This is a genomic window from Pseudomonas sp. TH21 (assembly GCF_016651025.1).
GTDB classification, from domain to species: domain Bacteria; phylum Pseudomonadota; class Gammaproteobacteria; order Pseudomonadales; family Pseudomonadaceae; genus Aquipseudomonas; species Aquipseudomonas aylmerensis.
Map to the genome: position 1 here is coordinate 1,092,991 of NZ_JAEKEQ010000001.1, position 57,671 is coordinate 1,150,661.

Annotated in this window: 48 protein-coding genes (2 of these 48 only partly in view); 33 read left to right on the forward strand and 15 right to left on the reverse strand. The window is 62.3% G+C overall.

Annotated features, from left to right (window positions below; translation table 11 throughout):
* The 3 genes from JFU04_RS04820 to JFU04_RS04830 all read left to right on the forward strand — a co-directional run.
* Positions 1-235 carry the 3' end of a CobW family GTP-binding protein gene (locus JFU04_RS04820; RefSeq protein WP_201143595.1) on the forward strand. The gene continues 740 nt to the left of window position 1, outside the view, so 235 of the gene's 975 nt are visible here — the last part of the coding sequence; its start codon lies beyond the left edge, outside the window; it ends in the stop codon at positions 233-235.
* Positions 232-1,404, forward strand: a complete 1,173-nt coding sequence (locus tag JFU04_RS04825; RefSeq protein ID WP_065906896.1) for an ABC transporter substrate-binding protein — start codon at positions 232-234, stop codon at positions 1,402-1,404. Before JFU04_RS04820 ends, JFU04_RS04825 begins: the two co-directional genes overlap by 4 nt.
* A gap of 208 nt (positions 1,405-1,612) precedes the next feature.
* A complete protein-coding gene (locus JFU04_RS04830) occupies positions 1,613-3,955 on the forward strand; it encodes a putative bifunctional diguanylate cyclase/phosphodiesterase (protein WP_201143596.1) in 2,343 nt (780 codons plus the stop codon).
* Here JFU04_RS04830 and JFU04_RS04835 read toward each other — a convergent pair.
* The 3 genes from JFU04_RS04835 to JFU04_RS04845 form a co-directional block, all read right to left on the reverse strand.
* Positions 3,952-4,596 carry a hypothetical protein gene (locus JFU04_RS04835; RefSeq protein WP_201143597.1) on the reverse strand — a complete coding sequence of 215 codons (645 nt, stop codon included), beginning with the start codon at positions 4,594-4,596 and terminating at the stop codon, positions 3,952-3,954. The two genes, JFU04_RS04830 and JFU04_RS04835, sit on opposite strands and share 4 nt — an antisense overlap.
* A gap of 166 nt (positions 4,597-4,762) precedes the next feature.
* Positions 4,763-7,180 (reverse strand): glucose/quinate/shikimate family membrane-bound PQQ-dependent dehydrogenase, encoded by a 2,418-nt coding sequence (locus tag JFU04_RS04840; protein ID WP_065906886.1) that lies wholly within the window; start codon positions 7,178-7,180, stop codon positions 4,763-4,765.
* Positions 7,181-7,580: 400 nt separating this feature from the next.
* Entirely contained in the window at positions 7,581-9,599 is a 2,019-nt protein-coding gene (locus JFU04_RS04845; RefSeq protein WP_201143598.1) for a TonB-dependent receptor, read from the reverse strand.
* Positions 9,600-9,811: 212 nt separating this feature from the next.
* Between JFU04_RS04845 and JFU04_RS04850 the strand changes: the two genes are divergently transcribed.
* From JFU04_RS04850 to JFU04_RS04900, 12 genes are all read left to right on the forward strand, one after another.
* Positions 9,812-10,045 (forward strand): VF530 family protein, encoded by a 234-nt coding sequence (locus JFU04_RS04850; protein ID WP_012722427.1) that lies wholly within the window; start codon positions 9,812-9,814, stop codon positions 10,043-10,045.
* Between the two features lie 4 nt (positions 10,046-10,049).
* Positions 10,050-10,673 carry a Pr6Pr family membrane protein gene (locus tag JFU04_RS04855; RefSeq protein WP_106805053.1) on the forward strand — a complete coding sequence of 208 codons (624 nt, stop codon included), beginning with the start codon at positions 10,050-10,052 and terminating at the stop codon, positions 10,671-10,673.
* Positions 10,674-11,099: 426 nt separating this feature from the next.
* The gene (locus tag JFU04_RS04860; protein ID WP_120447709.1) at positions 11,100-11,621 is read left to right on the forward strand and encodes a fimbrial protein; all 522 of its coding nucleotides are present in this window, start codon (positions 11,100-11,102) and stop codon (positions 11,619-11,621) included.
* Between the two features lie 50 nt (positions 11,622-11,671).
* The gene (locus tag JFU04_RS04865) at positions 11,672-12,232 is read left to right on the forward strand and encodes a fimbrial protein (protein ID WP_065906878.1); all 561 of its coding nucleotides are present in this window, start codon (positions 11,672-11,674) and stop codon (positions 12,230-12,232) included.
* Between the two features lie 19 nt (positions 12,233-12,251).
* Positions 12,252-13,928, forward strand: coding sequence for a fimbria/pilus outer membrane usher protein (locus JFU04_RS30450; protein WP_342389429.1), 1,677 nt, complete (start codon positions 12,252-12,254; stop codon positions 13,926-13,928).
* Positions 13,925-14,854 (forward strand): fimbria/pilus outer membrane usher protein, encoded by a 930-nt coding sequence (locus JFU04_RS30455; RefSeq protein ID WP_342389430.1) that lies wholly within the window; start codon positions 13,925-13,927, stop codon positions 14,852-14,854. Before JFU04_RS30450 ends, JFU04_RS30455 begins: the two co-directional genes overlap by 4 nt.
* Complete coding sequence (locus JFU04_RS04875) at positions 14,851-15,612, forward strand: fimbria/pilus periplasmic chaperone (protein ID WP_201143599.1); 762 nt, start codon at positions 14,851-14,853, stop codon at positions 15,610-15,612. Before JFU04_RS30455 ends, JFU04_RS04875 begins: the two co-directional genes overlap by 4 nt.
* A gap of 21 nt (positions 15,613-15,633) precedes the next feature.
* Positions 15,634-16,215, forward strand: a complete 582-nt coding sequence (locus JFU04_RS04880; protein WP_201143600.1) for a fimbrial protein — start codon at positions 15,634-15,636, stop codon at positions 16,213-16,215.
* A 10-nt stretch (positions 16,216-16,225) separates the two neighbouring features.
* Positions 16,226-16,720, forward strand: a complete 495-nt coding sequence (locus JFU04_RS04885) for a fimbrial protein (protein WP_201143601.1) — start codon at positions 16,226-16,228, stop codon at positions 16,718-16,720.
* 13 nt (positions 16,721-16,733) lie between these two features.
* The gene (locus JFU04_RS04890) at positions 16,734-17,213 is read left to right on the forward strand and encodes a fimbrial protein (RefSeq protein ID WP_201146305.1); all 480 of its coding nucleotides are present in this window, start codon (positions 16,734-16,736) and stop codon (positions 17,211-17,213) included.
* A gap of 11 nt (positions 17,214-17,224) precedes the next feature.
* Positions 17,225-17,773 (forward strand): fimbrial protein, encoded by a 549-nt coding sequence (locus JFU04_RS04895; protein WP_201143602.1) that lies wholly within the window; start codon positions 17,225-17,227, stop codon positions 17,771-17,773.
* 128 nt (positions 17,774-17,901) lie between these two features.
* A complete protein-coding gene (locus tag JFU04_RS04900; protein ID WP_120447713.1) occupies positions 17,902-18,858 on the forward strand; it encodes a fimbrial protein in 957 nt (318 codons plus the stop codon).
* A gap of 19 nt (positions 18,859-18,877) precedes the next feature.
* Here the strand turns inward: JFU04_RS04900 and JFU04_RS04905 are convergent, their stop codons facing one another.
* The gene (locus JFU04_RS04905) at positions 18,878-19,645 is read right to left on the reverse strand and encodes a siderophore-interacting protein (protein WP_106805047.1); all 768 of its coding nucleotides are present in this window, start codon (positions 19,643-19,645) and stop codon (positions 18,878-18,880) included.
* Positions 19,642-20,190 carry a PadR family transcriptional regulator gene (locus JFU04_RS04910; RefSeq protein WP_120447714.1) on the reverse strand — a complete coding sequence of 183 codons (549 nt, stop codon included), beginning with the start codon at positions 20,188-20,190 and terminating at the stop codon, positions 19,642-19,644. The genes JFU04_RS04905 and JFU04_RS04910 overlap by 4 nt, the downstream gene beginning before the upstream one ends.
* A gap of 521 nt (positions 20,191-20,711) precedes the next feature.
* Here JFU04_RS04910 and JFU04_RS04915 point away from each other — a divergent pair.
* The 6 genes from JFU04_RS04915 to JFU04_RS04940 all read left to right on the forward strand — a co-directional run bounded on the left by JFU04_RS04915 (position 20,712) and on the right by JFU04_RS04940 (position 27,133).
* Complete coding sequence (locus JFU04_RS04915) at positions 20,712-21,203, forward strand: CS1 type fimbrial major subunit (RefSeq protein ID WP_065906859.1); 492 nt, start codon at positions 20,712-20,714, stop codon at positions 21,201-21,203.
* 107 nt (positions 21,204-21,310) lie between these two features.
* Entirely contained in the window at positions 21,311-23,836 is a 2,526-nt protein-coding gene (locus JFU04_RS04920) for a CS1-pili formation C-terminal domain-containing protein (RefSeq protein ID WP_065906857.1), read from the forward strand.
* Between the two features lie 26 nt (positions 23,837-23,862).
* On the forward strand, positions 23,863-25,086 hold the full coding sequence (locus JFU04_RS04925) for a hypothetical protein (RefSeq protein WP_201143603.1): 1,224 nt from the start codon (positions 23,863-23,865) through the stop codon (positions 25,084-25,086).
* Positions 25,087-25,101: 15 nt separating this feature from the next.
* Entirely contained in the window at positions 25,102-25,842 is a 741-nt protein-coding gene (locus JFU04_RS04930; RefSeq protein ID WP_201146307.1) for a molecular chaperone, read from the forward strand.
* A 56-nt stretch (positions 25,843-25,898) separates the two neighbouring features.
* Positions 25,899-26,372 carry a CS1 type fimbrial major subunit gene (locus JFU04_RS04935; RefSeq protein ID WP_065906851.1) on the forward strand — a complete coding sequence of 158 codons (474 nt, stop codon included), beginning with the start codon at positions 25,899-25,901 and terminating at the stop codon, positions 26,370-26,372.
* A gap of 20 nt (positions 26,373-26,392) precedes the next feature.
* Positions 26,393-27,133 carry a molecular chaperone gene (locus JFU04_RS04940; RefSeq protein WP_120447719.1) on the forward strand — a complete coding sequence of 247 codons (741 nt, stop codon included), beginning with the start codon at positions 26,393-26,395 and terminating at the stop codon, positions 27,131-27,133.
* On the opposite strand, the gene JFU04_RS04945 is transcribed toward JFU04_RS04940, so the two are convergent.
* Both JFU04_RS04945 and JFU04_RS04950 read right to left on the reverse strand, forming a co-directional pair.
* Positions 27,123-32,147 (reverse strand): NEL-type E3 ubiquitin ligase domain-containing protein, encoded by a 5,025-nt coding sequence (locus JFU04_RS04945; RefSeq protein WP_201143604.1) that lies wholly within the window; start codon positions 32,145-32,147, stop codon positions 27,123-27,125. The two genes, JFU04_RS04940 and JFU04_RS04945, sit on opposite strands and share 11 nt — an antisense overlap.
* A 118-nt stretch (positions 32,148-32,265) precedes the next feature.
* On the reverse strand, positions 32,266-35,397 hold the full coding sequence (locus JFU04_RS04950) for a transglycosylase domain-containing protein (protein WP_201143605.1): 3,132 nt from the start codon (positions 35,395-35,397) through the stop codon (positions 32,266-32,268).
* A gap of 180 nt (positions 35,398-35,577) precedes the next feature.
* Between JFU04_RS04950 and JFU04_RS04955 the strand changes: the two genes are divergently transcribed.
* Together JFU04_RS04955 and JFU04_RS04960 are read left to right on the forward strand one after the other, a co-directional pair.
* The gene (locus JFU04_RS04955) at positions 35,578-40,158 is read left to right on the forward strand and encodes a hypothetical protein (RefSeq protein ID WP_201143606.1); all 4,581 of its coding nucleotides are present in this window, start codon (positions 35,578-35,580) and stop codon (positions 40,156-40,158) included.
* A 258-nt stretch (positions 40,159-40,416) separates the two neighbouring features.
* Complete coding sequence (locus JFU04_RS04960; RefSeq protein WP_201143607.1) at positions 40,417-41,835, forward strand: amino acid permease; 1,419 nt, start codon at positions 40,417-40,419, stop codon at positions 41,833-41,835.
* Between the two features lie 81 nt (positions 41,836-41,916).
* Here JFU04_RS04960 and JFU04_RS04965 read toward each other — a convergent pair whose 3' ends face one another.
* From JFU04_RS04965 to JFU04_RS04975, 3 genes are all read right to left on the reverse strand, one after another.
* Positions 41,917-43,056: an OpgC family protein gene (locus JFU04_RS04965; protein ID WP_120447723.1), complete on the reverse strand. Its 1,140-nt coding sequence runs from the start codon at positions 43,054-43,056 to the stop codon at positions 41,917-41,919.
* Between the two features lie 132 nt (positions 43,057-43,188).
* On the reverse strand, positions 43,189-43,485 hold the full coding sequence (locus JFU04_RS04970; protein WP_201143608.1) for a cupin domain-containing protein: 297 nt from the start codon (positions 43,483-43,485) through the stop codon (positions 43,189-43,191).
* Positions 43,486-43,552: 67 nt separating this feature from the next.
* A complete protein-coding gene (locus JFU04_RS04975; RefSeq protein WP_201143609.1) occupies positions 43,553-45,172 on the reverse strand; it encodes an FMN-binding glutamate synthase family protein in 1,620 nt (539 codons plus the stop codon).
* Positions 45,173-45,350: 178 nt separating this feature from the next.
* Here JFU04_RS04975 and JFU04_RS04980 point away from each other — a divergent pair, with 178 nt between their 5' ends.
* Complete coding sequence (locus tag JFU04_RS04980; protein WP_201143610.1) at positions 45,351-45,932, forward strand: hypothetical protein; 582 nt, start codon at positions 45,351-45,353, stop codon at positions 45,930-45,932.
* Here JFU04_RS04980 and JFU04_RS04985 read toward each other — a convergent pair.
* Positions 45,904-46,668, reverse strand: a complete 765-nt coding sequence (locus JFU04_RS04985) for a helix-turn-helix transcriptional regulator (RefSeq protein ID WP_106805031.1) — start codon at positions 46,666-46,668, stop codon at positions 45,904-45,906. The genes JFU04_RS04980 and JFU04_RS04985 overlap by 29 nt on opposite strands.
* A gap of 93 nt (positions 46,669-46,761) precedes the next feature.
* Here JFU04_RS04985 and JFU04_RS04990 point away from each other — a divergent pair, with 93 nt between their 5' ends.
* From JFU04_RS04990 to JFU04_RS05005, 4 genes are all read left to right on the forward strand, one after another.
* Positions 46,762-47,583 (forward strand): carbon-nitrogen hydrolase family protein, encoded by an 822-nt coding sequence (locus JFU04_RS04990; protein ID WP_201143611.1) that lies wholly within the window; start codon positions 46,762-46,764, stop codon positions 47,581-47,583.
* A 252-nt stretch (positions 47,584-47,835) separates the two neighbouring features.
* The gene (locus tag JFU04_RS04995) at positions 47,836-49,161 is read left to right on the forward strand and encodes an APC family permease (RefSeq protein WP_065906826.1); all 1,326 of its coding nucleotides are present in this window, start codon (positions 47,836-47,838) and stop codon (positions 49,159-49,161) included.
* 100 nt (positions 49,162-49,261) lie between these two features.
* A complete protein-coding gene (locus JFU04_RS05000; protein ID WP_025858669.1) occupies positions 49,262-49,534 on the forward strand; it encodes a type B 50S ribosomal protein L31 in 273 nt (90 codons plus the stop codon).
* A gap of 172 nt (positions 49,535-49,706) precedes the next feature.
* Positions 49,707-51,044 carry an HD domain-containing phosphohydrolase gene (locus JFU04_RS05005; protein WP_120447729.1) on the forward strand — a complete coding sequence of 446 codons (1,338 nt, stop codon included), beginning with the start codon at positions 49,707-49,709 and terminating at the stop codon, positions 51,042-51,044.
* Here the strand turns inward: JFU04_RS05005 and JFU04_RS05010 are convergent.
* Both JFU04_RS05010 and JFU04_RS05015 read right to left on the reverse strand, forming a co-directional pair.
* A complete protein-coding gene (locus tag JFU04_RS05010) occupies positions 51,039-51,539 on the reverse strand; it encodes a RidA family protein (protein WP_120447730.1) in 501 nt (166 codons plus the stop codon). The genes JFU04_RS05005 and JFU04_RS05010 overlap by 6 nt on opposite strands.
* Before the next feature lie 52 nt (positions 51,540-51,591).
* Positions 51,592-52,191, reverse strand: a complete 600-nt coding sequence (locus tag JFU04_RS05015; protein WP_201143612.1) for a helix-turn-helix domain-containing protein — start codon at positions 52,189-52,191, stop codon at positions 51,592-51,594.
* Between the two features lie 166 nt (positions 52,192-52,357).
* Here JFU04_RS05015 and JFU04_RS05020 point away from each other — a divergent pair, with 166 nt between their 5' ends.
* The gene (locus JFU04_RS05020) at positions 52,358-52,771 is read left to right on the forward strand and encodes an NUDIX hydrolase (protein ID WP_120447732.1); all 414 of its coding nucleotides are present in this window, start codon (positions 52,358-52,360) and stop codon (positions 52,769-52,771) included.
* A 14-nt stretch (positions 52,772-52,785) separates the two neighbouring features.
* Here JFU04_RS05020 and metR read toward each other — a convergent pair whose 3' ends face one another.
* Positions 52,786-53,703, reverse strand: coding sequence for a transcriptional regulator MetR (gene metR, locus JFU04_RS05025; RefSeq protein ID WP_065906818.1), 918 nt, complete (start codon positions 53,701-53,703; stop codon positions 52,786-52,788).
* 182 nt (positions 53,704-53,885) lie between these two features.
* Between metR and JFU04_RS05030 the strand changes: the two genes are divergently transcribed.
* Together JFU04_RS05030 and JFU04_RS05035 are read left to right on the forward strand one after the other, a co-directional pair.
* Complete coding sequence (locus JFU04_RS05030; RefSeq protein WP_065906816.1) at positions 53,886-54,905, forward strand: alpha/beta fold hydrolase; 1,020 nt, start codon at positions 53,886-53,888, stop codon at positions 54,903-54,905.
* A 52-nt stretch (positions 54,906-54,957) separates the two neighbouring features.
* On the forward strand, positions 54,958-55,611 hold the full coding sequence (locus JFU04_RS05035; RefSeq protein ID WP_065906813.1) for a DsbA family oxidoreductase: 654 nt from the start codon (positions 54,958-54,960) through the stop codon (positions 55,609-55,611).
* A 107-nt stretch (positions 55,612-55,718) separates the two neighbouring features.
* On the opposite strand, the gene JFU04_RS05040 is transcribed toward JFU04_RS05035, so the two are convergent.
* The gene (locus JFU04_RS05040; protein ID WP_201143613.1) at positions 55,719-56,489 is read right to left on the reverse strand and encodes a MipA/OmpV family protein; all 771 of its coding nucleotides are present in this window, start codon (positions 56,487-56,489) and stop codon (positions 55,719-55,721) included.
* A 239-nt stretch (positions 56,490-56,728) separates the two neighbouring features.
* On the opposite strand from JFU04_RS05040, the gene JFU04_RS05045 reads away from it, so the two are divergent.
* Both JFU04_RS05045 and JFU04_RS05050 read left to right on the forward strand, forming a co-directional pair.
* Complete coding sequence (locus tag JFU04_RS05045) at positions 56,729-57,439, forward strand: MtnX-like HAD-IB family phosphatase (RefSeq protein ID WP_065906809.1); 711 nt, start codon at positions 56,729-56,731, stop codon at positions 57,437-57,439.
* On the forward strand, positions 57,432-57,671 hold the 5' portion of the coding sequence (locus JFU04_RS05050; protein WP_107338926.1) for an aspartate aminotransferase family protein. 1,155 nt of this gene lie beyond the right edge of the window; the window shows 240 of its 1,395 coding nt (coding positions 1-240); it begins with the start codon at positions 57,432-57,434; its stop codon lies beyond the right edge, outside the window. Before JFU04_RS05045 ends, JFU04_RS05050 begins: the two co-directional genes overlap by 8 nt.

Here is a 57,671-nt window from a genome sequence, read left to right on the forward strand (position 1 = left end):
GCTGTTAAGATGCCACGGCGAACGAATCCTTCGCGTCAAAGGGCTGCTCAACGTGAACGCCAGTAACGCCCCCATCGTCATTCATGGCGTGCAGCATTGCCTGCACGCCCCGGTGCACTTGCCCGCGTGGCCGGGCAGCGACCGCCAGTCGCGCCTGGTGTTTATCCTGCGCGGGCTCGACCCCGCGCTGCTGCGGCGCTCCTTCGACGTGTTCTCGCGACGGTTCGCCGCATGATCACATTGCGCGTTCTCGGCACCTCGGTGACCCTGCTCGAATGCCTGCGCGTGCGCGCCGAACAGGAGCTGGGCATTCGCCTGGTGTACCAGGTGCACGACGTCGAACAGGCCCAGCGCATCGCGGTGATGCAGCCCGACAGCTACGACCTCTACGACCAGTGGTTTCACAACGTCGACTTCGTGTGGCCGGCCCGCGCGATCCAGCCCATCGACACGCGACGCCTGGCGCTGTGGCACGAGATCAACGACTTGCCCAAGCGCGGGCGCCTGTCGCCGAACGACCGCCTGGGCAGCGGCAGCGTGCCCAGCGAGCGCCTGTTCGTGCAGCACGATGGCAGCCTCGGCAGTACCGTCACCGAGCGCATCAGCATGTTGCCGCTGACCCACAACGCCGACAGTTTTGCCTACCGCCCCGAACGCTTGCCCGAGGGTTTTTGCCACGGCAATGAAAGCTGGGGCTGGTTGCTCGATCCGGCATGGCGCGCACGCACGGCGCTGCAGAGTGACGCCGCCATCGGCGCGCTGGACGCCGCGCTGGCGGTGCAGGGCGCGGGGCTGGCCAGCTTCAAGGACATCGGCAACATGAGCATCGAAGAGATCGATGTGCTGGCCGACATTCTGGTGCGCAAACAGAAGGAAGGGCACTTTGCGGCGTTCTGGTCCGATGACGAGGAGGCGGCGCAATTGATGCTCAGCCCGAGCATCGATATCCAGAGCCTGTGGTCGCCGACCTTGATGCGCCTGCACCGCGCCGGGGTGAAATACCGCCTGGCGGTGCCGCGCGAAGGTTATCGCGCCTGGTTCGGCGGCTTGTCGTTGTCGCGCCATGCCCAGGGGCCGGTGCTGGATGCGGCGTATGCCTATCTCAATTGGTGGCTGTCCGGCTGGCCCGGGGCGGTGATGGCGCGCCAGGGTTACTACATCGGCAACCCGGCGCGCACGCGTGATCACCTGAGCAGCGCCGAATGGGATTACTGGTATGCCGGCAAGCCTGCGCGGGAGGAGTTGCTGGGCAGCGACGGCTTGCCGCTGATTGATATCGGCGAGGTGCGCGATGGCGGCTCCTACGAGCAACGCATGGGGCATATCGCGGTGTGGAACTCGGTCATGGATGAGCACAACTACCTGGTGCGGCGTTGGGGGGACTTTATGCGGGCGCGCGGCTGAGCGCCGGTCAAGCGCGTGTCGCCAATAAAATGACTGTGAAATCCCCGTATTTATTGAGTGCGCTTATGCTTTTCCCCAGCTAATCTGCTCAAACCAAATATTCATGCAAAATGGATATTTTTTTGACGCCAGTCAGCAGTTGCCAGGAAAGCATATGACAAAGGGACCGAGTGGCAGAGAGCGGCGAAGGCAGCCAGCGGGCACTGCAATGAGCTGGCGCCACACCTTTCAAACCCGCATTGCGGGGGTGTTGGCGCTCTTGCTGCTGGTGGTCGTCGCAGCCACTTATTTCGCGGTCAAGACCGCCACGTCCCGCGCCGTGGAAAACCAGGCGCAAGTCCAACTCAAGACCGGCAGCCAGGTGTTCGAACGCCTGCTGGACCTGCGCGGCCGTCGCCTGCAATACGGCCTTGACTGGCTGACCGTCGACGGCCCGTTCAAACAAGCCGTGGCCGAGGGCCAGACCGTGCCGATCCTCGCCGCCCTGCGGCGTCATGGCACCGGTATTCGTTCCAGCGAAGTGTTTGTGCTGGGCCTGGATGGCAAGGTCATGGTCAGCACCTTGCCCGTCCTGTCGCGCGGCCAGGTGTTCCCCTATAACAACGCCCTGCGCCTCGCGCGGCGCAGCGGCCTGCAGATGTTGATCGTGGCCATGGACGGCCGGCCGTACCTGCTGGTGCAGGAGGAAGTACTCGACCCGTTGCCCATCGCACGGGTGGTGATGGGTTTTCCCATGGACAAGCTGTTCGCCAATGAGCTGCGTTCCATGAGCAACCTGGAGGTGTCGTTCCTCAGTGTGCAGGAGGGCAAGCCGGGTCCGCTCTTCAGCACCCAGCCCGATGCGTATCAGGCCTCTACTTTCAGCTTGCTGCGCGAAGCGCCTATCGACCCCGAGCCGCAAATCCACCTGTTCTACGGCCAGCGCGTGCTCAGCCAGGTACTGCCGCTGGCCAATACCGGTGACGGCAATGAAGTGCGGGTCCTGCTGCAAAGCCCGCTGGACCATGCGCTGGAATCCTTCGCGCCGCTGGACCGGCAGTTCCTCGGGATTGCCCTGGCGGTGCTGCTGGTGTCGTTGGCCGGCGCGCTGTTCCTCGCGCGTCGCGTGTCGCGCCCGTTGAATGCGTTGGTCGAGGCGGCGGGGCGGATCGGTGCCGGCGATTACCGCACGCCGGTGCGGGTGCGCGGCCATGACGAGTTCGGCCTGCTGGCGCGCGCCTTCAACGCCATGCAAAGCGGGATCGCCGTGCGCGAACGGCAACTGGCGCATAACGCCCTGCATGATCCGCTCACCGGCCTGCCCAATCGGGCCTTGGCCATGGAGCGCCTGGGCAGCGCGATCAGCGCGCGGCGGCCGGTGGTGTTGTTGTACCTGGGCATCGAGAACTACCGGGTGATCAACGAAGGCTTCGGTCCCGAGGGCGTCGAGGAGATGCTCCGCGAAGCCAGCCGCTGCCTGTCCATGAGCCTGTTGGCCAGCGACACGGCAGCACGCATCACCGGCAGCGAGTTCCTGCTGTTGCTGGAGAATACCGAGATCGACCGCGCCGTGGCCCGCGCCGACCGCCTCTACGCGTTGCTCACCGAACCCCAGCGCATCGGCAATGACGAACTGCGCCACGAAGTCAGCATCGGTATCGCTGCCTACCCTGCCGACGGCCAGCAGGTCGAAGAGCTGATCAGCCGCGCCGCCATCGCTCGCCATGATGCGGCGGCGCTGCCGGGCTACCTGCAGATCTATCAGCAGGACCGCGATCTCGCCCACCAGCGCCAGATCACCTTGATCCGCGACCTGCGCCGGGCCGCCGTCGAAGGCGAGTTGTACCTGTGCTACCAGCCCAAACTCGACCTCAAGCACGGCTATGTGCGCCAGGCCGAAGCCCTGCTGCGCTGGCAGCATCCGAGCCTGGGGCTGGTCTCGCCCGCCGAATTCATCCCCCTGGCCGAGCGCACCGGCAGCATGGGCGGCCTCACGCAATGGGTGATCGAAGAAGCCATCCGCCAGATCGGCGAGTGGGCGCAGCGTGGGCTGCATATTCAATTGTCGGTGAATATCTCGGTGGATGATCTGGCCGATGATGACTTGGCGATCCGCGTCACCACCTTGCTGATGCACTACGGCGTGTCGGCCCAGCAGCTGCTTTTCGAGATCACCGAAAGCGCGATCATGCACAACCCGCAGCAGGCTCTGAGCGTGCTGGAGCAATTGCGTGGTTGCGGTATCAGCCTCTCGGTGGATGACTTCGGCACCGGCTATTCCTCGCTGGCCCAGCTGCAACGGCTACCGGTGCAGGAGTTGAAGATCGACCAGTCCTTCGTGCGCAACCTCGACAGCACCAGCGGCGACGGCGTGATCGTCCGTTCCACCATCGAGATGAGCCACAACCTGGGGCTCAAGGTGGTGGCCGAAGGGGTCGAGTTCGAGCCCAGTCTCAAGCTGCTCAAACTGTGGAATTGCGACACGGCCCAGGGCTACCTGATCAGCCGTCCCCTCAACGCCATGGCCTTCGAGATGTGGATGCGCCGCGAGCGCACTCCGGTTGGAGGCTAGATCAACTCAGCCCGCCTCAGTTCTCGGACATTCATGCGCCTGAGGGGGTTATGGTTGCCTTGCAACTTGGCCATGTCCGTAATCGCACTGCGATAGTCAGCTTTCAGTCCTTCTGGAATGGTCTTGAAACCACCTTTGGCGTAATCGTGAACGATGTCACTCATCACCCTGGGGTCAATGTCGCTGATACGGTCTGGCTTGAACACTTGCCCGAAGTCCACCGGCACGACTTCCTCGTCGTGTGTTTTCTTGAAGTTCTGCGCCTTGGGGTCACCGATCATGAAGCCCAGTTTGAACAAGTTATCGACGGCATCTTTAACCTCCTGGTCCGTGGGTAGTCCGCCCTCTATGTACGGCATATTCAGGTGGCCTCTCTCCATGTAGGCCTCGCCTGGCTTACCGGTTGCGTGGAGATAGGCATTCCACATGTTCATCTCGTGCTTGAGGGCTGTCGGGTCGGGTTTGAATAACGACTTGATTGCCCGATCCTGATGCTTTTCCACCTGGCCCCTGGAGCCGGTGCCAATGACCGACGGGTGATTGGCGGGTTGCGTGGGGTGCGCACTGGGGCTCTGACTGTGCAGTTGGGCTGCGGCTTGCGCGGAGTGCGTGGGGCGATTGAATAGAGCGAAAAAAGGCATTGGGTGCTACTCACCGAATTGTGTTCAGACTGAGTGGAGAGGAGTGAACAAAATCGGTGTAGGAAAATGCACTGGTTAGATGCAGATGTTTCTTGAAGTGGGAAATGTCTGCAAAAAAAAGCGGCTACCTATCCGGTAGCCGCCTTTTGTGTACCGCCGATGTTGCTTAATCCGGCAGTTTGAACGCCATCACGTAGTCACCCTGCTTGGTGCCCAGCGAGCCGTGACCGCCAGCCATGACCAGCACGTATTGCTTGCCGTCCTTGCCGGTGTAGGTCATCGGTGTGGTCTGCGCGCCTGCAGGCAGGCGGCCTTCCCACAGCTGCTTGCCGTTTTTCACGTCATAGGCACGCAGGTACTGGTCGAGGGTACCGCTGAGGAACGCTACGCCACCGGCGGTGGTGAAGGTGCCGCCCAGGCTTGGTACGCCCATGGTCAGGGGGATTGGAACCGGCGAGCTGTCACGCACGGTACCGTTTTTGTGCATCCAGATGGTTTGGTGGTTGGTCAGGTCGACCGCCGCCACATAACCCCACGCTGGTGCCTGGCACGGCAGGCCCAGAGGCGACAGCAGTGCTTCGAGGATCACGCCGTACGGCGCGCCTTTATTCGGCTGCACGCCTTCGGTTTCACTCACGCGCGGACCTTGCTTGGCGATATCGGCCGCCGGGATCAGCTTGGACTTGAACGCCATGTAGCTCGGGTTCACGAAGGCGATCTGGCGTACCGGGTCGACGGAAATGCCACCCCAGTCGAACACGCCGAAGTTGCCTGGGTAAACGATCGAGCCTTGCAGCGAAGGCGGCGTGAACGGGCCGTCGTAGCGCATGGATTTGAAATCGATGCGGCACAGCAGCTGGTCGAACGGCGTCACGCCCCACATGTCACGCTCCTTGAGGGGCGGTGGCATGAAGTTCAGCTCGGACTTCGGTTGGGTCGGCGAGGTGTGGTCGCCAGCAACAGCGCCTTGCGGCACGGCGACTTCGTGGATCGGCACCACCGGCTGGCCGGTAGCACGGTCGAGCACGTAGATGCTGCCTTGCTTGGTCGACGCCATCACTGCCTGCTTCACGCCGGCTTCGGTCTTGATGTCGATCAGCGAAGGCTGGCCGCCCACGTCCATGTCCCACAGGTCGTGGTGGGTGAACTGGAAGGTCCACTTCACGTGGCCGCTGTCGATGTCCAGGGCGGTCAGGCCGGCGCTGTATTTTTCCGAGTCTTCGGTACGGTCGCCGCCGTATTGGTCGGGCATCTGGTTGCCCATCGGCAGGTAGAGCATGCCGAGTTTTTCATCCACGCTGAACATGGACCACATGTTCGGCGAGTTGCGGGTGTAGGTCTTGCCTTCGGCCAACGGGGTAGTGTCGTCCGGGTTGCCGCTGTCCCAGTTCCACACCAGCTTGCCGGTGTGCACGTCGAACGCGCGGATCACGCCGCTAGGCTCGTCGGTGGAGACGTTGTCGGTCACGTGACCGCCGATCACCACGAGGTTCTTGGTCACGGCCGGTGGCGAGGTGGAGTAGTAACCGCCGGGGGCGAAGCTGCCGATATTGGCACGCAGGTCGACCTGGCCTTTGTCGCCGAAGTCTTCGCACATCTTGCCGGTGTCGGCGTTAAGGGCGATCAGACGGGTGTCGGCGGTCGGTACGAAGATGCGTTTCGGGCAGGCATTCGGCGCGGCGGCCGGGCTGGCGCTGCCGGTAGGGCTCTGCTCGGAGGCATAGACGGCGTCATCGTGATACGACACGCCACGGCAGGTCATGTGCGCCCAGCCCTTGAAGTTCTCGGCACCTTCGGTGCTGATCTTCGGGTCGAAACGCCAGATTTCCTTGCCGGTGTCCGGGTCCAGCGCGATCACCTGGCTGTGCGGCGTGCACACGTAGAGCATGCCGTTGACTTTCAGCGGGGTGTTTTCGGCGGTGGTTTCACCCGGATCGCCAGCACCAGGAATGTCGCCGGTGCGGAAGGTCCACGCCGGGACCAGCTTGTGCGCGTTCTCCGGGGTGATCTGCGCCAGCGGCGAGTAGCGATCACCATGGGCCGAACGGCCGTAGGAGTTCCAGTCGCCATCGGCCTGGGCCGGCGCAGAACTGGCCATGCCAGGTACCGCGTCGCGGTCCAGTTGGCCGGTCTTGACCATCTCACCCGGGTTGGTGAATTGGCTGGCGAGGGCGGCAGCACCGGCCAGCACCACGGCCACGCTCAGCGCGCCAGTGCCCAGCGGGGCAGGCTGGCCACGCAGCAACGGACGGCGAAACCACGGGAGCAGCAGGACGATGCCCAGGGCAAACAGCAGTGCCAGGCGCGGCACCAACTGCCACCAGTCCAGGCCGACTTCCCACAAGGCCCATACGGTACTGGCGAACAACACCAGTGCGTACAAGCCCAGCGCGGCGCGGCGGGTAGCCAGCAGCAACACGCCGGTCAGGGCGATGCCGATACCGGCCAGCAGGTAGTACAGCGACCCGCCGAGCATGCTCAGCTTGACGCCGCCGGCCAGCAAGGCCAGCCCCATGATCAGCAGCAAGATCCCCAGCAGCCTGGGCAGCAGGCGGCTTGGGCTTGAAGCACCATCAGTGCTCATAGTGTGTTTCTCCGTTACGTTGGAATTATGTAACCCCGTGCTTCACTGTAGATGACGATTCGGCGCGGGCTTGGTTCAGCGTTAATTCGGTTTTTCTGGGGACAGGCGGTTATCCACAGGCGGGCGATAGACCTTCAGGCGCAGGTCGGTGCAAGACAGCGCTGTCTTCGAGGAGAGGGCAATTCGGCAAAATGGGATCGACCGCGGGAGTGAAACGTTTCAGTTTGTTGCGGCAAGGATAAAGTGCTGGTGCACCAAGCGAAAGCACAAATCGCAAGATGCATCATTTCCGATTTGGTAACAGTGACAGAACGTCGCTGCAAAAAGTGTAGGCGCCGGCTTGCCGGCGATGGGCCCGTGAGGCTGCCATCGCCGGCGAGTCGGCGCCTACAGGCGTGGGTTAGAAGGTGGTGCGGATACCCAATTGCACACTTCTGCCCGGTGCCGGCGCGATGTCACGCAGGATCGAGCTGGCGTAGCGCACGGTCTGGTTGGTGAGGTTTTCGCCGTTCACAAACGCCAGCCATTGGCTGCCGCCGACGTTGAAGCGATAGCCTGCGCTCGCGCCCAGCGTGGTGTAGCCGTCGGTGCCGCTCTCGTTATTCGGTACCCGGCCCTGGCCGGCGGCGTGTTCCACATCGATACGTGCCTGCCAGCGGTCGAGTTCCCACAGCAGGCCGCTGTTCAAGCGCAGCGGCGCAATGCGCGGCAAGGCTTCGCCGGTGTCGAGGTTGGTGGCGCGGGTGTAGTCGCCCGACAGCTCCAGGGCGAACTTGCCGTAGGCGCTTTCACCGAGTTTCCAGTGGTCCTGGGCTTCAAAGCCGGCAAATCGCGCACGTACGCCGGAATATTCGTACTCAGGGATACCGCCGGCGTCTTCTTCGCCTTCATCGTTCAGCGTACGACCGGTGCCCAGCAAGCCGATGTAATTGGAGAAGTGGCTGTAGAACACGCCGAAGCTGCCCTTGTGGGTGCCGTTGTCGAAACGCAGGGCCAGGTCGCTGGACACGGCTTTTTCTTTCTTCAGGTTGGCGTTGCCCAGCTCATAGGTACCGGTGGCGACATGCGCACCGTTGGCGTACAGCTCGTAGAACGTCGGCGCGCGCTCGGTATAGCCGAGGGTCGCGGCCACCGACCAGATCGGCGTGAGGGTGTACACCGCACCCGACGACAGGCTGCCGGCGGTGAAGTCATTGCTTTTGTCGGCGCCGGCAAAGCGCTCGTTGCCCTTGGCGTCCGGGTCGACGCTGGTGTGTTCCAGGCGCCCGCCGAGGCTGAGTTTCAAGCGCTCGGTGGCCTGCATTTCTTCGAGGATGAACAGCGCGCCGGCCGTGGTGTCGGTCTGCGGCACGAACGCTTCTTCACCCAGGGCGGAGAACTCGTTGCGGGTGACCTGTGCACCGACCACCCCGTCGAGCGGGCCAAGTGGCTGGTGACGGGCTTCAACCCGCGCCTCATAACCCTTGTTCTTGAAGATCGTGCCGGTCTCGCCGCCTTCGATTTCACGGTGCTCGTAGTCGGTGTAGCCCGCGTCGACTTTCACCGAGGTGAACGGGCCTTGCAGGTTGCGGACTTCGGAGGCGAACGCGTAGTGATCCTGCTTCATGCGGATGCGCACGTCCTGCTCGGCGGGGGAGCCGTAGTTAGCGTCGTAGCTGCTGTAGGACAGCCCGGCGTAACCGTCATCCCAGGTGTAGGAACCGCCCACCGCGCCGCCGTCCTGGCGTCCGTCGCTGTTGCCCAGGCGACCGTTCTTGCCGGGGGCGTCATCGGTTTCCGGGGCGTGGCGACTGCGTGCCTGGCCGGGGATTTTCAGGTCGTTGAATTCCCGCGCATTCGCATCCAGGTGCAAGGCGAAGGTGCCGTTGCCGGCTTCCAGCTTGCCGGCGCTGCTGCGCGTGGTGTCGGCGCCGCCGTAGCGCAACTCACCGGCACCGTGGATGCCTTCGATGGCTTCGGTGGGAATGCGGTTGTCGAAGGTGTTGACCACGCCGCCGATGGCGCTGCCGCCGTACAGCAGCGCTGCCGGGCCGCGCACGATTTCGATGCGGTCGACGTTGACCGGGTCCAGTGGCACCGCGTGGTCGTAGGACAGCGACGAGGCATCCAGCGCGCCCACGCCGTTGCGCAGGATGCGGATGCGGTCACCGTCCTGGCCACGGATGATCGGCCGGCTGGCGCCCGGCCCGAAGTACGAAGACGACACGCCGGGCTGCTTGTTCAGGGTTTCGCCGAGGCTGCCTTTTTGCTGCAGGGTCAGGTCATCGCCTTCCAGTACGGTGGTCGGCGAGGCGAGTTGCTCGCTGCCCAGCGGGTTGCCGGTGATGACTTGGGGTTGCAGTTCCAGGGCGTGGGCTTCGGAGCAGATCAACAGGGCGGCGGCAAGCGGGGTCAAGCGCCACAGGGAGGAGAGGGACATCGGACATTCCTTGGCAAAACGGCAAAAAAGAGAAGGCTGCAGACGGTATCGAACGGCTTACTTTTGATAAGTATCGTTACAATATAACATCTCTTTTTTCACTGAAAAGGGGAACTTTCTCCCAAGGGCTATATTCAATCCAGTGCTTCCACCGGTACGCCCCGTCGGCTAAGGTGCGCGGCTGTATTTCCTCTTATTGCAAAAGGCCCGGCATGACCGCGACAAGCAACGACCCACTCCACGGCGTGACCCTGCAACACGTCCTCACCACCCTGGTGGAACATTACGAATGGGAAGGCCTGGCCGAGCGCATTGATATCCGCTGCTTCAAGAGCGACCCGAGCATCAAGTCGAGCCTCACCTTCCTGCGCAAGACGCCGTGGGCGCGGGAAAAAGTCGAAGGCTTGTACGTCAAGCTGATGCGCACCAAACGCCCGCTGGACTGACCTCATGAAGCGGTATGTGGCAGCAGCGGCGCTGGCCGGATGGGTCGGCTTGGCGATTCAGCAATACCTGATCTTCTCTTCGCGCTGGGACGCCGGCGCCAGTCTGCTGGGCGGGCTGATCAACTTTTTCAGTTTCTTCACCGTGCTGACCAACACCCTGGCGGCGGTGGTGTTGAGCTATGCGTGGGTCAAGCGCGACTCGCCGGCGAAGCGGTGGTTTCTCGCGCCCGCGGTCAGCAGTGGCATCGCAGTGAGCATCGTGGTGGTGGGCCTCGCCTACAGCCTGTTGCTGCGGCATTTGTGGCAGCCCGAAGGCTTCCAATTTATCGCCGATGAGCTGCTGCACGACGTCATGCCGGTGTTGTTCGTCGTGTACTGGTGGCGGTATGTGCCCAAGGGCCATCTGCGCCTGAAACACATCGGCCTGTGGGTGATCTACCCGCTGGTGTACTTCGGCTATGCGCTGCTGCGCGGGGATTTGCTCGGGCAGTATCAGTACCCGTTCATCGATGTCGGCACCCTCGGTTATCCACAAGTGTTCGTGAATGCCGGGGGCATTCTGGCGGGCTTTGTGCTGGTTGCACTGGCCGTGGTGGGGCTGGATAAGCGCATCAAGCCCCGCTCCTGATGGATTCATTCCTTACCTACCCGGCGAGCACCGTCTCGTCGAGCAGTTGTGCGCCTCTTCTCGATCGCTTCAACTCATTAGTTAATCTTTCCACATGAAAGCGTTGACTTTCCAGGTGATGTAGTTCGATTCTTACAGTTATAGTTACCGATAACTCGGCACTCATAAACTTCACGTCATCCACGTCTTACAGATGAATACAAAGTTTTGGCAAATTGCCATAATTTTCTTATAAGTCTTGGCGTCGCCAGGCTACGTCATTAAATGAACGGGCCGACTTTCCTTTTAAAGTTTGCACTGGATAATCACTCGGGCTCATCAAGCGAGTTGAGTTGCAATACAAGTAATTGGAAAAAGGTAGGGCGTTCTGCGCGCTTAGGCGTCGGAATGACTTAATGACGTTTATTACTCTGTGAGCCTCTAGACATGAAAGCCAAAATAAACACTGTGCTGTTATCCATCGGGTTGTTGGTAGGGTCTGTGTCTGTTGCCCAGGCGGCGGATGGAACGGTCACCTTTTTGGGTTCGGTGCATTCCGGCGCCTGCTCCATCAAGCCTGACTCCGTCGATCAAACCATTCCCCTTGGCGCGATTGCCAAGCATCAGTTGCAGGCGGGTGGGAAGTCCGAGCCACGGCGCTTGCTGATTGAACTCGAAGGTTGCGACCTGGCCGGCCTCACCGATAACACGGTGACCACGACCTTCACCGGGGCGCCATCCGGCGTGGTGCCGGGTGCGCTGGGCACCGTCGGTAGCGCGGGCAACGTCGGCATCATGATGACCCATGGCAGTCAACCCGTTCGATTGGGCGTGCCTACCACGCCGCAGATCATTGCCACCGGTGATAACACGCTGGAGTTCGGTGCCTATGTGCAAGGCGCTGCTACGGGCGACGTGTTGCCGGGTGATTTCAGCGCGGTGACCAATTTCACCTTGGCTTATCAGTAAGCTTTTTCCCCCGCCACCCAGCGTGGCGGGGGAGGCGGGTGGAGGCACTGGTGAAAACATTCGTAAGTCTCGCTATCACCTCTTCTTTGGCGATGTTCGCCAGCCCTTGGGGGGTTGCCCAGGAGCTTGCGCACGGGGATGGGCTCGTCACGCTGGGAGGAGAGGTCGTTGACTCGGCCTGCGGGTTGGAGTTGGTCAGCGTCGATCAAACCATCGATATGGACCCTGAGCCTATCGGCCGGTTTTTACGACGCGCCAGGGGCGGCGACCAATCCTTCCAGCTGCGCCTGGTCAATTGCACATTGAGTCGCACCGATCCGTTACGCCCCGGGGTAACGCTGCCCGACTGGCAGCACCTGCGGGTGACATTTGACGGTCCCTCCGACAGGGAGGGTCGCTCTTTTGCTGTATTGGGTGGCTCGCAAGGTGTTGCTCTCAATATCCAAGATTCGGTTGGCCAATTGAGTATTCCCGGTCAGCCGATGACACCGCACCCCTTGGCGGAAGGCGACATGACGCTGCACTTCACGCTTCATTTTGTTGGCAACGGATTGCCCATAGTGGCCGGAGCACACCGCGCCACCGTGCGATTCAAGTTGGAATATTTCTGAACTTTGATGGGTTGCTTGCATGTTGAATACGGCGAAGGTCAAGAATACGCTGCGCTCAAACTTTTTTAGTGGGTTGATATTATTACCGAGCACGGCTATGGCGAGCGGGGATATTGAGTTCAATACAGACGTCCTCGATCTAAGTGATCGGACCAATATTGACTTGTCTCGGTTTGCCCGCAGCGGTTTTATTCTGCCTGGTACTTACTCGATGGTGGTGCAGATCAATAATCAGGCGATGGCCGAGCAATCGGTGGCGTTCTTTCCCCCCGATAATGATCCCAAAGGCAGCCAGGCCTGTCTGTCGCCGGCGCTTGTGGACCTGCTGGGCCTGAAAGTGTCGAGTGCTGCCGAACTCAAGTGGTGGAAAGGCCATGACTGCCTGGATATAGAAAGCTTGCCGGGCATGGAGGTCAGTGGCGATCTGGCCACCTCCACGCTGAACATCAGCGTGCCCCAGGCCTACCTTGAATACAGCGCCATCAATTGGGACCCGCCTTCCCGCTGGGATGAGGGCGTGCCGGGGCTGCTGATCGATTACAACATGACGGCGCAGTCCCGCTACCAGAAGAATGACGGCACCCGTAACAACTTGACGGGTAACGGCACCGTGGGGGCGAATGCCGGCGCCTGGCGCCTGAGGGCGGACTGGCAGGGGCGTGTCGAAAAAGGCCTCGACAGTGGGTACGGCGATCCACAACAACTGGAGTGGAGTCGTTACTACGCGTATCGCGCAGTGCCTGCGCTGAAGGCGCGCCTGACGGTGGGAGAGGACTATCTGTATTCGGACCTGTTTGACAGCTTCCGCTATACCGGTGCCGCACTCGTTTCGGATGCAAGCCAGCTGCCACCCAACTTGCGCGGTTATGCCCCGGAAGTGGTGGGCGTCGCCAAGACAAACGCCCGGGTTGTTATCAGCCAGAAGGGCCGCGTGCTGTATGAAACGCTGGTCGCTGCAGGCCCGTATCGTATCCAGGACCTCAATGACGCCGTCAGCGGCACCCTGGATGTACGGGTGGAAGAACAGGATGGTTCGGTCCACACCTTCCAGATCGATACGGCAGGCATTCCCTACCTGACGCGTCCTGGCCAGGTTCGTTACAAGCTGGCGGTAGGGCGGCCCTCCGATCTTCAATACGGCGCCAATGGCAATTTTTTCGGTACCGGTGAGTTCTCCTGGGGCGTCAGCAATGGTTGGTCGCTGTTCGGCGGTGCTATCACCGATAACAACTACCGTGCGTTGTCTGTCGGCGCCGGTCGTGACCTGTTGGCGTTCGGCGCCGTATCGCTGGATGTCACCCAGTCCCACGCCAGCGTGTGGAATCAGGCGCTCTCGGGCAAATCCTACCGCCTTCAATACTCCAAGCACTTCGAGCAGTACGACAGCCAGGTGACGTTTGCCGGCTACCGGTTTTCCGAGAAAAACTACTTGAGCATGAGTGAGTACCTGGACGCCAGCCATTACGGGTTGAACGGCGAGCTCGGCGGGATCGAAAACGTAGAGATCATCGAGGGCTGGAAACCGATTGGCGACAGCAAGTCACTGTATACGGTGACGCTCAATAAACAGTTTCGTGACCTTGGGGCGACCGTCTACGCCAGTTACAACAAACAGACGTATTGGGGCGCCCGGACACTCAGCGCTGGAACCTGTCCATGTCGCGCTACTTTAATCTGGGGACAGTCAGGAACATGAGCCTGTCCCTGAATATGTACCGCAGTCAGGAATACGCCTACAAGGATAGCGGAATGGCGCTGACTGTCAGCCTGCCATTGGGGCGCAGCGGCACACTGTCGCTGGATGGCAGCAGGACCTCGGGCAAAGAGAGCTATGCCACGCGTTACAGTGACCGCCTCGATGAGCGCAATAGCTATCAGCTCAGTGCAAGCGACAACTCTACCAGCGGTTACCTGAGCCATATTGGCGACCAGGCTGACATCGATCTCAGCGCCAGCACACAACAAGGCAATGGCAGGACCCTCAGTGCGTCTGTTCGCGGTGGCGGCACACTCACGCCCTACGGCGCAGCCCTGCACCGAACCAATGCCGTTGGCGGAACCCGTCTGATGATCGATTCCGGCGGGGTACCCGACGTGCCTGTGCGGGGCTACGGCGTGTCGACCCGCACCAACATTTTCGGCAAGGCGGTGATCTCCGATATCAGCAGCTACCAGCGCACGGCCGCCAGTGTCGACCTGGAGAGCTTGCCGAGCAACGTCGAAGCCACGCAGTCGGTGACGCAACTGACACTCACCGAAGGGGCCATCGGTTATCGATCGCTGGAGGTGATTGCCGGTGAAAAGGCCATGGCCGTGCTGCGCCTGCCGGATGGCAGTTCACCGCCCTTCGGCGCGACGGTGAAGAACCTAAAACAGCAGGACACCGGGATTGTGAACGACGGCGGTGCTGTTTACCTGAGTGGCATCCAGGCCGGTGAGCAGATGATTGTCAGTTGGAGTGGCCTCGAGCAATGCCTGCTCACGCTCCCTGTGGTTTTGCCAGCCGACAGCTTGAGCGATGCCCTGCAACTGCGCTGCCAGAGTGTAGCCACTGATCAATCCTCACCCGAGCCAGCATCGCTGACCGGCAAGCGTACCGATACGGAGAACCCCGCCTCATGATGCTCAATACGCGCTCTAGATTCCTGCTCTTCGCACTCTTGGCTACAGGCCTGAACCCGGCCGCCAACGCTGCGGTTGGCCTGGATCGCACCCGTGTGATCTTTGAGGGTGGCAAGGATGCCACCAGCGTGAACATCACCAATAACAACACCCAGTTGCCGTACCTGGCCCAAGGGTGGATCGAGGATGAGCAGGGCAACAAAATCACCTCGCCCTTGATCGTGCTACCGCCGGTTCAACGCTTGGAGCCCGGTAAACAAAGCCAGGTGAAAGTTCAGGCGTTGCCGGCGGTCAAATCGTTGCCCCAGGATCGCGAGACTGTTTACTACTTCAACCTGCGGGAAATTCCGCCGCGCAGCGACAAATCCAACACCCTGCAAATTGCGCTGCAGACCCGCATCAAATTGTTCTACCGCCCCCAAGCCATCATGCCCAGCCAGCAGGACTTGTCCAACCCCTGGCAGGAAAAGCTCACCCTGACCCGGCAGGGCGACCGATACCAGGTGAATAACCCCACGCCTTACTACGTGTCCCTGGTGGACGCGCGCGCCAGCAAAGACGGTAAAACCGTGGCGGGCTTTGAACCGGTGATGATCCCGCCCAAGGGGACGCTGGCCTTGGGGCCAACGGCCACGGCACTTGGCCAGGCGCCGTATTTGGCCTACGTCAACGATTACGGTGGACGCCCGCTCCTGGCATTCACTTGCAGTGGCGAAACCTGCACCGTGAACGCGCAGGTCTCATCGCCTAATGAGTAGCGCCTGCTGCGGGAGAACGTCATGAAGTCGCACACCGTGAAAGTCTTGGGTTGCGTGTTATGTGTCCTGGCGGCGCGAGTAGGCGCCGAGGATGACGAAGGCATCGATGGCCAACGTGGGCGGTTGAACGTTAACGGGTCCATGCATGAATCGCCTTGCAGCCTGGAGATGACATCGCGCCATCAAACGATTGACCTGGGCGCCGTGTCGGCCAGCCTGCTGCTACGACCTGGCGACCAGGCGCCATCAAGGGCATTCCAGCTGCGCTTCCAGGATTGCCAGCGCACCGCCGGCAGCATCCGCAGCGAGCGTACCGGGAACCTGGCATGGAGTTCCCATCAACCGGTGTTGTCGGTCACGTTTCTCGCGCCTGCCGATGCCGATGATCCACGGCTGGTCAAAGTGCAAGGCATCACCGGGATGGGGCTGCGGTTGACCGATGCCTTGGGTCGGGACGTGCAACTGGGCTCCCGGGGCGAACCGTTGTTTTTGACCGAGGGCGGCAGTCTCCAGACCTGGAATGTTCAACCCACGCGCACCTCCGCGCCGTTGACCAGTGGGGCCTTCCGCGCCGTAGTGGATTTCAGGCTCAGTTATGAGTGAGGCCAATGTAATGACCAAGGCAGTCGGCCCGCGGGCCATTCTTATTGGGGCAGGCCTGCTGTGGGTCGCCAGCCAGGGTGTGCAGGCCGACACCAACCTGATCATCCGCGCGGTCATCATCGCACCTCCGCCGTGCATCATTAACGGCGCGAGTACGCTCAATGTGCCCTTTGGCAATGACCTTCTGACGTCACGGGTGGACGGTATCAACTACCGTCGCAACGTGCCTTATACCGTCACCTGTGATGCCCCTTTCAGCAACGCCATGAGACTTGAACTCAGGGGCACGGGGGCCTCGTTTGATGCTCGCGTACTCTCGACCCGCAACCCGAATCTTGGGGTGAAACTGTTCATCAACGGTGCGGATTGGCCGCTGAATGCGGCCGTGAATTTTACCTATCCCAACTTCCCCGTCGTGCAGGCAGTACCGGTCAAGCGCGCGGGCAGCGTCCTGCTCGGGGGCGCATTTGATGCCGCCGCCACGCTTGTGGTCGATTACCAATGATGAGGAATGCGCAATGACATGCGGGCAGCAGCGGGCCTTGCTCGCCTTGTGTTTGATCGGCCTGAGCAGCAGTGCTTCGGCCAACTTGACGTTCAGCGGGACGCTCAATGAGCCACCGCCCTGCACGATCAATGCGGGGAACACGATCGAAGTCGATTTCGGCGATGTCGGCGTCAAGCGAGTCGATGGCGTGAGATACCGCCGAGCGCTCGGCTACATCATCAGCTGTGGTAGCGCCACGCTCCCGTGGGTGCTGAAGTTGAGTGTCAACGGCACACCCACGACGTTCGACGGCTCGGCTGTGCAAACCAGTGCGACAGGCCTGGGCATTCGGATATTCCAGAATAACCTGCCGTTTCGACTCAATACGCCACTGGATATAACCGTGTCGTCCCCGCCGATGTTGGAAGTCGTGCCGGTCAAACAGCCGGGTGCAACGCTGGCCCCCGCAAGGTTCACAGCGGTGGCCACGCTGTTGGCCGAATACCAGTAGGAGTTGAATCCATGGGACATGAGAGTGTTCATCCCAGGTGGCTGTGCGCCGTGCTGGCCTGGGTGCCAGTCTTCAGCCTGATACCCGAGGCGTCTGCGACGGACAACCTGAATTTCAAGGGCAACCTGGTTGAACAGGCCTGCAACATCAGGCCTGGCGACGAGGCAATCACCCTGGAGCTCTGGGACCTGACCAGCAAGCACCTCTACATCAACACGCGCTCTGTGGGCAAAGGCTTCAAGCTGCATCTGGAAGACTGCGACACCACCATCGGCAACACGGTGACCATCACCTTCGGCGGTGTGGAAAACCGGGCGCTGCCCGGGTTGTTCGCGCTGGATAGCGGCAATGGTGCCTCGGGTATCGGGCTCGGTCTGGAGACGCTGAGTAACAAGCCATTGCCCGTGAACAAAGTCAGCGACGAACAGGTTTTGGCCAATGGCAGCAATGTCATTGAGCTCAAGGCCTACGTGCAGGGGGAGCCGGATGCCCTCAGGGAGCAGACCATAGGGCACGGAGCCTACAGGGTGACCTCGACGTTTACGCTGGACTACCCGTAGCGCTGTGAATCGTAACTCATAGGCCGCCACGGCCTCGGACGAACTTCAACTCTCTTCTGGACGGCACCAGACCGCAGGCCGATATTCGCTGCGCGGTGCCAGGGGAGGGAAGCCACGAGATATAACAAATGAAACGACTGCATGTAGCCATCGTGACTCTCGTCTTGCTGGGTGTCGGTACGACCGCGCAGGCGGTTGATTGCCGAGTGAATGGCGGGCCCTGGGTCAATGGTAATCCCAACCTGGTTGTGCCGGTCACGGTCACCCTGAGCGCAGACCGCACGCGGGTTTTTATGGAAGGGGCAAGGCTGGAATGTCGATTTACCCCTGATGGAGGTCCATCTTCGCGCGAGGACTACTGGACCACTGGCAGCGTCGCAGGCGCGCCCTGGTCTCCCGGCCCCAAGTTCAGCACTCAAGGGACGGGATTGCGGATTAACGGCGCGTTCTATAACACCCCTGTCCCGTCGGGTATTCGGATAGCCACTATTCCGAACAATATGGCTGCTTACCCGATCAATATCACCCCCTACATTCTGTTGCGTAACTACCCGGCTACGCCGATCGACGTGCGAATAGGGGACAACCTCGGGCTATTGCGCCTCACCAGTTCGAACAATTACGACGCCACCCGGCCGCAACTCACCGTCACTTATACGGCCGCCAACACCTTCACCATTTCCCCGTCTACCTGCACGATCAACAATAACAACCCGATCGAGATCAACTTCGGCAATGTTCACCAGAGAGCAATCGGTACCGATCCGCTGACCACGACCATCCGCAGCAACCGCCGGCTCACTTATTCATGCCCGGACGGCGGGATTAGTACACCGATCACGATCACTTACAAAGGCACCGCCTCTTCGTTCGACACGCGTCTGCTGCGAATGACCAACCCGGACGTGGGGACGGCCCTTGTTCGTGGCGCAAGTGCGGTTCATGTCAACGGTTCATTCCTGACCCAAATTACCAACAGTGCAGGGGGCGACGATGTGACGTTTTCCCTGGTCCGGCGAGCAGGCTCCCTGCCTGCCGCCGGAGCCATCAGCGGCAGCGGAGTACTCGTAATGGGGGTGCCATGACACACCCCTGGCGTGAGGCTTACTCCTCTTCGCTGCCGTCCGCACGCCAGTAGCCCACGGCCTTGAGGAACTCCTCATTGACCTTATGGGTGTCCAGCAGCACCCGGCGTACCTGGCGCGACAGCTTGGTTTCGGTGGCGACAAAGCAGTACAGCGAGCCACTCGGCAGCGTGAGGTTTTTCACGCGGTCGAGCAGGTCGTCCTGACCGCGCACCACCCAGATCACCTCCACATCGGCGGCGCTTTGCAGCGCTTGTTGTTCCGCCGCATCGGCGATCTCGATCACCGCCAGCACCTTGCGCCCCGCCGGCAGTTCTTCCAGGCGACGGCCGATGGCCGGCAACGCGGTTTCGTCGCCGATCAGCAGGTAGCTGTCGAAGATGTCCGGCACGATCATCGAGCCGCGTGGCCCGCCGATGTACAGGTGCTGGCCGACCTTGGCCTGGTCGGCCCAGGTGGAGGCGGGGCCATCGCCGTGCAATACGAAGTCGATGTCCAGTTCACCGATGTCCAGGTCATAGCGGCGCGGCGTGTAGTCGCGCATCGCTGGCTGCGGGCCTTCGCCCTTGATGCTGAAGGTCGGGCTTTCCAGCGCGGCCTGTTCGGCAGCGTTCTGCGGGAACAGCAACTTGATGTGATCGTCGCTGCCCAGGCTGATAAACCCGGCCAGTTCCGGCCCGCCGAGGGTGATGCGGCGCATGCGCGGGGTGATGTCGACCACCCGCAATACCTGCAGGCGGCGGCGTTTGATCTCGTGGGTCACGCGGTGGATGGCTTGAGTATTCATTGAGCTTTCCCGTCGGCAATGGCTTGGGCGGTGCTGTTGAGCAGCGCCGCGACACGAACGATTTCTTCCGGGCTCCAGCGCCCGTGGTGCGAATGCAAGGCGTGGCGCAGGTTGTGCACCGCCTCGTGGATTTCCGGTGGACGGTCATGGCCGCGCAGCGAGCGTTTGCTCACCTCCATGCGCAGGCGAATGCCGTCGAGGGCTACCGTCTGTTCGCTTATGAAGAGACGACCGGCGTCGGTGATTGTGTAGCGTTTTTTTCCGCCTTCGGCGTCGCCGGCGATCAACTCGCTTTCTTCCAGGAAGGTCAGCGTGGGGTAGATCACCCCGGGGCTGGGGCTGTAGGCGCCGTCGAAGAGGGTTTCAATGCGGCGGATCAGGTCGTAGCCGTGGCACGGCTGTTCGGCGATCAACGCCGGCAGCAGCAATTTCAGGTCACCCGGCGCAAAGACGCGCGGGCCGCGCCCACCGCGTTCGCGGCCAGGGCGTTTTTCGAAGCCATCGCGGTCGTCACCGTGGTCTCGGTGGTGATGAGGGTCTCTCACTGTCGTGTTCTCCTGTCTGATTTAGATACAACTTAAGATATATCTTACGTAAAGCGCAAAACCGTCTGACGAACGGTAGCGACAGGAAAACGCGGCTGCGCAAGGTGGCCGCCGCCTCCGAACAGGGCCTGGCCTTATCAGCGAATCAGCGCGGCTAAATGACCATTTTATGAAGACACCATCAGCGGGTTCAGTGGAGTTATTGCTCTAATGGCGGGGAATAACCAGAGCCGCTCTGGTGTGTAGCTGATGTCCTACAGAGTGCGGATTTATATAAGTAGTACTGTCCATGTTTGCGTGTAATAACAAGATGACAGTTAATATTCATCTTTTTGAATTTTATGGTTTTTTTCTGAATTTGCGTGTCGTGTTTAATTACGGGTCAGCGCGAAAGGGCCGGCATCATCAAGTGGCGTTTCGAGGGACTATTTGCCTGCTTCGCAAGACCGGATTATTGGGTTTCGGCGGGGCGAGAAAACAGTTTTCTCAACTAACATTTGATGTCACCACAGGTACTAAAAATGCTTAAAAAGACCGCTTTCGTCCTGCCTCTCGTTGCTTTGGCGATCGGCTCCTCCAGCGCTTTCGCTGCCGGTGAGGCCAGCAGCGTCATCAACATCAAGGCGACGATTCCTACCAAGCAGTTCCATGTGCTGCCACGTGATCCCAACTTCGGTCGCGACGAAACCATGAACTACAACCCCGTCACCGGTGAACTGAGTTCGCTGCGCGCCACCTACGACCTGAAAAACACTGACGGTTCGATCCACGCCTACATCGAAGGCGGTCCCGCTTCGTTGACCAACGGCACCTCCGCGATCGCACTGACCAACACCTTCAACGGTGTAGTCCTGACCGGCGCGCCACTGGAAGTGGCCGATGACGCAAGCACCACCCCAGGCACCCAGGCTGACCTGGTCGTGGCTGCCGCCAAACCTGCAGATGGCGTATCCGGGTTGTTCACCACCAACTACACCATCGTCTTCGACCACGTGCCACGCGTCACACAGTAAGGCCTGATCAGCACCGGCTTATTGTTGGGTAGCGATACCGGTCGACAGGCAGTCGCTGTCGGTCGACCGGTTTTGCGTTTGAAGTCCGAAATCAGAGTATTCCGTTCATGTTCCCGATGACTTCCATCGCGGCAGCGCTTGCCTTGTTGTTTTGTGCGGGCGCGTTGGCGGCAGGTACCGCCGAAGGCACAACACCGCGTAGTTTGCTTTCCCAGGCCAAGGGATTGCCGGCGGACTTTGAAGAGCACTTTTTTGATGTCCCCCTGGCCGTCAGGGTTGAACTGGACCAGGAGTTTGTCTCCGAGGCAATGATCGTCCTGACCCGTGACGACCGCCTGACCCTGCTCGACTTTACCGACCACGACGGCAGCGTCATCAAGGATGAAGAGCGCGACCACTGGGCCGATTACCTGAAGCAGGGTGTGGCGCTCGGTGCCTGCGCCAGCAACTGCCCCTCGGGGCTCATGGCCGTGCACTACAACCTGGAAAACTCCACGGTGTCCCTGCTCACCGAAAACGCCGAGCGTGATGCCCAGGAGCAGCGTTATTACTTCCTGCCCACCGGCGGCAGCACCGGCCTGATCGTGCGCAACCAGTTGAACCTCAGCGGCGGCGAAGGCCAGGACCTCGGCGGGCGCTTCGGCGTCGACGCCAGCAGTAGCCTGGGCCTGTGGAGCCAGACGCTGAACATGCAGTTCTCGCGCCTTGGCGGCCCCGATGACGATGACCTCAACCACGCGGTGTACGCGCTCTACACCCAGCGTGAGCTGGAAGGCAACTTCCTGCGCCTGGGTTACTTCACGCCCAATGCCGAAGGCCTGACGCGCCAACTGCGCACCTTTGGTGCCAGCCCCGACACCGCCGTCGGCGTGATGTACGGCAGTTCTGACAGCCTGGTGATCAGCAACGCCAAGCCTGCGGTGTACCCGATCTACGTCACCGCCAGCCGTCAGGCGTCGGTGGAGATTTATCGCAATGGCCTGCTGATCAACACGCAGCCGGTCGGCAGCGGCTTGCACAGCCTCGACACGCGGCCGCTGCCCGGCGGCATCTATGAAGTGGAAGTGCGCCTGGTGGAAGACGGCCAGATCACCAGCACCACCCAGGAGTTGGTGTACAAGCCCAACAACTGGCGCAACCACGACGAGCGCTGGCGCTACAACCTGTTCGCCGGCCAGGAAAGCAAGCTGCTGAGCAACTTCGACGAGCAGAGCAGCGGCAGCCCGACTGCCGGCGTCTCCCTCAATTACCTGGCGCATCCGCGTGTGGTGCTGGGGGTGTCTGGGCGCCAGGTCAAGGACAACATGCAGTACGGCACCTCGTTCGACTGGACCCTTGCCGACCAGGCCAGCCTGTATGCCAACGTCTACTGGACGGAAAAATACGGCACCGGCCTCGACTTCAATGGCCTGTACAACTACGGCCTGGGCAGCGTGGTGTTCAACCACACGCGCAGCTGGCTCGACACCCGCAATACCTACGAAACCCTGCCCGACGGCACGCGCATTCGTCAGCGCGACGTGTTCATCGGGCAGACCAGCAACTCGTCGATTTCGGTCAACCACCGCCTGAGCAACCTGCGCTCCATCAATGCCCGGCTGTTCTACAGCGAGGGCAACAACGAAGGTGTCGGCCTGGACCTGGGGTGGACCGAACGTACCCACCTGTTCGGCAACGACGCCAACTGGCGCGTGTCGGTGTTTGACCGGCCTGCCAGCTTCGCCACGGGCGAGCAGCGCAATCGCGGGGTCGACCTGAGCATCAGCCTGGCCCTCGGCGCGCCGGGCGAGCAATGGTCCGCCAGCATCGGCACGCGGACTTCCCGCGACGGCACCCGGGACAACAATGCTTCGCTGACGTACCGCAAGGACCTGCAGGACCACCTGCTGCAAAGCGTGTCCGCCACGACAACCACCGACACCTACGGCATCGGTTTGTCCGGCATGGCCAGTTTTGAAAACGAGTACGTCAACGGTGACGGCTACCTGCAGCGCTCCTCGTTCAACGACGACTTGAGTGGCGGCCTGAACCTGGACAGCACGTTCGCCGTCGGCCAGCAAAAGATGGTGATGACCAGCCAGTACCACGGCAACGGCTCCGGGCTGATCGTGGACGTGGAGACCGATGTCGACGACATCGCCCTGCGTGCCGACGACCTGAGTGGCGGCAGCACGGCCTTGCGTCCCGGTCGCAACTTCATCCCGATCACTGCCTACAAGGGCAGCTCGGTGAGTTTCGACTTCGACGGCAACCATGCGCCGTCGGCCTCGATCCAGCCGCCGCGCACGCGCTACCACCTGAACAAGGGCGGGGTGGAGTACCGCAAGATCAGCGTGATGCAAACCGTCACCGTGCTCGGCCGCCTGGTCGACCCCCAGGGCAAACCGCTCAAGGGCCTGCACGTCATCAATCACGCCACCCGTGGGGTGAGCGAGGTCGACGGGTTCTTCTCGCTGGAAATGAACGCCAGTTCACCGACCCTGGAAGTGCGCCGCAATAACCAGTTGCTCTGCCAGTTCCGGCTCGACCCTTCCAAGGCCCGCAGTGAAAACAACCTGCTGATGATCGGTGATTTGCGCTGCACGCCGGACACGTTGGCCGAGTCCACCGCCACTGAGCAGATTGCCGGTTGAGCATGATGACGAGAAAACCCAAGGTTATGAACAGCTTCCTTTTACGCACCACGGGCACGGCCATGCTGCTGTGTTCCTTCGCGGCGTTGGCTGACGAGGACATCACTGCGCGCTTCCGGCCGGACCCCAGCAACCCTATGGTGAACAAGTTCGAGAACACCACGCCGATCAGTTCGATCTGCGGTTACCACATTGCAGCGCGCTGCAAGGCGATGGGGATTTTCAGCCTGCGGGACGAGACCCTCAGGATTGCCAGCAATGCGCCGATCATTGCCAATCATGAGCAGGAGCGCCACGGCTTCATGGTCAAGGTGCCGTCCGATTGGCGTGATTTGACCGTAACGCATACCGCCACCCAGGAAACCGAGATCGTTCAAGTGCGGATCGCCGGCATCGGCGGGTTTTGGTCGATCCCTCGACCGCCTGGCGTGTCGGGGTGGGCGCAGCCAGGGGTCGGCTGGTCTACGCAGTGGCGGTCTGCGCCTTCACCTTGCCAAAGCACCAACCACCTTGCAGCAGGTACCGCGTCTGCTTCGTACTTCTGGCTGACGCCTGAAGGTGCTGGCCCTTGCAGCCGGAAACCGTCCGAGGATCTGCTCAGGATGAGCGTCAACACCATGGAGTACGCCTACGAACTGCGCACGCCCAACCCGTTGGGCATGTCCAGTGGGCTGTACACCGGCAGCATCACCTACAGCATGGGCCCGGGCGGCGATTACGATTTCGGTGACGTCATGATGCCCTCGAAAAACGCCCTCACTCTCAACTTCACCTTGAGCGTGGAGCACGACCTGAAGGTCGACGTGCCGCCCGGTGGCAACCGAATCGAGCTGGTGCCCCAGGGTGGCTGGCAAGCCTGGCTCAGCCAGGGCCGCAAACCCGCTCGACTGTTCCGTGACCAGACGTTCCACATCTCCGCTTCATCGCGTTTCAAGATGCAGATGGCCTGCGAGCGTGTCATCGGGGACACCTGCGCCCTGCGCAACACCACCGATGGCCACGAAGTGCCGATGGATGTCAGCGTCAGCCTGCCCCATGGCCTGAACCGTGAAGACGGCGGCGCCGTGATTCGTCAGCCGCTGTTATTGAGCGGCGCCGGTACCGAGCAGTTCCAGCCAGGGTTTTATGTCAGCCGGCGACCCGGCACCTTGCATTTCGAGGTCCAGAAGCCATACGCCGACCAGATGGTCGAGCGCGGCGGCAGCACGTACGCGGGCCAGGTTTCGGTGATTTGGGATTCGGATCTCTAGATGAGGCTCATGACAATGAAACATGTGTTGGCGCTGTGTGCGCTGTGCTGGTTGCCGCAGTCGGTACCGGCGGCTCCGAATATCAATGTCGGGGTGTTTTATGACTACCTGGACGCCGATAAAAGTACCTACCTGAAACGGGTGTTCAACAGTGGTGACAGCACGGCCTTCATCAAGGTCGCGGTGATGGAAATCCTCTACGACAGCGACGGCGGTTCCGCGGAAGTCGAGCTCAAGAGCGATGCCCAGACCGGTGTCCGCGATGGCCTGATGGCCACGCCGTCACGCCTGATCGTGCCGGCCAATGGCGTGCAGGGCACGCGCTTGCTGTACCTCGGCGAGCGCGAAAAAGAGCGCTACTTTCGCGTGCGTTTTGTGCCGGTGATGCCCGAGCAGGACGACGAGTTTGCCGTGTCGGAGGAGGAGCGTGACGCCTACAAGACTCGCCTGTCGGCCGGGGTCACGGTGCTGGCCGGGTTCGGCACGGTGTTTTTCGTGCGGCCCAAGGTCACGCGGTTTGCCACCCGTGTCGATGAGCAACCCGTTGAGTACGGGCTGCATAACGACGGTAACAGTGTGGTGGTGGTCGATGAGTTCAAGGACTGCGCCAGCGGCGATAGCCAGGACTGCCGACCGGTGACCAAGCATCACATTTTGCCGGGTCGTGCCTTTGGTTTTACCAGGCAGGCCGGGCGTACCTATCGCTTTACCCTGATCGAGGGCAGCGAGAAAACACCCTATGAGGTCAAAGGCTGATGGTCAGTGAAATAGCCCAGGCACGCGCATACCGTGCGTGCAGACGGTGCAAGGTCATGTCGGCGGCGCTGCTGCTGATGGTGCTCGCGTTGCTCAGTACCCAGGCCCTGGCGATCCGTGAAGAGCACGTGTTTGACGTGTCGGTGACCATCCCCACCCAGGATTTTTATGTACTGCCGATCAACCCCGGGTTCTTCGAACGTGAACAACAGATGGTCTGGGACCTGGTGCCGGGACGCCTGCGACCGGTGCGCGAACATTTTGACGTGAAGAGTTCGGCGGGCGGCATCAACGCACGGCTGGGCGCGCTGCCGATGCTGTTCAACGGCGGGCGTACCTACATCGACTTGAGTGTGACCTTCAACGGCCAGGTGCTGGGGCTGGCTGACACCCTGGTGGTGCCGCAGGCCGAGGCCAGCCAGGGCAAGCGGGTGCTGCTGGATATCTCGGCGGTCGAGCCGGCGGAGGGGTTTACCCCGGGTGAGTACTACGGCAGCGTCGAGTTGCTGTTCGATGCGGTACGGCCGTGATGGTTTTTCGAGGAGTGGTGATGAAGTCTTTATGTGCAACCCTGGGTTTGCTGCTGTGTGCCCTGAACGCCCACGCCGGGCCGAACATCAATGTCGGTGATTTCTACGACTATTTGCGCGGCGATAAAAGTACCTACCTGAAGCGCATCTTCAACGGCGGCACCCAGACCGCCTTCGTCAAGGTCAACGTCAGCGAGATGCTCTACAAACCGGACGGCAGCTATGAGGAAGTGCCGCTTCGGGTCGAGGCTGATGGCAGCGTGCGCAATGGCCTGATCGCCAGCCCGGCGCGCCTGATCGTGCCGGCGGACGGCATGCAGAGCACGCGCCTGGTGTTCATCGGCGAGCGCGATCGCGAGCGCTATTTCCGCGTGCGCTACCTGCCGGTGGCACCCGATAAAGATGACGGCTTCGGGCTGAACGATGAAGACCGCCAGGCCTACGAAAATACCCTGGCGGGCGGCGTGCAGGTAATGGCGGGCTACGGCACGGTGTTCTTCGTGCGGCCCACGGACAGCCGCTTCGATACCCGTGTCGAGAACGGCGGCCGCACCTACACCTTGCGCAATGCCGGCAACACCGTGGTAGTGGTGGATGAGTTCAAGGATTGTGCGGTGAATGACCGCACCGTCTGCGCGCCCACCACCAAGAACCATATCTTCCCCGGCCGGGTCTTCAGCTTTGAAAAACAGGCCGGGAGGATCTATCGGTTCTTCCTGGTGGAAGGCACCACCGAGAGCGTCATCGAGATCAGCGGCTAGGGCGATTGCGTAAGGTGCGCGCCGCCATCAGCGCTGCGCGGGTGCGGTCACGCATCCACGCCTGGGCGATGTCGCCCAGTTCTTCCTCGCGTTTTTCGCAGGCGGCCTGGAGTGCCGCCGGGTCGGCGGGGTTCAGTCCGCTCATGCCCAGCTCACTGGCCAGGGCATCGACCTGTGTTTGCAGCGCTGCGGTGTCGGGCGTCTGCGGCCACTGTTCGCCCAACTCCAGCAGGTCGAACAAGCGGTTGTGTTGCGCCTTGAGCCACTGCTGCTGTTCGGCATATTGGCCGGCATAGCGACGTTGCAGCCACTCGCACCAGTGCGCGTCGAGCAGCATGCGGTTGACCAGGCCGTCGCCCTCGCCAAGCTCGAGTACTTTGGCATACGCCGCGTCGATCTGTGCGTCGCTGACCCCGGCGATGCTGCGGTAGAGCATGTGCTCGGCGATCCACGGCAGGTCCAGGCGCTCGGCGAGGGCGGTCTGGTAAGCCAGGTAGATTTCCACTTCATCCACCTGGCCGGCCACGCCGTCGACGACCTCGGTGAGAAACCGCAAGCCCTGGCCTCCTTGGGCGACCGGCGCCAGGCGCTGTTGAACGTCGGCCCGGATTACATCGTTGAGCTGTTGCAGGCGCGCACGGCCCTTGACCAGGGTGACCAGTTGCCGTTCATGGGCCTCTGGCGTCGGCGCCTGGTGCTCGATCTGGTAGAGCAGCACCTCGACCCCCATTTCGTTGAAGATCTGCGTGCCGGCATCCGGGCAATTGCCGGGGAAACTGGCGATCTCGAACAGCCGATTGCGCAGCGGGGTGTCGACGGCGGCCGCTTGCAGCAGGGTCCAGACCTGCCGGGTCAGGGTGCGGTGGTTGGCGCGGTAGCGTTGCTGATCTTCATCTGTCTGGAACCGCTCCGGTATTTCCAGGGCCTTGATCACCTCGAACAATCCCTGGGAGCCGTGTTCGTGCTCCAGCGCATCCCAGACTTTGCGGGCGTCGTCCTGGCCTCGTGGTGACAGGTAGTCCAGCCACGGCGTGCTGTCGCCCTGGGGTTCATAGGTGCGCTCGGGATCCAGCCCGACTGACGCGCGGTAGGCCTTGAACCGTTCACGCTGCAGGGCGTCGAGTGCGGCGCGATTGAGGTAGGTCGCGGCGACAAGCCGGGCCTCGGCACTGCCCAGGGTCACCTCGGGCACGTGGGTAATGGCGGTGCCCTGCAGGTTGAGGACAAACCGCGAGGACCGGGGCACCTCGAACAGCCCATCGGGCCACTGCGCGACAGGACTGTGGCTGAGGTCCAGGTGAACCAGGTCGCGCATGCGCCCGATATCCGGGGCCCTGTGGCTACGGGTGTTGTTGAGCTTCAGGCGCCGCAGGTAGCGCAGGTTTTTCAGGCGGGTGACATCCACCGCCTGCAACGCCAGCGGGCACCAGGCCAGGTCGAGGTTTTCCAGGTGGCGCAGGTCGCGGATCGCTTCCGGCAGGCGGGACAGCGGGTTATCCGCCAGATACAGGGTGGACAGCTGCGGGAAGTGTTGCAGGAACTCACCGTGGGCCGTGTTGAACTGACTGTGGATCAGGTTCAGCCGGGTGACATGGCTGAAGTCGGCGCGCAGCGGTGGCAGGGTATCGGGCAGCGTTATGCCGCTCAGATCCAGGCGTGTGCCGGAGGGTTCGGTATAGGCGCGGATCTGATCCTGCCAGCATTCAAGGAGTTTGCCGCGAATGAACAGGCGCAACTCTAGCTCCCTGTCCGGCGGATGGTTGCCTGGCTGGCGCGACCAGTGCGCCAGGTCAGCGTCCAGGCGGTAATGGTCGACGATCAGTTGGTTGACGCGGGGGCTGAGGTGCTCGCTGCCGACTTTTTCCATAAAGGCCAGGATGTGCGCCTCGCTCTGGTGCGTAAACACGGTTTTCAAGGCGTTCAGGATCACCACCTGCTCACTCATGACGACCAGCTTCGGCGTGCGCGCAGGCGCGGGGGAGCCGAGCAGCTTCAGTGTCTCCTCGTCAGCCTGGCTGCGCACGGGGGGTTGGGCCAGCGCGCTGCGGCGTTCGGCCAGCGGTTCCAGGGTGGTCAGCAGCCAGTGCCGCAGGCCCTCGCCTTGGCCGGGTGAAAGCCCGACCGCCTGGCGGCTATCGGCGGGCGCGGCGTGCAACAGGGCTTCGTACAGGGTGTCGGGGCCATGCAGCTTGCGGTGGGCGCCGTCGCGGACCTCATAGCCCAGGGTGTCCTTCCTGATCAGGATGCGCCGGGTGCCGGCGTTGACGGGGCCGGCCTCGCAGCGCAGCGGACCGTCGGCGGTGTGCTGGCGAATCTGCAGGTGCAGGTCGGCGAAGAAGTCGCTGTGCCGCTTCAGGGTATTGAGCAGCATGCGTTCGCTGTCGGCGGTCTGGCGCCAGGGGAAGTAGAAACTTTCATAGGCGTGGCTGGTGCCGGCGGCGAAATTCAGTTCGCGGGCCAGGTTTTCCAAACGCAGCGGCAGGCGCCGGTGGTCCAGCATCAGGCTGCGCTCGGCGGCATCGGCACTGTCGAGCAGAGACCGTGCGACGCTGGAGTCCATCTGCGGGAAATGCTCGCGCAGCAGGCGGATGCCCGGCTCATCGGACAGCTCACGCACATGGTGGGCGTACTGGCCGATCTCGGGGGCCTGGCGGGTGACGTAGGTGGCCAACAGCTCGCGCAAGTGCTGCACTTGCCCGGCCTTGGGCACCTGGGCGCCGAGCAGCAGGCGCGCCTGGGCTTCATCGAGAAACCCCAGCACCCGCTCCGGCAACTGCCCGGACATCACCTGCGCCACACTCATCTTGAGGGTGTCCGCCGGGGCGGCGTCGAGCCGGCCATAGCGGTGGGAGTCGCCGCTCAGGCTGGGGCTGAGGAACACTTCCAGGGCCTTGTCCTGTGGCCAGCCCTCGAGTTCGGTAACGGTTTGCTCGAACCAGGCGGCAGCCGGGTCCAGCGGCATGCCCGTGCGGATCTGATCACTGGCCGACTGCGCGCTGGCGTAGGCCTCGAAGCGGTTGAGCGTGTCAGCGAGCAGCGGTGGCAGCGGCTGGTCCTGCAGATACGCGCCGCGTAGCACGTCGTCATCGCAGCCACTGGTGAGGCGGATGCGTTCCAGTTGCTCATCGCTGAAGGCCGCGACCCTGGGCCCGAGGCGGCGCATCAACGTGCGGCTGTCCCAGGTCTGCGGCTGGTCGGCTTCATGCACGACAATCCCGTTGGCCCGGCGATACAGCTGTGGTCGATACGCTTGCGGGCGGCGTGGGTGGACGATGCGCGCCTGTTGCACCCGATACTGCGCGCCTTCGTGTATCAGCCGTTGCGCGGGATCGAGTGTGCCCTGGTCGTCGACATAGGGCGCAAGGTCCGGGTTCCACAGGCGTTGACGACCGTCTGCACTCTGCACCGGCTTGAGCCCTTCGACGAACGCCGAGAGTTTCAGGCGCAGTGGCGCGGCCAAGGTGGTACCGGCGGCGAACAGGCCGAACTGGACAAAGTCCTGCGCCACCCCGAGCAGATGATCCGCCGCCTCCGCGCCTCGGCCCTGGGCCCAGTCGACCACGCCTTCGAACACCTCGTCGGTGATCTGGTAGGCGGTGTAGGCGAGCATCACTTCGCCCAACCCCGGCACAAACGGCGTGAGTACCTGCAGGGCCGCGTTGAAGAGATCGCCGAGGATTTTCCCCAGGTTGTCCCACCAGGCCTGGCGCGCCAGGGTATCGGCGCGAAGAGTGGAAACGGCGATGTCCTGGGCGTCGTTGAGCACCTTGTTCAGGTGTACCCGGTAGCGGTAGTGCCACAGGTCATCTGCGCCGCCGTTGCCGGCGCGGTTGGGGTGGTCAGCCGCGATGGGCTGCACATGAAATTGCAGGTGGGGGTTGTCCAGCGGTGTGTCTTGCCAGGTGGGCTGGCTGTCGGTGGACGCTTTGATGCGCCACTGCACCCGGCTCAGGCGGGTGTTGAGGTTGGCGAAAAAAAAGCCGCGCTGGTCATGGTCGACAAACCGGCTGAAGAACACCTGGTAGTGCTCGGCATCCCGCAACTGGCGGGTCACTTGCGTCATGAAGGCCATCGGCGTCGGGTATTGCTTGAGCGGGTGCTCGGGGTCGTCCGGCACATAGGCGATCACCCGCGCTGCCGAGGGCGGCGTCGCGCAGAACAGCAGGATGCCGGTGAGCCGGCTGTTCATCATGTCCAGGGTATGGGCGGCCAGGGTCTGGCCGTCGAGGCGCAGTATCGGGTTTCCATTGATCAGCCCCAGCACGGCGGTGCAGGCATCCTGGGCAATATCGCCCTTGACCAGCGCCAGGTGGGCGGCGGCTTTCAACCCGGCTTTGTGCTGGTCGATCACTTGCCGGCGCAGGTCGCGGGCGACCGTGGGGGTGTAGACCCCCATGACGATCTTCAGGTGCTCGCGGTAATGGCGGCCGATGTCCAGGCTACGACACAGTTGCTTGAAGCGCTCGGCCGTGAGGGCGGTGCCATTGGCCTTGTGCTTGAACGTCAAGCTGCGTTGCTGGCCACGGGCATCGGCGGCGGACAGGAAGGCATAGTCGACGAAACGTTCTGAGGCGGCAAAGTTGTGCAGCGCCGCGTCCAGCAGGGACACCGTGCGGCTGGTCACGGCTTGCTTGAAGTCATGCACCCACCAGGCGCTGGTGGCTTTGACATACACGCGCAGGAAGGTATTTCTCACATCGATCGGGCCGTAGTCCGCCAGCAAGGCGCTGCCCAGCACCCGCTCGGCGTAGGCATACACGTCATTGAGCTTCTGCAGCCGCTGGTCGAGGGTGTTGAGGGTGTCCCAGTGGTCGGCAATCGCCTGCTTGAGGCCGGCGTGCTGGTCCGGCGTGGCGTGGGGGTACGGCGCGGGATCCTTGAGCCCGACGGCGCGCAAGGCGTGCAGGCGTGCCAGGGAGGTGCTTTTGAGCCAGGGCGGCAAGGCATGCTTGAGCAGCGGATAGTGCCGACCTTGAAACGCGGTATTGAACGGGACAGGGGAAATGACGACCATGCAACAGATCCTGAAAAGAGCCATGAAAGCGCTTCAGTCTATTGAGGCCAGGGGCCGGGAATAAGTTTGAATACTGGGTCGGACAGGCCGGATAACCGCGCCTTCCGTTCAACAAATGTCACCTCGAAAACAGCCGGCTACCGCCTTCGGTGACCGCCATCGTGGCGGGGGTGCACAAGGTATGGCTGCCCGGTTGCAGGTACGGCATCAGCACCGGTGCCATGCCCTTGAGCACCTGCACCGGCAACGCCGAGGTAAAGGTGAAATTCTGCGCGCCGCTGCCGGGGACGAAGGCGGTGAGGGTGCCGAAATGCCGGTCGCCGATGTAGAACACAAAGGTCGCCGTGCGGTTGATCGCCTTGGAGCTGAGGATGCGTCCACCGGCGCCGATCGCCTCGATACGGTTGTCGCCGGTGCCAGTCTTGCCGCCCATGGCCAGCGGTGTGCCGTCGGCCAGTTTGAAACTGCCCGACACGCGTTTCGCCGTACCCGCATCCACCACCTGCGACAACGCCCCACGCAATGCGGTGGCAACTTCGCTGGGCATCACCCGCTTGCCTTTGTCGGGGTTGTTCACCAGCCGGGTTTCATACGGCGTGTCGGCGGCAAAGTGCAGGCTGTCGATGCGCAGCGTCGGCTCGCGTATGCCGTCGTTGAGGATGGTGCCGACCAGTTCCGCCAGCGCCGCCGGGCGGTCGCCCGAGCTGCCGATGGCGGTGGCCAGGGATGGCACCAGATGGTCGAACGGGTAGCCGACCGCCTGCCAGCGCTGATGAATATCCAGGAACGCTTCGATCTCCAGCATGGTGCGGATACGGCTGTCGCGAGCGCTTTTGTGCCGGCTCTTGAACAGCCAGCCGTAGACTTCCTGGCGCTCATGCTCGCTGGCGGAGACGGCCTGGGTGAAGGTGGCGTCGGGGTGGTTCAACAGGTAGCCGAGCAACCACAAGTCCAGCGGGTGGACCTTGGCGATATAGCCTTGGTCCGGCAGGTCGTAGGCGCCGGGGCCGTAATCTTTATAGAGCTTGGCCAGGCGTTCGTCGGTGAGTTTTTCCGAGGCTTTTTGCGTGTTCAGGTGCGCCCGGACAAAGCGGTTGAAACTGTCCTGGCTGGCCTGCGGCAGCAGGTAACGGTGCACGGCGGCCAGGCGCATGGCGGTTGGGCGCATGCCGTCCAGGAAGGTGTCGAGCCGGGCCTGGGTGTCCTTGTTGCGGTACTTTTTCCAGAAGCGCAGCAGGAAGGTGGTGCCTTCGCGGTCGGCGAACTGGGCCAGGTATTCCTGGCGACGTGGATCGCTGTCGTCCTTGAGCAGCTCGGCACTGTTGTTGGCGCCGTGATAGGTGCTGTAGCGCACCAGGTCGCGCATCAGGCGAATGAACGGCAGGTTGATCGACTCGCGCAGGGCGTCGCGCAAGCTCGGGCTGCGGCCGTTGTCTTCGTTGCGAAAGTTGTGAAAGTGATGCATCCCGCCACCGGTAAAAAAGCTCTCGCCGGGGCTGGCGGAATACTGCCGGTCAAGCGCCGCATTGAGCATCTTCGGCAGGCTCTGGTCGCTGTTTTGCGCCAGGTAGTCCACTGCCCAGCGCGACAGGCGATCCTGTTCGTCGATGTCGACTTTCTTCAAGGCCGCAGGCGTCTGGCCGGCGTAACGGTCGTGCAGCTCGCTGATGATTTGCAGGTAGGTGGTGAGCACGCGCAGCTTGGCCGTGGAACCGAGTTCCAGCTTGCTGCTCTCGTTGATATCGAAGGGCTGGTCGGTGTTGTCGGTCTGCACCCGCACGCGGGCGCCGTCACCGGTCATCTCATACAGCGTGAAGCTGTAGCGCACCTGGGCGGTGCTGGCGGGCGTCAACAGACGCGGGCCGAGCAGGCCGAGCTGGCCGGCGAAGGCGGGGTCGGCCAGGTGCTTGAGGTAGGCGGTGGCCTGGGTCTGCAGGTCATTTTGCAGGGTGCTGGTGGCGGACAGGTCGAGGCGGTCGAGGTCGTACAGCGGACGGTTGAGCAGGGCGGCCAGGCGACTGCGCGCGACGCTGATGCCTTTGTTGGTTTCAATCGGTTGCAGCGTCGGTTGCTGCAGCCAGTCGCGGTAGCTGATCTTGCTCGCCAGCGCGGCCTTGGCCAAGGCCGGCTCGACCACGCCGTTCTGCTCCAGCAGGCGGATATGGCTGTCGGTCAGGCTCGTCAATTCGTCGCGGCCCTTGGACAAGTAATGCGAAGGCCGGCGCTGGGCAATCATCAACGACAATACTTCGCGCAGCGCCAGGCCTTTTTGCGCGAGGTGTTGCGTGCCGGGTTCGGCGAGTAGGGCATTGGTTTTGTCAAAGTCGGCGCCGTACCACACCCGCAAACCTTCGGCCATGCCGTGCACTTCACCATGACCGGGCACGGCGGACAGCGGCACGCTGTTGAGGTAATCGCGCACGATATTCTGCCGGGCCTGCAAGGTTTGCGGGCCGGCCTGATAGGCGCGCACGCTGGCGGAAAACATCTGGCGCAGTTTCTCGCCGCCGGACAGGGTCAGGCCGTCGGGGGAGTGGCGGTATTTTTCCAGTTGCGTGGCCAGGGTACTGCCGCCGGCGCTCTGCCCGGGCAAGTGCAGCAGCCTGGCCACTTGTGACCATGCCGCCTTGGCGAAGCGCGGCCAGTCCACCGCCGGGTTGGCCTGGGGCTGGGCCGGGTCGAGCAGGTCGCGGTTCTCGATGAACAGCAGGCTGTTGACCACCACTGGCGGGATCGCGCTGAACTGCTGGTACGCCTGCTGCGGGTAGGTGAACTGGTACAGCGGCTCGGCCCGGCAGTCATTGATCGACAGGCCCGCCTGGATCTTTTCGGCATAGGGCACGAACAGGCCGCGCCCGACATACGTCATGAGTGGCGCGGAAAAGCGCACCTGGCTCTGCACCTGGTAATTGCGCTTGAGCAGGCGCGGCAGGAATTGATCGAGGTCGCTGTAGCCCAGGCGCTTGTCGAAGGGGCCGTCACCGGGATACACGATGGCATCGCTCGCACCGGCTTGCAGCGTGTAGCCGAGGGTGCCCGCCAGCCGGCTGAGTTCGCGCGCCTGCCAGTGCGCGGTGCGCATCTCGCGCTGGGCGGCAAACCCTGCGGCGATCAGGCCGATCACCAGCAGCAGCCACACCAGGCGCCAGCGGTACGCAGGTCTGCGCGGGCGTCGTGGCAATGGCTGTTCATCCGCGCTGTCGGTGGGAACCGCAGCCTGGGTTGAATCGGTTTGCCATAGAGCGCCCATAGTCGATTGATCCCATCCCGGCAGATTGATCGGACTTGAATGAAGCTTAGACGCTGATTGGCGCCGTCGAAGAATTTGTCTGCGTGGGGGCATCCGGTTACCACCGACCGTCGTGGTACTTCCCTACCGTTCGGGCTTATCGGACTCACTTCAGCGTCCGTCACAAGGAAGTCCACTGCCATGTCTGCAACACATTCGCCGCGTCGCCCCCATATCGAGCAGATCATCAGTCTGTTTTCCCAGCCCCCGACACTGCGGGAGGTCGCCCTCAAGCAACTGCAAGCCACGCTGAATCAACGTTTCCCCAGCCTCCATCTGCACGCCGAAGGGGTGAGCATCGGTACCCCGGTGCAAGCCGATCAATATCATTACAGCCCGCTGGCCGATGAGGTGCTGGTGTGCCTGGCCGGCGCCGAGCCGCTGCGCTATGTCGAGGATTATCACCAGGTGTTCCTGCACCAACGCGAGATCCATGTGCGCGGGGGCCCGCCACTGGCGGACGTCGAGCAAGTGATCAACCAGCTCGGCCCCAGCCTGCTCGACGCCTGGCTTGAACAGCTGCAGGACTGGTGGCGGGGCACGGTGCCGGTGAACACCACGCGCTGGGCTTATTTGTCGGATGATTGCCTGGCGTTGCTCTATGACAGCCCGAAACCACCAGGCATGAATGCGCAGCAATTCAGCGACGCGTTCCCACGCGCGGCGATGCGTGCCAGTCGTCCCGATCACCAATGGAGCCTGCACGACGCAACCGTGCCGGTGCACACCGTGTACGTGCGGCCCCGAGGCACTGCGCAGCCGGCGCAAATGCTGCCGCTGTTGATCCTCGGCACGTGGCTGTTCAGCCCTGCGACCGGGCTTCACCTGCTTGAGCGTGTGGACGATATCGACACACGGATCCCCGACTACCTGAACGCCCGCCTGGCCGGCCAGGCCCTTGAGTGGTTTGTGCAGGTCCCCTGGGGCGACCCCTTCGATGCGCTGGCCGCCAGCTATGCCGAGCGCCAGCGTGCGGACACCTTGGCGATCGACCGCACGGTGCCGCGCACGCCCGCACAGTTCCAGGCCATGCTCGATTACATCACCGACCCTTCGCGCTGGTTCGAGTCGGTGCTGACCCCGTTTCAACTGCGCGTGCAGGACCAGTTGCCGCTGTGGCTGATCCATGCCTCGGCGGCCGACAGCCTGGCCTACGCCGGCGCGTTGCAGGCGATGGTAGTGGCGGGCGGGCAGGGTTTCCTGGACGGCATTGCGCCGATCCGCACCTTTGCTGCCGAGGCCCTCAAGGGCTGCCTGCGCAAGGAGCGCCGCGCCCATGGCATCGAGCCGGACGACATCGAGCTGACTTACCACATCGTGACGGCGGCCATGACTCCGGGCGGCTTTGCCACGGGCGAGGTGCACCCGCTGACCTTGACGCTCACGGACCTGGCGCTGGAGAACCTCGGCGGGTTCCCCCACTTGCCGTCGGCGATCAAACTCAAGGGCGTCGCCGCGCCCGACTGGATGACGGCCACCCTGCTCACGGGCTGTGTCACCGAGGTGGATATCGGCCAGGCGTACCCGGCGCTGCTGCGCCAAAAGCTGGTGGACGATCCGGCCGAACGCCTGCGCCGTGAAACGTTGTTCACTCAACAGCTGCGTGCGCAACTGCCGCTGCTGGCGTTGCAGATGAAGCTCCAGGGCGAGAACGGCCTGACCGACGCCGGTTATCGCCTGGTGCAGGCCGCGCTGCTGCAGCAGCCGGAGGCGGCGTTATGGCCGTTGGCATTCAAGGCCTCGCCGACCTCAGCGCCGGACACAGTGCTCAATCTGTATGTCATTGGCCCACGCCATTCGGAAGATGGGCCGCACCTGCTCTACCAGCCATTGTTCAGCCCCAGCCTGCGTGAGTTTGCATCCGCCCAGGCGCTGTTCGATGCGATCGGTGCGCCAGGCCCATTGCAGGACACGGTGCTGGCGTGGCTGCCGCCGAGGCGTCAGGCGGTGTACGCCAACGGCGGATTCCAGGAGCCCCATGTGCAGCATTTCCTGGCGGGTGATGAGTTCACTGTGCCCGATCGTCCTGCGCCGGTGCGCCTGAGCAAACAACTGCTGGACGCGGACCCGTTGCCTGGGGTGTTCGCCTCCACGGTGCAGGCGCTGGTCAGCCTGGCAGAGCGCGAATCAGTCTCCAACGCCGAGCAGCGCTGGATGACGTTCAAGGAAGGCGGCTGGTTGCTCTTCAATAGCCTGTTGCCGTTTCTCCGGGGGCCGGTGGCGCTGGTGGGATGGATGCTGCAGGTGATGGACAGTGTTCACCAGGATGTGCCGGCCATCAGTACGACTGACCCTGCCGCCCAGGCCAAGGGAGTGATGGACCTGCTGACCAACCTGGTGCTGATCCTCGCGCATCGGGCGTCACCTCACGAGGTGCCTGCCAGCCTTGACCTGCAGCATCCGGCGTTCGAGCCGACGCCGCGGCCGGCGCCGACCACGTTAGTTCGCGGTCCGCTGGAGGTGCCGTTGCGCGCCGCCGGTGGCTGGAGCAATGCCCGTGACACCCTTGCACCGGCGATGCAGGCGCGGCTCGAGCGGCTGAGCCTCAAGGCCTTCGCCCGGCCCTGGCCGGCGCGGTTGCCCGGCGCGCAGGTGGGCGGGCGCCTCGACGGGGTGTTGTTCAATGCCGCCGCGCAACCGCCGCAATGGCAGGTGCTGGTGCGGGGTCACGTGTACCGGGCCAGGGTCACCGACAACAGTGTGCGAGTCATCAGTGCCGATGGCCGCGAGAACGGGCCGTGGCTCAAGTTGCTCGACACTGGCGGCTGGGAGGTGGACCTGCGCCTGCGCCTGCTGGGGGGGCAGCCCGATTATCCGCGCGTTGGCGTGGACAGCGAATCGCGCCGCCAGCAGCTGGAGCAGGAGTACCGCCAGTACGGCGTGCGCCGCGAGACCGCGAACCGCGCCATGGTGGTGGCTTACACCCTCAAGACCAGCGACGCCGCCAGCGTCACCGCACAGCAACGGGCCACGGCGGCCAGCCGCTACACCCAGGAGCTGCAGAACAAACTCGACGCTTCGCTGCTGGAGCTGCAGTGCCTCAAGGACCTGCAGGCACTCAAGCCCCGCGCCGGTTATGAACGTGAACTGTCGACGTCGCTTGAAGGCGTGATCCTCGGCCTGCAGCAGTTGCTGGTAGAGGCGCGCTCAACGACCCTCGCGATCAATACTCGCCTGGAGCCGCTGCTGGACCGCGTGCAGTCGCTGAGTGAGGAAGAGGCCGCATTGGACATCAATCTGCAGGCGCATCAGACCTTGATCGACGGGCTGCGGCAATTGGCGGACAGCAACGAGAACGCGATCCGCTGGCGCACCCAGGAGTTTGCCTTCCTGAAGGAATTGGAGCGTGTTCCCAAGTTCGGACAGGACAAGGCCCGGGCCTTGCAGCTGGGCTTGCCGACAAGTCCGTCGGTGTTGGAATTGCAGTCGCTGCAGGTGACGGCGTTGTGGGCGGTGGCGCTCAATACCGAAGGGCCGAGGCTGGATGAGGATTTTTTTCAAGGCTTGGACGACACCATTCAGCGCGCACGCTGGGCCAGTGGATCCCAGGCGCAGCTGGAGGAGTTGGCGCCCCATAGCACTGAACTGCGCATCGAGTTGCTGGAGAGCTTCAACCGTGTTTATGCCCAGACCGATGACCGCATCGAATTCTGGCGCGCGATGGCGCCGGATAAATTCCACCTGGTGTACCTGGACAAGTTGCAGCAGCTGTTCAGCCAGTTGCACGCAGAGGCAGACCGCGAGTTGTCCACCGCCCTGGCGCCTGCGACCCCTGCGACCCCTGCGCCACGCACACAGCTGACACCTCGTGCGCCGCGCAAAAACATCATCCGCACGCGCAATCAGGAGTTGTATGTGGCTCAGCTAAAGATAACGACTGGCGAAGAGCCGGCGGAGGTGGCAGAGGTGGTGGATGCACAGAACACCGTAATCGCCTCGTTTACCCATGCCGCCGATGGGGTCTGGGAGCCGGTCAAGAAACCGGCTGCCACGCGTGCAGGTTCAATGTCCGGTCTCAATAGCCTGATTGAGCAGGGCCAGGCATTGCGGGCTGAGGTGGAAAAAGCCATCGGCGAGGTCTTGAGGATGGCGCGCACGGCCAACGAGCCGCAGTCGCTGCAGGATATCCTGGAGCAGCGTGCCGATAAGTTGCGCCAGTGTGCCGAGACCCTTCATCGGCACCTGCAGTACAGCGAGCCAGCGCGCCTGGCCGCCACCCAACGGGCGCGCGCCAGGACCGAGGTCGATGCCCTGCGAGCCGCCGCCAGCCGTTTATCCGAGCAGGGGTTGCGCGCTCGACTGAGTACCATCAAGGCACGCCTGCCCACCCAGTCCGGCGTGGATGTGCTGGTCAGTCATCATGAGGTGAGCATATTCCGGCAAGGCGGGCGAGTCGCGGTGGCCGGCAGCTCCAATGATTGGCTGCAAACCTATGTGGTGATCGATGTGCATACGCGCGAGGCCTTTTGTTACGCGCACTTTCACTATGAGCGCCAGACCAGCCCGGACGATCACTTCAATGCCGCGCACCTCAAGACATCTGCGCAGCATCGAATGGGCAAGCAGACTCAGGCACAGGCCCAGGCGCAGGCATTTGCCAGTATTCAGGCCGGGCAGGGCGGGCGTGTCAGCCTAAGCCTGGATATCCATCGCGGCGAAATCAACCGGCGGATGGCACGCAAGTTGTTCTTCGACGCACCGCTGTGGACGCCTGGTGGATAGGCCGGGCTTGAAATGGCGCACCATTGCTGTGCGATACTCCAACCGCGCAATAGGATTTATACGGGAATTCCCTCTGAATATTGCCGTTTATAGAGTGAAAATCACTGGGTTGAGCTTTTTATACTGCACCCCCCTGATCTGGCCCGGCCAGACCGATTGACCCAAAAGGCCAAGCGGAAACGGTACGCCATGGCAGACCCGTCGTGACGTACCGGACTCAGAGGCTCATATCCAATAACAAGACGAGGTTGTATCCCTATGCCAGTCGGCAACCACCTGCCCCATGGCGAGACCGCTTCGGGCGGCCCGCTCAAACGCGAACTGGGCGAGCGGCATATCCGCCTGATGGCCCTCGGCGCCTGTATCGGTGTCGGCCTGTTCCTGGGCTCGGCCAAGGCCATCGAAATGGCCGGACCGGCCATCATGCTGTCCTACATCATCGGTGGCCTGGCCATCCTGGTGATCATGCGCGCCCTCGGCGAAATGGCCGTGCACAACCCGGTGGCCGGCTCCTTCAGCCGCTATGCCCAGGATTACCTCGGGCCGTTGGCGGGCTTCCTGACCGGCTGGAACTACTGGTTCCTGTGGCTGGTGACCTGTGTGGCCGAGATCACTGCCGTGGCGGTGTACATGGGCGTGTGGTTCCCCGATACGCCACGCTGGATCTGGGCCCTGGCGGCGCTGATCAGCATGGGCACCATCAACCTGATCGCGGTGAAAGCCTTCGGTGAGTTCGAATTCTGGTTCGCGCTGATCAAGATCGTCACCATCATTGCGATGGTGATCGGTGGTGTCGGCATCATCGCGTTCGGTTTTGGCAACGACGGCGTGGCACTGGGGATTTCCAACCTGTGGGCCCACGGCGGCTTCATGCCCAATGGCATCCAGGGCGTGCTGATGTCGCTGCAAATGGTGATGTTTGCCTACCTGGGCGTAGAGATGATCGGCCTCACCGCCGGTGAAGCGAAGAACCCGCAGAAGACCATCCCCAGCGCCATCGGTTCGGTGTTCTGGCGTATTCTGCTGTTCTACGTCGGTGCGTTGTTCGTGATCCTGTCGATCTACCCGTGGAATGAAATCGGCACCCAGGGCAGCCCGTTCGTGATGACCTTCGAGCGCCTGGGTATCAAGACCGCCGCCGGCATCATCAACTTCGTGGTGATCACTGCGGCGCTGTCGTCGTGCAACGGCGGCATCTTCAGCACCGGGCGCATGCTCTACAGCCTTGCGCAGAACGGCCAGGCGCCGGCCACGTTCGGCACCACCTCAAGCAACGGCGTGCCGCGCAAGGCGCTGCTGCTGTCGATCTTCGTGCTGTTGCTGGGCGTGCTGCTCAACTACATGGTTCCGGAAAAAGTCTTCGTCTGGGTCACTTCCATCGCTACCTTCGGCGCGATCTGGACCTGGCTGATGATCCTGCTGGCCCAGCTCAAGTTCCGCAAAAGCCTGAGCCCGGCCGAACAGAAAGCCCTCAAGTACCGCATGTGGCTGTACCCGGTCAGTTCCTATCTCGCGCTGGCGTTCCTGGTGCTGGTGGTAGGCCTGATGGCGTACTTCCCGGACACCCGCGTGGCGCTGTATGTAGGGCCGGTATTCCTGGTGCTGCTGACGGTGTTGTTCTACGTGTTCAAGCTGCAACCGACCCAGGTCGGCGTGGGTTCACAGCGTTCGGCGTGACCCCTTGGACCTGGCCTGCCGGTGGTCACCACAGGCAGGCCAGCTAGGGTTCAAGTGTGCGGCAAGGTCAGCTACGTGCCCTCAGCCAACTGACGTGCTTGGCAGTGCAGTGCCCTGGGCCAGGTTCAAACGCTTGTTGAACTCCAGCCATGCCGCCAGCCCCGCCATCAGTGCCAGCCCCAGCAGCGCACTGAAAATCTGCATGGTCCAGGCGTCGTCAGCCATGGCGTTGAGCATGTCCGCCAGAGGCGCCAGCAACACGCCGAGGCAGAAGACTTCCAGGGAATAGCGACCCATGCGGCAGCTTTGCTGCGCCCACCAATTCTGCGTCCAGCCGCGACCGGGCAGCAGCTTGGCGGTGACGTAGGCCAGGGCCAGGAAGTGCAGCAGGCGCAGCGGCGACAGGTCGGTCTTGCTGATGGGGTAGATCACATCGCTGAGCCACGCGGGCATCAGCGCGTCGTGCACCTCGGGCCAGCGCCAGGATAGCGTCAGCACTGCGGCAGCCAAGGTGTAGAGCGCCGCCGTGACGAACAGCGGTTGGCGCAGCAGCGGACGGGGTTCAGGCGCACGCGCCCGTCCGGCATGGAGCGCGGCCGCGCCACCCAGGATAAACAGAAACTGCCAGGTCACCGGGTTGAAGTACCACACGCCGTCGGCAATCGCCCGCAGGTTCCAGCCCATCCATGGCGCCAGCAGGTACACCGTCGCCGACGCGCCCACCACCAGCCAGGTCTTGCGCAACAGCAACGGCAGCACCAGTGGCAATCCGGCGAGCAGCACGATATACAGCGGCAGCGGGTCCATCAGGTTGGGTTTGAAACGCAGCAGCAGTTCATCGGTAAGGGCCTGTTGCGGGTGCGTGATGAAGTGCGTCAGGCCCATCTCCTCGACCAGGTCACGGGTTTCCACGTGGCTGTTGGCGAAGAACACGATGCCCATCAGCATCGCCAGCAAAAAGATATGCACCACATACAACACCCAGGTGCGGCGCAGGATTTTCAGCGAGGCCATCCAGTAGCCGTCGCGTTGCAGGATCTTGCCGTAGGCGAGCACCGCGGCGTAGCCGGCGAGGAACACGAACACTTCCGCGGCATCGCTGAAGCCGACGTTGCGCAGGGTGATCTGGCCGAGGGGGTTGTGGGGGACGTGATCCCAGAAGATGAAGATCAACGCCAGGCCCCGAAAAAAATCGATGCGTGGGTCGCGTCCGTTCAGCATGGCAGCGGGCTCTTGAACAATAGGTTTAGTAATGACAGGCGAACGCGCACATCGTCGTACGCCGCACGTCGGGCGGGCGCAGGTTGGCGGTATTTATACGCAATTGCAAAGGTTGGGTATTACTGAATGTCTCTAGACATCAATGATCACCAGCGTGCCCTGGCTACCGGCGAGTACAGCGTGAGGGGTGCCGGCGTGCACGAGGTACATCTGGCCGGCTTGCACACGGATTTCTTCTGCGCCGATGCGCAGGCGTAACTGGCCGCTCACCACCAGCAGCCCTTCGTTGTAGTCGTGGGTTTCTTCCTCGTACGCGCGCTCATCCATGCGCAACACCTTGATCCGCGCCGGGCCGACCTGGCCCAGGCGCGTGGATTTCCAGGTATCGGGCAGCTGTGCGGCGATGGCGGAAAAGTCCAGTAACGGCATGTGAATCTCCTTGTTTCAACGATGCCGTCGGTGGTCCGGTTCAGCGGGGAGGGGGTGTGTCTAGCGGTCAGGCGGCGGCCACTTCGTTGGGCTCGAAACTGTTCGCCCGCGCCATCTGCCACATGCGCGAATAAAACTCGCCGTTGACTTCGCCGGTGAGCAATTCGCCAGGTTTGAGGAACACATGCAGCTGCGAGAACAGCTTGATTTCGGTGGCCGACATGCGCCGCACCAAGTGCTTGGCCGACAGTTGCGAAGGGTGGTCGAGACCTGCGGCAGCGAGCATTTCTGCCAGGGCCTTCAACGTGTTGCGATGGAAGTTGAACACGCGCTGGGCCTTGTCCGGTACCACCAGGGCGCGCTGGCGCAGCGGGTCCTGGGTCGCGACGCCGGTCGGGCATTTGTTGGTGTGGCAGCTTTGCGACTGGATGCAACCAATGGCGAACATGAAGCCACGCGCCGAGTTGGCCCAGTCGGCACCGATGGCCAGGACGCTGGCGATATCGAAGGCGCTGACGATCTTGCCGCTGGCGCCGAGCTTGATCTTGTCGCGCAGGTTCAGGCCCACCAGGGTGTTGTGCACGAACAGCAGGCCTTCACGCAGCGGCACGCCGATATGGTCGGTGAACTCTACCGGCGCGGCACCGGTGCCGCCTTCCTTGCCGTCGACCACGATGAAGTCCGGGAGGATGCCGGTTTCGAGCATGGCCTTGGCGATGCCCATGAACTCCCACGGGTGACCCAGGCAGAATTTGAAGCCCACTGGCTTGCCGCCGGACAGTTCACGCAACTGCGCGATGAACTGCATCATTTCGACCGGGGTGGAGAAGGCACTGTGGCGTGACGGCGAGATGCAGTCTTCGCCCATCAGGATGCCGCGGGTATCGGCAATTTCCTGGGTGACTTTGTGCTTGGGCAGAATCCCGCCATGGCCCGGCTTGGCACCCTGGCTCATCTTGATTTCGATCATGCGCACTTGCGGGTTCTGTGCCTGCACGGCGAAGCGCTCGGGGTCGAAGCGCCCGTCGCTGGTGCGGCAGCCGAAGTAGCCGCTGCCCAGTTCCCAGGTCAGGTCGCCGCCGTTTTCGCGGTGATAAGGGCTGATGCTGCCTTCGCCGGTGTCGTGGGCAAAGTTGCCGAGCTTGGCGCCCTGATTCAGCGCGCGGATGGCGTTGGCGCTCAACGAGCCAAAGCTCATCGCCGAGATATTGAACACTGAGGCCGAGTACGGCTGCGTGCACTGCGGGCCGCCAACCATGACGCGAAATGCGCTGGGGTCGCTCAGCGGCGCGGGGCGCATGGAGTGGCCGATGAATTCGAAGCCCGATTGGTACACGTCGATCAGCGTGCCGAAGGGTTTGTCGGCGGTTTCGTTCTTGGCGCGCGAATACACCAGCGAACGTTGGGCCCGCGAGAAGGGCAGGGCGTCGCTGTCGGACTCGAGCAGGTACTGACGGATTTCCGGGCGGATGGCTTCCACCAGGTAACGGATATTGCCCAGGATCGGGTAGTTACGGCGTACAGCGTGGGGGCTTTGCAGCAGGTCGAACAGACCGATCAGGCTCAGCACACCGGTGACCAGAGTGATGGGCCACAGCCATTCATGTTCGATAAAAGGGAGGCTGGCGAGGGTGAAAATGACACAGGCAGCAAAGAACGCGTAACGGCTTAACAAGGACAGGCTCATACGGTTTTTCCTTGGTTCAACTCTGAAGGTCGATCACCCATTCTGCGCCTGTTGCGAAACCGCGGACAAGGTTTGAGCGCGCAGAGGCCCATTTCAGAGGGGTTGGCGCGCGGAACTCATCGGTTGCCCCGAGCCACTTAAACACACGTTCCTCAACCTCTCCCAAAGTGAGCCGACCATGAATATCAATACTGCCCTGACTGCGGTGGATCTCCTGACACGCCTGACCCAGGCGCCGGAGGCGCGTCCTGCTGCGCCTCAAGTGGCTTCCGGGCGTGAGCCGTTCATCACACCGACCCATCGCCAATTTCCGTCCGGCTTGCGCAATGACAACCCCTTGGTCAGGTCCAGGCTCGACCAGCAATTCTCCTCTTCATCGGGTCACCACCCACGGGCCGCATCAGCGCAAATGCCGGGAGGCGCCGAGCGCACTGGGCTACAAAAGGCAGCGGGCGACGTTGCTCGCAACACCTGGTTTATTCCCGGCTTGAGCAACATGCTCCATGGGGTGGAAAAGTCCGACGGCAGCTTGGGCGGCGCGTTGGCGGGGATGATAAACGGTGTTGATAAAACCCTGCAGACGGGCCTGGCCACGGCGGCTCTGGGGGCTGCGAGGGGCGATTGGATGGCGGTTGCCGATGGCTACACGCAAGCGGTGGCCCATAACGAATCCACGCCCGACTCGGTCAAGTCGACGCTGGCGCTGTCCCACTCCGTGAGGGGCGTCGCGGCTAGTTCCGCTGCGCTTGCAGGAAAATAGAGAACAGCTCCGACTGGGATTTGATCCCCAGCTTGCTGTACATGTGCTTCTTATGGACTTTCACGGTTTCCACCGAGATTTCCAGCTTGCGCGCGATCTCCTTGCTGGAGCAGCCGCTGAGCATCAGGCGGCCCACGTCCAGCTCGCGGGCGGTGAGTTGGGCGCCCCAGTCGTCATTCTGGATCGGCGGCTGTGGGGTGCTGACCTGGTTGAGTTCAAAGGGCAGGCGCTGGCGCAGCAGGCTCAGCACCCAGGGCTGGATCAGCGACAGCAGGGCAATCTGCTGCGGGTCGAAACGCTGCTTCGAGCCCAGGGAGAGGCACAGGGTGCGCCCGTCCGGCAGGTGGCAATTGAACTGAATTTCATCGGCCACCACATTGAGGCGGAAGTAACGCTGGTAGTACTCGGTGAGTTCGAAATGCTCCGGCGCCACTTCAGCCAGGCGTAGCAGGCCGGTGTGCGAGTGCTCGCGGCTGGCGATATAGAAAGGGTCGAGCAGGTAGAGGCCGTTGAGATAATCCTGGAACAAATGGTCCGGGGTGCCGTCGGCGCCCGGGCATTCGGCGAACACCAGCGGGCGGTGCTCGCTGCTGAACAGCAACACCACCCAACTGTCGAACGGCACGTACTGGTCGAGCAGGCGCACCAGTTGGGTCCAGAAGTTGGCCTGGTCGAGGGCGTCTATCATTTGCCCGACTGAACGGTGCCAGGCGATGTCTTGCAGCGAAACGGTCATTCGTCTACCCCCATAGGGTTACCCCGGCGGCGTGATTTCCCCGGCGTGTGCGGCTGCGCATACTGCGCCACAGATAAAACCACAGGATGTCCCATGAAGGTCGAATTTGCCCAGTTGGCAGGCCGCGATAACGGCACAGCTTACAACCTTGAGCGCGCGTTGGCGGCGATTGCTGCAAGTGCAAGCGACACGCAGCTGATCGTATTCCCGGAAACCCACCTCATGGGCTTCCCGACAGCCGAGACCGTCGCCGCTATCGCCGAGCCGTTGGATGGCCCTACTGTGCAGGCGATTATCCAGGCCGCCCAGGCGCGCAATATCGCGGTGGTGATCGGCATGGCCGAAAGCGACGGCGGCCAATTCTATAACACCACCTTGCTGATCACCCCCGAAGGTATCGCGCTGCGTTATCGCAAGACCCACCTGTGGGCCTCGGACCGTGGCGTGTTCACCCCGGGCGATCGCTACGCCACCTGCGTGTGGAACGGCGTGCGCGTGGGCCTGCTGATCTGCTACGACATCGAGTTCCCGGAAAGCGCCCGTGCGAATGCGCAGCTGGGTGCTGAATTGCTGATCGTCACCAACGGCAACATGGACCCGTACGGCCCCACGCACCGCACCGCGATCATGGCTCGGGCCCAGGAAAACCAGGCGTTTGCGCTGATGGTCAACCGCGTGGAAGAGGGCGATGGCGGCCTGCTGTTCGCCGGTGGCAGCGCCCTGGTGGACCCGTTCGGCACCTTGCTGTTCGAAGCCGGGCGCGAGGCCGGGCAATTTACCGTCGAGCTGGACCTCGACCAGTTGGCGGCGGCGCGCAAGGACTACCGCTACCTGGATGACCAGCGCTTGAAATTGCCCGGTGAGGTGATTGAGCACCCTGACGGCACACGCGAGCTGCTGATCCCTGGAAACTGATGGAGCTCCTGTGGCGAGCGGGCTTGCCCTGCGGCCCCAAAACCTGCCACCGCGGGTTGTCTGGAGAAATGCGCTGAACGCAATGGGGGCTGCTGCGCAGCCCAACGCGGGGCAAGCCCGCTCGCCACAATAAAACGGCTGGGCCTATCAATTGGCCTGGCCTTGTAAATCGGTTTGACCATAAGAAAAAAGACGTCCGCTTCACCGACTTCAGTTCTGCCATAAATCTAATAAATCAGCGGAGAATCGCTCATGGCTCGTTTGCAACGCACCCTGTCGTTAGGGTCGGTGGTGCTGTTTGGCATCGCCTATATGACGCCGATCATTGTGCTCGGCACCTTCGGCATCCTCGCGCAATCCACCGCCGGCATGGTCCCTGCCGCCTACCTGGCAGCGCTGGTGGCAATGTTCTTTACCGCCATGAGCTACGGGCGCATGGCCTCGGCGTTCCCGGTGGCCGGTTCCGCCTACAGCTACGTGCGCAAGGCGATCAGCCCCAAGCTGGGCTTTATCGCCGGCTGGGCGGTGTTGCTCGACTACCTGTTCCTGCCCATGGCCATCTGGCTGATCGGCGCGGCGTACCTCAACTCGGCGTTCCCTGCGGTGCCGCAATGGGTCTGGGTGCTGGCGTTTATCGGCATCACCAGCGTCATCAACATCATTGGCCTCAAGCTGGCGAATGGCATCAACGCGTTGCTGATGCTGGTGCAGTTTCTGGTGCTGATCGCGTTTGTCGCGCTGTGCATCCACTACATCGGCGGTGATGCGAGCAAGCCCTTGTGGACCGTCGCCCCGTTCTTCAACGGCCAGATGCAGATGCCGCTGATCATGAGCGGCGCCGCCATCGCCTGCTATTCGTTCCTGGGTTTTGACGCGGTCAGCACCCTCACCGAAGAAACCCGCGACCCTCGCCGCACCATCCCTCGGGCGATCATGTTGATCACGCTGATCGGCGGGCTGATTTTCGTGGCGGTGTCCTATTTCGTGCAGATCGCCCATCCGTCCTTCGAATTCGCCAATGTCGATTCGGCGGCGTATGAAATCGCGCGCAACATCGGCGGCGACCTGTTCGTGTCGATCTTCCTGATCGGCCTGATCGTCGGCCAGTTCGCCTCGGGGCTGTCGGCCCAGGCCAGTGGTTCGCGCCTGCTGTTTGCGATGGGCCGCGACGGCGTGTTGCCCAAGTCGTTCTTCGGCACCTTGCATGCGCGGTTCGGCACGCCGGTCAACAGTATCCTGCTGTGTGCAGCGGTGGCGTTGCTGGCGTTGAAGCTGGACGTGACCACCTCCACATCGTTCATCAACTTCGGCGCGTTCCTGGCGTTCAGCCTGGTGAACCTGTCGGTGATCTTTCACTACTGGATCGGCGCCCAGCAGCGTGGTGTCCGTGAGTTGATCCTGTTCCTGGTGTTCCCGACCATTGGCTTGCTGGCGGATCTGTGGCTGATGATCAGCCTCGACCACCTGGCGATCTACCTGGGCCTGGTTTGGTTGGCGATCGGCCTGGTTTACCTGGGTTTCCTCACGCGCGGCTTCTCCCGACAGCCGCCGGAAATGGACTTCCAGGAGGCCGCATAGAAGCGTACGGCCTATTCTTATTGCAATCGGTTCTCGTTTGGGTGCATGATTTGTGTTACTGTATAACACATCAAATGCACCCAGACGCCCCGGAGGCCTTATGAAAGCTGGTATCCATCCCGACTACCGTACCGTGTTGTTCCATGACACCGCCGCCGATGTGTTCTTCCTGATCGGCTCCACCGCCGACAGCGACCGCACGCATAAACACAGCGACGGCAACACCTACCCTTACATCCCGCTGGACGTGTCCAGCGCCTCGCACCCGATCTACACCGGCCAACAGCGCAAGACCCAGGCCGAAGGCCGTATTGCCGGGTTCAACAAGCGTTTCGCTTCGTTTGGCTCCAGCCCGAAAAAAACCGAGGCGTGAGGGCTCCGCGTTTCACCTCGAAGGCCGCTCCAGAGAATGGAGCGGCTTTTTTTTGTGGGTTGATATCGTAAGGCCATTACTTTGGCGAAAACCAACTAAACTCCTCAGTAATCGCCAAGGAGGCCGTGAACCACAACAACAAGGAAACCCAACCGACGATCCGAGGTGTGCCATGGGAGAGTCAGTGGCTTTCACCGATACCGAACGCGCCGTCGTGCTGCTGATCGATGCCCATCCGCAGGTGCTGCACAGCCTGACGCACCTGCTGCGGCTGGAGCCCTTCGAACTGCACAGCGCCACTTGCGCGGCCGATGCCCTGGCCATTCTCGCCAGCCAACCCGTCGACCTGGTGATGAGCGCTGCGCGCCTGCCCGACATGGACGGCGCGTCATTGCTGGCACATATCCACCAGCACTATCCCCATACGGTGCGCATCCTGCTGACCAGCGAGACCGACCTGACCCTGATCATCAAGGCCATCAACGAAGGCGAGATCTACCGCTACCTGAGCAAACCCTGGAAGGATGAAGAGTTGTTGCTGGCGCTGCGCCAATCCCTGGCGCATCAGCATTCGGAGCGCGAGCGTGCGCGGCTGGAGCAACTGATCCAGCAGCAGAACGACGCACTCAAGCAGCTCAACACGACCCTGGAAAAACGCGTGGCCTCGCGCACCAGCGAGCTGCAGCAAACCGCCGACATGCTTGACCTGGCCTACGAAGAACTCAAGCACAGCTATGCCACCGGCGCCGAGGTGTTCTCGCTGCTGGCCAACCTGCGCCTGCCGCGCGCGAAGCAGACCAACCGGCAGATCATCGAACTGGTACGCACCTGGTGCGTGGCCCATGGCGAGGACTGCGCCAGCAATCGCGACCTGACCATGGCCGCCGCGCTCTACAACATCGGCAAGTTGAGCTGGAGCGACAGCATGATGGCCTCGCCCTCGGACTTGCTGCACAGCAGCGACCGCGAACGGTATCGCGCCTACCCGGCCCAGAGCGAATCACTGCTGATGACCCTGGAGCCGATGAAAGATGCCGCACGCCTGATCCGCCATCATCAGGAGCGCTGGGACGGCAGTGGCTTCCCCGATCACCTCAAGGGCGAAGCGATTCCCGCCGGGTCGCGGCTGTTGAAGTTGGCAGTGGATTTTATCGAGCTGCAAAAGGGTCTGATCCTCGAGCGGCAGATGAACAGCGATGAAGCGCTGCTGTACATCCGCAAATACGCCGGGCGGCTGTATGACCCGCTGTTGGTCGAAGACTTTGTGCAGGTCTGCGCAACCTACTTGAATGACGTGACCTTGGGCGACCCCAACGTCAAAGTGCTCGGCACCCGCGAGCTGGAGGAGGGCATGGTGCTGGCGCGCAATCTGAATGCCGACAACGGCATGCTGCTGCTCAATGCCGGCAAGGTGCTGAACCTGCCGCTGGTGGACAAGTTGATCGCGTTCGAAACCATGGAGGGTGCGCGCTACAGCGTGTTTATCAAGCACCTCGAGGTGTTGTCATAAGGCGGCTGTGGCCTCGATCTCGAACAGAATATCGGGGTGAAACAGCGCGGCGACGCCGATCAGGGTCGAGGTCGGGTGGCAGCCTTTTTCACCCAGGCGTTGCGTCAGCACCGGCATGGCTTCAAAAAACTGCGCCATGTCTTTCACGTAGTACGTCACCCGCACGACCTGCCCCAATTGAGCACCACCTTCGGCAAGTACCGTCTCCAGGTTGTCCAGCGCCTGGAGGATCTGCGCGGCCATATCGTCTTTGTGCAGCGGGTTACCGTCGGCATCGACTGAGGTTTGCCCGGCGCAGAGGATCAGGCGGGCGTTGGCGCTGATCACCCGGCCCTGCACAAAACCATGTGCGTCCTGCCAGCGCCAGGGGTTGAGTATCGAGTTTTTCAGCGTGCTCGCCACGGCGCTGCGGCTGGCGGTGTAGGCCAATAGGGGCAGGGCCGCCGTCGCGAGCAGGCCTTTGATCAGATGTCTTCTGAAGAGGGTGATGGGCATTTCCGTACTCCGGTTTAGTGACTGGGCGCGGAGGTGCCAGAACCCTTGGGGTTCAGCCTTCGTGGCGTTCGCCTTTAAGCGCAGTGGCCGGGGGCGTCAGCACGAAAATCGCGCGAAAGGGGCTGTCTGCCAGGTTGGCGAACTCATGGGGTTCGGCAGTGCTGAACGCCAGGCTGTCGCCTTCCTGCATTTCAAAAATATCCTCGTTGACCTGAATGCTGCCGTGCCCGGCAGTGACAATCACCAGTACCGAGGTGTCGCCGTAGGTCAACTGGCCTGTCCGGTCGCCTGGGGCCATGTCCAGTTCGTAGGCTTCAACGTGCTTGAACGGCCTCGGCGTAATCAAATACTTGCGCGACCGCACTCCCCACTTCACATAGGGCCGTTCGGCCTGGCGAACCACACGCGAAGTCGAGCTGATTTTGGCGTCGCTGACCAAGTCGCCCAGTGAAACACCCAGTGCATTGGCGATTCGCACAAGGTTGGCGAAACCTGGAGCGGCTTTGCCGTTCTCGATCTGGCTGATCATGCTCGCGCTGGTGCCTGCCTCTTCGGCCAGGCGGCGCACGGTCAGTTGACGCATTTTGCGAAAATCGCGGATTTTCTGGCCCAGCACGGCCATGTCGGCGTGGGGTGGCAATACAGTGGTCATTGATTGCTTTGTTCCATTCAGTTGAACAAAATGTTCAATAGTTTGTCAATGGGCTTGAATGCAGCGTTCATGTTAATTGAATTATTTGTTCAGAGACTGCGGCGTTTGCTGAAGCGCTGGCCGGCATGTGATCCTTGCGCCTTTTGCTTTCCAAGGAAGATTTCCCATGCCCTCGACCATCCGCATCGCCGCCGCGCTTTTGATCGGCAGTGACGGCCAGACCCTGCTGGTGCGCAAGCGCGGCACCCAGGCGTTCATGCAACCTGGCGGCAAGATCGACGCCGGCGAGCAACCTGCCGAGGCGCTGGCGCGTGAGCTGTTTGAGGAGCTGAACCTGCGTATCGAGCCCGGCGCTGCGACCTACCTCGGCCAGTTTTCGGCACCTGCCGTCAACGAGCCGGGTTTCACCGTGGAAGCCGAGCTGTTCCAGGTGCAGATCGACGTCCCGGTCACCCCTGCCGCCGAGATTGAAGAGGTGCGCTGGATCGACCCCGCCGGCGATGGTGGCTTGCTGTTGGCGCCGTTGACCCGTGATCTGATCCTGCCGTTCTATCGCGCGTCGCTGACCACCCCGGCCTGATCGCCCCTTGCGCGTCAGCGCACCGCGCTGACGCCATCCAGGGTGGAAAACGAGGTGTCCTTGGCCGTCAGCAGGAAGTCGCGCATATACGGCGCGTCCAGCATGTCCGCGCGGATGCCCGCATACAGCGTGGCAAACAGGCCTTTCTCGCCCAGGCGCTTGGCCTTCACGTAACCCCGTGAGCTGTATTCATGCAGCGCCCAATGGGGCATGCCGCACACGCCGCGGCCGCTGGCGACCAGTTGCATCATCATCACCGTCAGCTCCGAGGTGCGCACCTGGGCCGGTTCCACATCGGCCGGCTCGAGGAAGCGCGTGAAAATGTCCAGGCGGTCGCGCTCCACCGGGTAGGTGATCAGGGTTTCGGTCAGCAGGTCTTCGGGCACGATGTAGGACTTGTGCGCCAGTGGGTGTTGATTGGCCACCGCGAGCATGGCTTCGTAGGTGAACAACGGCACGTAGGTGATGCCCGGCAATTCCAGTGGATCGGACGTCACCACCAGGTCCAGGTCGCCACGGGCCAGGGCTGGCAGCGGCGCAAAGGCGAAGCCCGAGGCCAGGTCCAGCTCGACTTCCGGCCAGGCATCGCGGAACTGGTCGATGGTCGGCATCAGCCATTGGAAACAGCTGTGGCACTCGATCGCCATGTGCAAACGCCCGGCGGTACCGCCGGCCAATCGTGCGATGTCACGCTCGGCGCCGCGCAGCAGCGGCAGGGTCGCATCGGCCAGTTGCAGCAGACGCAGGCCGGCGCTGGTGAAGCGCAGCGGCTTGGTCTTGCGCACGAACAACGGCATGCCCAGGCGTTCCTCCAACTCCTTGAACTGGTGGGACAGCGCCGACTGCGTCAGGTGCAGGCGCTCGGCGGCTTCTACCAGGCTGTCGGCTTCGCGCAGGGCGTGCAGGGTCTTGAGGTGGCGGATTTCGAGCACGGGCTCTCCATGAAAACAATTTGTGAAGAATTGGAATGGCGTGAGTTTGTCTCATGTTGCAGGCCGTGTCGACCATGACCACTGGGCACTCTTCATCAAACTGTCACGCAACTGTGGCAGCGCGCTCGAACAAACTTCATCAGACTCGCGCTCTACTGGGGTTCTGTGTTTCGGTGTTTTCCATGCGCGTGTTGCTTTTATTGGCCGCTTTCATGTTCGGCCTGCCGTCTTTTGCGGCGTCTCGATGTGATGTCAATGTCCCGACCCAAACGGTCGACCTGGAAACGGTCAGCATCGCCTACCAGAGCATCGGGCGGGCGTCCGATCCCGCGTTGCTGCTGGTCATGGGCCTGGGCGGGCAGTTGATCCACTGGCCGGATGAAGTGGTGGTGGCGTTGTGCGAACAGGGCTTTCGGGTGATCCGCTACGACAACCGGGATGTCGGCCTGTCCACCTGGCGACAGGCACCTGCCAGCGCCAACCTGACCTTCGAAGTGCTGCGCTACAAGCTCGGCCTGCCGGTGGCGGCGCCCTACACGCTGACTGACATGGCCGACGACGCCCTGGGCCTGATGGACGCGTTGCAGGTCCGCCAATTCCATGTGCTGGGCGCGAGCATGGGCGGCATGATCGCCCAGCACCTGGCGGCCATGGCGCCGCAGCGGGTCGAAAGCCTCACGCTGATCATGACCAGTTCCGGCGCCGAAGGGTTGCCGGCGCCGAGTGCGGCGTTGGTGCAATTGCTGTCGCGGCGCAGCGCACCAAACCGTGAAGTCGCGCTGGAACAGCAGGCGGATTTGTTGGCAGCCCTGGGCAGCCCGTCGGTGAAAGATGATCGCCAGGTGTTGCTGCAGCAGGCGGCGCTGTCCTACGACCGCGCCTTCAACCCAGACGGCGTGAAGCGCCAGATCATGGCGATCCTCGCCGAGCCAAGCCGGGTACCGTTGCTCAACCAGTTGCGCGTGCCCACCCTGGTAGTCCACGGCACGGCCGACCCGTTATTGCCGGTGATGCACGGCGTGCATTTGGCGGCGCATATCCAGGGCAGCCAGCTGAAACTGATTCCAGGCCTGGCCCATCGATTCCAGGAAGCCTTCAAGGCGCCGCTGCTGGCGGCAGTGCTGCCGTACCTGCAAGCCCATCGCGAAGATGCCGCCCATTGGGCGCAGATTGACCTGGGCGAGCCTTCGAAGGTGTTGTGACATTGGTGTATCGTGCAATTTTTGCGGCGCATTGCCAGCGAGGTTGCCTACCATGAGTACTCCCCTGAAAATCGATTTCGTCAGCGATGTGTCCTGCCCCTGGTGCATCATCGGCCTGCGTGGCCTGACCGAAGCCCTCGACCAGCTTGGCGCCGAGGTGCAGGCCGAGATTCATTTCCAGCCGTTCGAACTGAACCCGAACATGCCGGCCATCGGTCAGAACATCGTCGAGCACATCACTGAAAAGTACGGCTCCACTGCCGAAGAATCCCAGGCCAACCGTGCGCGCATCCGCGACTTGGGCGCGGCGTTGGGCTTTGCCTTTCGTACCGATGGACAGAGCCGCATCTACAACACGTTCGATGCGCACCGCCTGTTGCACTGGGCCGGGCTGGAAGGCTTGCAGTACAACCTCAAGGAAGCGCTGTTCAAGGCGTATTTCACCGACCAGCAGGACCCTTCCGATCACGCCACGCTGGCAATCATTGCTGAAAGCGTCGGGCTGGATATCAAGCGGGCGGCCGAGATTCTCGCCTCCGACGAATACGCCGCCGATGTCCGCGAGCAAGAGCAGTTGTGGATATCCCGGGGCGTGACCTCGGTGCCGACCATCGTGTTCAACGATCAGTATGCGGTCAGCGGTGGCCAGCCGGCCGACGCCTTCGTGGGCGCGATTCGCCAGATCATCCGCGAGGCGAAGGGCTAAGCCTGTGGGTGGGGGCTGGCTTGCCTGCGATGGTCTGCGCGGTCTACCGGATAGACCGAGGTGCCGGCATCGCTGGCAAGCCAGCGCCTGCAGGGGGCGCGGGTTCTTCAGTCGAACTTGTAGCTGATCGCGGTCTGCACCTGGCCCTGGTTCACATCCCCGGTGTCCTTGACGATGGTGCTGTTGGCCGCCGAGCCCACCAGGTGGACCCAACTGGCGCTGGTCAGCAGTGACCAGTTGTCCGCCAGGGGGAATTCGAAACTCTGGGTCAGCGTCAGGTTCTGGAAGCCGGCACTCGCGTTGTAGGCGCGAATGCCCGAGGCCGCGGATTCCTTGTCGTCGACGCCGAAAAAGGTCTGGGTCTGGCGGGCGTCGGCAAAGTGCGCCAGCAAGCCGGTGCTGCCAATGATCCCGCCGCCGAGCGGGTAGCCGAGTTCGCCGCCGACCTTGCCCAGCACGCCGCTTTGATCACGTCCGCCGCCGACGGCCTGGCCCATCTGGGCGTATACACGCCAGAAGTCGGCCGGCGCGTATTGGATGAAACCGCCCACCTCGGCCATGTCCGAGACATTGCGCAGACCGCGCAGTGAGCCGTTGGCGGTACGCCCCGGCAGGTAATTGATGTACGGGCCGGCGGTGAAGCCGTGGGTGTCCAGCGCGCTCCAGGTCAGGCCATCGTCGGTGCCCAGGCTGACCGGGCCCCAGTCCAGGTCGAAGTAGGGAATGGGCCGGGTTTCGTAGCGACTGCCCGTCGGGTCGTGGGGTTGATAGCTGACGCCCGCGCCCATCTCGCCGGTAATGCCTTGGGCCAATGCCGTGCTGGAAAAGCCCCACAGCCCCAACAGGCCGGCGAATACAGCAGAAGTCACCTTGAACATGCAGCGGTTTCCTTATCTGGACATACGCGCATTCACGCGCGAAGGGCATCCCTGGCGCAAGCACTCATCTTGTTTGTAGCGAGCTACAAAAATTGTAGCTTGCGCGACATATATCTCCCGACAAATCCACGCAAAGCCCAGCCCCGCTGGGTTTTCGCCAGTTGGCACGCTCCCTGCTCTACTCCAGTGGCAAGCGCACAGAGCGCTCTTCTTCAAGCCCTCCAACTCAAGGAAAGGCAATGATCCACTGGCATATCGTGTGTGACTTCGACGGGACCATCACCCCCACCGATGTCATCGACAACGTCCTCCAACGCTTCGCCGGCCCCGAGTGGGAAACCATCGAACAGGAATGGCTGGATGGGCATATCGGTTCCCGCGAATGCCTGAGCCGCCAACTGGCACTGATCAAGGCGACCCCGACTGAACTGCTGGCGTACTTCGACAGTGTCGAGATCGATCCGGACTTCCCGGATTTCGTCGATCACGTCATGGGCCTGGGCGCGACCATCGAAGTGGTCAGCGACGGCATCGAACAAGGTATCGCGCGCATCCTGTCGCGCAACTACGTGACCTTGCTGCCGATCCTCGCCAACCGCCTGCGCCAGGTCGACCAGAACAGCTGGCGCATCGACTTCCCGTATGCCAGCGATGCCTGCCGTGCCGCTTCCGGCAACTGCAAGTGCAAGTCCACCCCGCGCAACAAGCGCGTGCTGGTGATCGGCGACGGCAAGTCCGACATGTGCGTGGCCTCCACCGCCGACTTCGTGTTCGCCAAAGGCAGCCTCGCCGACTACTGCGTGGCCAACAACATTCCTCACGCGCGCTTCGACACCTTTGCCGAAGTGCCTGCATTGCTGGCGCAACTGCCGCAGGGCATCGCCGCCAACGCCAGCGCTTTTGCTGGCGAACTGTCTACCGAAAATCAGGAACTCTTCCACCATGTCTGATATCCGTATCGCTACCGCCGAAGACCAGGTCCTTCTGGATAAAGAAGCCAAGTATTGCTCCTACGGTGACACCGTTCACTACATCGAGCCGCCGCGTATTTTCAGTCGTTGCGAAGGCTCCTACGTGTGGGACACCGAAGACCAGGCCTACCTCGACCTGCAAATGTGGTACTCGGCCGTCAACTTCGGCTACGCCAACCCGCGCCTGAACAACGCGTTGAAGCAGCAGATC

Coding starts and splice junctions, on each gene's coding strand:
- JFU04_RS04825 (WP_065906896.1), top strand. CDS start 232: ATGATCACATTGCGCGTTCTCGGCACCTCGGTGACCCTGCTCGAATGC.
- JFU04_RS04830 (WP_201143596.1), top strand. CDS start 1,613: ATGAGCTGGCGCCACACCTTTCAAACCCGCATTGCGGGGGTGTTGGCG.
- JFU04_RS04835 (WP_201143597.1), bottom strand. CDS start 4,596: ATGCCTTTTTTCGCTCTATTCAATCGCCCCACGCACTCCGCGCAAGCC.
- JFU04_RS04840 (WP_065906886.1), bottom strand. CDS start 7,180: ATGAGCACTGATGGTGCTTCAAGCCCAAGCCGCCTGCTGCCCAGGCTG.
- JFU04_RS04845 (WP_201143598.1), bottom strand. CDS start 9,599: ATGTCCCTCTCCTCCCTGTGGCGCTTGACCCCGCTTGCCGCCGCCCTG.
- JFU04_RS04850 (WP_012722427.1), top strand. CDS start 9,812: ATGACCGCGACAAGCAACGACCCACTCCACGGCGTGACCCTGCAACAC.
- JFU04_RS04855 (WP_106805053.1), top strand. CDS start 10,050: ATGAAGCGGTATGTGGCAGCAGCGGCGCTGGCCGGATGGGTCGGCTTG.
- JFU04_RS04860 (WP_120447709.1), top strand. CDS start 11,100: ATGAAAGCCAAAATAAACACTGTGCTGTTATCCATCGGGTTGTTGGTA.
- JFU04_RS30450 (WP_342389429.1), top strand. CDS start 12,252: ATGTTGAATACGGCGAAGGTCAAGAATACGCTGCGCTCAAACTTTTTT.
- JFU04_RS30455 (WP_342389430.1), top strand. CDS start 13,925: ATGAGCCTGTCCCTGAATATGTACCGCAGTCAGGAATACGCCTACAAG.
- JFU04_RS04875 (WP_201143599.1), top strand. CDS start 14,851: ATGATGCTCAATACGCGCTCTAGATTCCTGCTCTTCGCACTCTTGGCT.
- JFU04_RS04880 (WP_201143600.1), top strand. CDS start 15,634: ATGAAGTCGCACACCGTGAAAGTCTTGGGTTGCGTGTTATGTGTCCTG.
- JFU04_RS04885 (WP_201143601.1), top strand. CDS start 16,226: ATGACCAAGGCAGTCGGCCCGCGGGCCATTCTTATTGGGGCAGGCCTG.
- JFU04_RS04890 (WP_201146305.1), top strand. CDS start 16,734: ATGACATGCGGGCAGCAGCGGGCCTTGCTCGCCTTGTGTTTGATCGGC.
- JFU04_RS04895 (WP_201143602.1), top strand. CDS start 17,225: ATGGGACATGAGAGTGTTCATCCCAGGTGGCTGTGCGCCGTGCTGGCC.
- JFU04_RS04900 (WP_120447713.1), top strand. CDS start 17,902: ATGAAACGACTGCATGTAGCCATCGTGACTCTCGTCTTGCTGGGTGTC.
- JFU04_RS04905 (WP_106805047.1), bottom strand. CDS start 19,645: ATGAATACTCAAGCCATCCACCGCGTGACCCACGAGATCAAACGCCGC.
- JFU04_RS04915 (WP_065906859.1), top strand. CDS start 20,712: ATGCTTAAAAAGACCGCTTTCGTCCTGCCTCTCGTTGCTTTGGCGATC.
- JFU04_RS04920 (WP_065906857.1), top strand. CDS start 21,311: ATGTTCCCGATGACTTCCATCGCGGCAGCGCTTGCCTTGTTGTTTTGT.
- JFU04_RS04925 (WP_201143603.1), top strand. CDS start 23,863: ATGAACAGCTTCCTTTTACGCACCACGGGCACGGCCATGCTGCTGTGT.
- JFU04_RS04930 (WP_201146307.1), top strand. CDS start 25,102: ATGAAACATGTGTTGGCGCTGTGTGCGCTGTGCTGGTTGCCGCAGTCG.
- JFU04_RS04935 (WP_065906851.1), top strand. CDS start 25,899: ATGTCGGCGGCGCTGCTGCTGATGGTGCTCGCGTTGCTCAGTACCCAG.
- JFU04_RS04940 (WP_120447719.1), top strand. CDS start 26,393: ATGAAGTCTTTATGTGCAACCCTGGGTTTGCTGCTGTGTGCCCTGAAC.
- JFU04_RS04945 (WP_201143604.1), bottom strand. CDS start 32,147: ATGGTCGTCATTTCCCCTGTCCCGTTCAATACCGCGTTTCAAGGTCGG.
- JFU04_RS04950 (WP_201143605.1), bottom strand. CDS start 35,397: ATGGGCGCTCTATGGCAAACCGATTCAACCCAGGCTGCGGTTCCCACC.
- JFU04_RS04955 (WP_201143606.1), top strand. CDS start 35,578: ATGTCTGCAACACATTCGCCGCGTCGCCCCCATATCGAGCAGATCATC.
- JFU04_RS04960 (WP_201143607.1), top strand. CDS start 40,417: ATGCCAGTCGGCAACCACCTGCCCCATGGCGAGACCGCTTCGGGCGGC.
- JFU04_RS04965 (WP_120447723.1), bottom strand. CDS start 43,056: ATGCTGAACGGACGCGACCCACGCATCGATTTTTTTCGGGGCCTGGCG.
- JFU04_RS04970 (WP_201143608.1), bottom strand. CDS start 43,485: ATGCCGTTACTGGACTTTTCCGCCATCGCCGCACAGCTGCCCGATACC.
- JFU04_RS04975 (WP_201143609.1), bottom strand. CDS start 45,172: ATGAGCCTGTCCTTGTTAAGCCGTTACGCGTTCTTTGCTGCCTGTGTC.
- JFU04_RS04980 (WP_201143610.1), top strand. CDS start 45,351: ATGAATATCAATACTGCCCTGACTGCGGTGGATCTCCTGACACGCCTG.
- JFU04_RS04985 (WP_106805031.1), bottom strand. CDS start 46,668: ATGACCGTTTCGCTGCAAGACATCGCCTGGCACCGTTCAGTCGGGCAA.
- JFU04_RS04990 (WP_201143611.1), top strand. CDS start 46,762: ATGAAGGTCGAATTTGCCCAGTTGGCAGGCCGCGATAACGGCACAGCT.
- JFU04_RS04995 (WP_065906826.1), top strand. CDS start 47,836: ATGGCTCGTTTGCAACGCACCCTGTCGTTAGGGTCGGTGGTGCTGTTT.
- JFU04_RS05000 (WP_025858669.1), top strand. CDS start 49,262: ATGAAAGCTGGTATCCATCCCGACTACCGTACCGTGTTGTTCCATGAC.
- JFU04_RS05005 (WP_120447729.1), top strand. CDS start 49,707: ATGGGAGAGTCAGTGGCTTTCACCGATACCGAACGCGCCGTCGTGCTG.
- JFU04_RS05010 (WP_120447730.1), bottom strand. CDS start 51,539: ATGCCCATCACCCTCTTCAGAAGACATCTGATCAAAGGCCTGCTCGCG.
- JFU04_RS05015 (WP_201143612.1), bottom strand. CDS start 52,191: ATGACCACTGTATTGCCACCCCACGCCGACATGGCCGTGCTGGGCCAG.
- JFU04_RS05020 (WP_120447732.1), top strand. CDS start 52,358: ATGCCCTCGACCATCCGCATCGCCGCCGCGCTTTTGATCGGCAGTGAC.
- JFU04_RS05030 (WP_065906816.1), top strand. CDS start 53,886: ATGCGCGTGTTGCTTTTATTGGCCGCTTTCATGTTCGGCCTGCCGTCT.
- JFU04_RS05035 (WP_065906813.1), top strand. CDS start 54,958: ATGAGTACTCCCCTGAAAATCGATTTCGTCAGCGATGTGTCCTGCCCC.
- JFU04_RS05040 (WP_201143613.1), bottom strand. CDS start 56,489: ATGTTCAAGGTGACTTCTGCTGTATTCGCCGGCCTGTTGGGGCTGTGG.
- JFU04_RS05045 (WP_065906809.1), top strand. CDS start 56,729: ATGATCCACTGGCATATCGTGTGTGACTTCGACGGGACCATCACCCCC.